Source organism: Pseudomonas sp. TE6283, assembly GCF_054060555.1.
In genome coordinates this window covers 55368-111693 of record NZ_JBSSDH010000001.1, presented here as the reverse complement: position 1 = coordinate 111693, position 56326 = coordinate 55368, and the positions used below count along the sequence as shown (strand labels likewise).

Annotated in this window: 47 protein-coding genes and 1 pseudogene (2 of these 48 only partly in view); 9 read left to right on the top strand and 39 right to left on the bottom strand. The window is 65.4% G+C overall.

Going from position 1 to position 56326, the window contains the following annotated elements:
- The 4 genes and pseudogenes from ACVWZ5_RS00485 to ACVWZ5_RS00470 all read right to left on the bottom strand — a co-directional run.
- On the bottom strand, positions 1 to 45 hold the 5' portion of the coding sequence (locus tag ACVWZ5_RS00485; RefSeq protein WP_084942376.1) for an ABC transporter permease. 804 nt of this gene lie to the left of the window's left edge; 45 of the gene's 849 nt are visible here — the first part of the coding sequence; it begins with the start codon at positions 43 to 45; the stop codon falls past the left edge of the window.
- Positions 42 to 1058 carry an ABC transporter substrate-binding protein gene (locus tag ACVWZ5_RS00480; protein WP_457340281.1) on the bottom strand — a complete coding sequence of 339 codons (1017 nt, stop codon included), beginning with the start codon at positions 1056 to 1058 and terminating at the stop codon, positions 42 to 44. Before ACVWZ5_RS00480 ends, ACVWZ5_RS00485 begins: the two co-directional genes overlap by 4 nt.
- Before the next feature lie 153 nt (positions 1059 to 1211).
- Positions 1212 to 1967, bottom strand: a complete 756-nt coding sequence (locus ACVWZ5_RS00475) for a methyl-accepting chemotaxis protein (protein ID WP_371041468.1) — start codon at positions 1965 to 1967, stop codon at positions 1212 to 1214.
- Between the two features lie 102 nt (positions 1968 to 2069).
- Positions 2070 to 3035, bottom strand: a pseudogene (locus ACVWZ5_RS00470) (HAMP domain-containing protein); the annotation flags it as partial.
- Between the two features lie 586 nt (positions 3036 to 3621).
- Here ACVWZ5_RS00470 and ACVWZ5_RS00465 point away from each other — a divergent pair.
- Positions 3622 to 4941 carry a Na+/H+ antiporter family protein gene (locus ACVWZ5_RS00465; protein ID WP_028689455.1) on the top strand — a complete coding sequence of 440 codons (1320 nt, stop codon included), beginning with the start codon at positions 3622 to 3624 and terminating at the stop codon, positions 4939 to 4941.
- Positions 4942 to 4996: 55 nt separating this feature from the next.
- Here the strand turns inward: ACVWZ5_RS00465 and ACVWZ5_RS00460 are convergent, their stop codons facing one another.
- Positions 4997 to 5998: a FecR family protein gene (locus ACVWZ5_RS00460; protein WP_258802011.1), complete on the bottom strand. Its 1002-nt coding sequence runs from the start codon at positions 5996 to 5998 to the stop codon at positions 4997 to 4999.
- A gap of 350 nt (positions 5999 to 6348) precedes the next feature.
- On the opposite strand from ACVWZ5_RS00460, the gene ilvA reads away from it, so the two are divergent.
- Positions 6349 to 7911: a threonine ammonia-lyase, biosynthetic gene (ilvA, locus tag ACVWZ5_RS00455; RefSeq protein ID WP_457340280.1), complete on the top strand. Its 1563-nt coding sequence runs from the start codon at positions 6349 to 6351 to the stop codon at positions 7909 to 7911.
- A 117-nt stretch (positions 7912 to 8028) separates the two neighbouring features.
- Here ilvA and ACVWZ5_RS00450 read toward each other — a convergent pair whose 3' ends face one another.
- The 8 genes from ACVWZ5_RS00450 to ACVWZ5_RS00415 form a co-directional block, all read right to left on the bottom strand.
- Positions 8029 to 8298 (bottom strand): PAAR domain-containing protein, encoded by a 270-nt coding sequence (locus ACVWZ5_RS00450; RefSeq protein ID WP_258802013.1) that lies wholly within the window; start codon positions 8296 to 8298, stop codon positions 8029 to 8031.
- A 3-nt stretch (positions 8299 to 8301) separates the two neighbouring features.
- A complete protein-coding gene (locus ACVWZ5_RS00445; protein ID WP_457340279.1) occupies positions 8302 to 9240 on the bottom strand; it encodes a hypothetical protein in 939 nt (312 codons plus the stop codon).
- A 2-nt stretch (positions 9241 to 9242) separates the two neighbouring features.
- A complete protein-coding gene (locus ACVWZ5_RS00440; protein WP_457340278.1) occupies positions 9243 to 9749 on the bottom strand; it encodes a hypothetical protein in 507 nt (168 codons plus the stop codon).
- Positions 9750 to 9823: 74 nt separating this feature from the next.
- Positions 9824 to 10747 (bottom strand): hypothetical protein, encoded by a 924-nt coding sequence (locus ACVWZ5_RS00435; protein WP_260269850.1) that lies wholly within the window; start codon positions 10745 to 10747, stop codon positions 9824 to 9826.
- Between the two features lie 4 nt (positions 10748 to 10751).
- On the bottom strand, positions 10752 to 12626 hold the full coding sequence (locus tag ACVWZ5_RS00430) for a hypothetical protein (protein ID WP_457340277.1): 1875 nt from the start codon (positions 12624 to 12626) through the stop codon (positions 10752 to 10754).
- A complete protein-coding gene (locus ACVWZ5_RS00425) occupies positions 12619 to 13458 on the bottom strand; it encodes a hypothetical protein (protein ID WP_457340276.1) in 840 nt (279 codons plus the stop codon). The genes ACVWZ5_RS00430 and ACVWZ5_RS00425 overlap by 8 nt, the downstream gene beginning before the upstream one ends.
- Positions 13455 to 14027 carry a DUF4123 domain-containing protein gene (locus ACVWZ5_RS00420; RefSeq protein ID WP_457340275.1) on the bottom strand — a complete coding sequence of 191 codons (573 nt, stop codon included), beginning with the start codon at positions 14025 to 14027 and terminating at the stop codon, positions 13455 to 13457. Before ACVWZ5_RS00420 ends, ACVWZ5_RS00425 begins: the two co-directional genes overlap by 4 nt.
- Positions 14024 to 16129 carry a type VI secretion system Vgr family protein gene (locus ACVWZ5_RS00415; protein ID WP_084942383.1) on the bottom strand — a complete coding sequence of 702 codons (2106 nt, stop codon included), beginning with the start codon at positions 16127 to 16129 and terminating at the stop codon, positions 14024 to 14026. The genes ACVWZ5_RS00420 and ACVWZ5_RS00415 overlap by 4 nt, the downstream gene beginning before the upstream one ends.
- A gap of 286 nt (positions 16130 to 16415) precedes the next feature.
- Here ACVWZ5_RS00415 and yiaY point away from each other — a divergent pair, with 286 nt between their 5' ends.
- On the top strand, positions 16416 to 17564 hold the full coding sequence (gene yiaY, locus ACVWZ5_RS00410; RefSeq protein WP_084942384.1) for an L-threonine dehydrogenase: 1149 nt from the start codon (positions 16416 to 16418) through the stop codon (positions 17562 to 17564).
- Positions 17565 to 17631: 67 nt separating this feature from the next.
- Here yiaY and ACVWZ5_RS00405 read toward each other — a convergent pair whose 3' ends face one another.
- The 4 genes from ACVWZ5_RS00405 to ACVWZ5_RS00390 all read right to left on the bottom strand — a co-directional run bounded on the left by ACVWZ5_RS00405 (position 17632) and on the right by ACVWZ5_RS00390 (position 24417).
- Positions 17632 to 18825 (bottom strand): hypothetical protein, encoded by a 1194-nt coding sequence (locus ACVWZ5_RS00405; protein ID WP_062573842.1) that lies wholly within the window; start codon positions 18823 to 18825, stop codon positions 17632 to 17634.
- Between the two features lie 87 nt (positions 18826 to 18912).
- Positions 18913 to 19380 carry a VOC family protein gene (locus ACVWZ5_RS00400; RefSeq protein ID WP_062573843.1) on the bottom strand — a complete coding sequence of 156 codons (468 nt, stop codon included), beginning with the start codon at positions 19378 to 19380 and terminating at the stop codon, positions 18913 to 18915.
- Between the two features lie 191 nt (positions 19381 to 19571).
- On the bottom strand, positions 19572 to 21191 hold the full coding sequence (locus ACVWZ5_RS00395) for an NADP-dependent glyceraldehyde-3-phosphate dehydrogenase (protein WP_084942385.1): 1620 nt from the start codon (positions 21189 to 21191) through the stop codon (positions 19572 to 19574).
- 97 nt (positions 21192 to 21288) lie between these two features.
- A complete protein-coding gene (locus ACVWZ5_RS00390; protein WP_084942386.1) occupies positions 21289 to 24417 on the bottom strand; it encodes a dermonecrotic toxin domain-containing protein in 3129 nt (1042 codons plus the stop codon).
- Between the two features lie 136 nt (positions 24418 to 24553).
- On the opposite strand from ACVWZ5_RS00390, the gene ACVWZ5_RS00385 reads away from it, so the two are divergent.
- A complete protein-coding gene (locus ACVWZ5_RS00385) occupies positions 24554 to 26797 on the top strand; it encodes a putative bifunctional diguanylate cyclase/phosphodiesterase (RefSeq protein ID WP_410175743.1) in 2244 nt (747 codons plus the stop codon).
- On the opposite strand, the gene ACVWZ5_RS00380 is transcribed toward ACVWZ5_RS00385, so the two are convergent.
- From ACVWZ5_RS00380 to ACVWZ5_RS00305, 16 genes are read right to left on the bottom strand one after another with little or no spacing between them, the layout of a single operon-like run.
- Positions 26794 to 27570: a ChbG/HpnK family deacetylase gene (locus ACVWZ5_RS00380; protein ID WP_096050211.1), complete on the bottom strand. Its 777-nt coding sequence runs from the start codon at positions 27568 to 27570 to the stop codon at positions 26794 to 26796. The two genes, ACVWZ5_RS00385 and ACVWZ5_RS00380, sit on opposite strands and share 4 nt — an antisense overlap.
- Entirely contained in the window at positions 27542 to 28714 is a 1173-nt protein-coding gene (locus ACVWZ5_RS00375) for a GNAT family N-acetyltransferase (RefSeq protein ID WP_062573848.1), read from the bottom strand. Before ACVWZ5_RS00375 ends, ACVWZ5_RS00380 begins: the two co-directional genes overlap by 29 nt.
- A 4-nt stretch (positions 28715 to 28718) precedes the next feature.
- Complete coding sequence (locus ACVWZ5_RS00370) at positions 28719 to 29408, bottom strand: GNAT family N-acetyltransferase (RefSeq protein WP_062573849.1); 690 nt, start codon at positions 29406 to 29408, stop codon at positions 28719 to 28721.
- 34 nt (positions 29409 to 29442) lie between these two features.
- The gene (locus ACVWZ5_RS00365) at positions 29443 to 31353 is read right to left on the bottom strand and encodes a hypothetical protein (protein ID WP_343581941.1); all 1911 of its coding nucleotides are present in this window, start codon (positions 31351 to 31353) and stop codon (positions 29443 to 29445) included.
- Positions 31350 to 32654 (bottom strand): oligosaccharide flippase family protein, encoded by a 1305-nt coding sequence (locus ACVWZ5_RS00360; protein WP_062573851.1) that lies wholly within the window; start codon positions 32652 to 32654, stop codon positions 31350 to 31352. Before ACVWZ5_RS00360 ends, ACVWZ5_RS00365 begins: the two co-directional genes overlap by 4 nt.
- Positions 32654 to 33661 carry a polysaccharide deacetylase family protein gene (locus ACVWZ5_RS00355; RefSeq protein ID WP_062573852.1) on the bottom strand — a complete coding sequence of 336 codons (1008 nt, stop codon included), beginning with the start codon at positions 33659 to 33661 and terminating at the stop codon, positions 32654 to 32656. The genes ACVWZ5_RS00360 and ACVWZ5_RS00355 overlap by 1 nt, the downstream gene beginning before the upstream one ends.
- A 9-nt stretch (positions 33662 to 33670) precedes the next feature.
- Positions 33671 to 34807, bottom strand: a complete 1137-nt coding sequence (locus tag ACVWZ5_RS00350) for a glycosyltransferase (protein ID WP_084942391.1) — start codon at positions 34805 to 34807, stop codon at positions 33671 to 33673.
- A complete protein-coding gene (locus ACVWZ5_RS00345) occupies positions 34800 to 35765 on the bottom strand; it encodes a glycosyltransferase (protein WP_343581938.1) in 966 nt (321 codons plus the stop codon). Before ACVWZ5_RS00345 ends, ACVWZ5_RS00350 begins: the two co-directional genes overlap by 8 nt.
- Positions 35762 to 37132 carry an O-antigen ligase family protein gene (locus ACVWZ5_RS00340; RefSeq protein ID WP_096047939.1) on the bottom strand — a complete coding sequence of 457 codons (1371 nt, stop codon included), beginning with the start codon at positions 37130 to 37132 and terminating at the stop codon, positions 35762 to 35764. The genes ACVWZ5_RS00345 and ACVWZ5_RS00340 overlap by 4 nt, the downstream gene beginning before the upstream one ends.
- Positions 37129 to 38307 carry a glycosyltransferase family 4 protein gene (locus ACVWZ5_RS00335; RefSeq protein WP_457340274.1) on the bottom strand — a complete coding sequence of 393 codons (1179 nt, stop codon included), beginning with the start codon at positions 38305 to 38307 and terminating at the stop codon, positions 37129 to 37131. Before ACVWZ5_RS00335 ends, ACVWZ5_RS00340 begins: the two co-directional genes overlap by 4 nt.
- Positions 38304 to 39878 carry a GumC family protein gene (locus tag ACVWZ5_RS00330; RefSeq protein ID WP_062573856.1) on the bottom strand — a complete coding sequence of 525 codons (1575 nt, stop codon included), beginning with the start codon at positions 39876 to 39878 and terminating at the stop codon, positions 38304 to 38306. Before ACVWZ5_RS00330 ends, ACVWZ5_RS00335 begins: the two co-directional genes overlap by 4 nt.
- Before the next feature lie 14 nt (positions 39879 to 39892).
- Entirely contained in the window at positions 39893 to 40912 is a 1020-nt protein-coding gene (locus tag ACVWZ5_RS00325; RefSeq protein WP_062573857.1) for a polysaccharide biosynthesis/export family protein, read from the bottom strand.
- Between the two features lie 22 nt (positions 40913 to 40934).
- On the bottom strand, positions 40935 to 41582 hold the full coding sequence (locus ACVWZ5_RS00320; RefSeq protein WP_028689476.1) for a CpsD/CapB family tyrosine-protein kinase: 648 nt from the start codon (positions 41580 to 41582) through the stop codon (positions 40935 to 40937).
- Between the two features lies 1 nt (position 41583).
- Positions 41584 to 42330 (bottom strand): sugar transferase, encoded by a 747-nt coding sequence (locus tag ACVWZ5_RS00315; RefSeq protein WP_062361797.1) that lies wholly within the window; start codon positions 42328 to 42330, stop codon positions 41584 to 41586.
- Complete coding sequence (locus ACVWZ5_RS00310) at positions 42327 to 43391, bottom strand: NAD-dependent epimerase (protein WP_062573858.1); 1065 nt, start codon at positions 43389 to 43391, stop codon at positions 42327 to 42329. Before ACVWZ5_RS00310 ends, ACVWZ5_RS00315 begins: the two co-directional genes overlap by 4 nt.
- Complete coding sequence (locus ACVWZ5_RS00305; RefSeq protein ID WP_062573859.1) at positions 43388 to 44737, bottom strand: UDP-glucose dehydrogenase family protein; 1350 nt, start codon at positions 44735 to 44737, stop codon at positions 43388 to 43390. Before ACVWZ5_RS00305 ends, ACVWZ5_RS00310 begins: the two co-directional genes overlap by 4 nt.
- 384 nt (positions 44738 to 45121) lie before the next feature.
- Here ACVWZ5_RS00305 and ACVWZ5_RS00300 point away from each other — a divergent pair, with 384 nt between their 5' ends.
- Complete coding sequence (locus tag ACVWZ5_RS00300; protein ID WP_062573860.1) at positions 45122 to 46831, top strand: sulfatase-like hydrolase/transferase; 1710 nt, start codon at positions 45122 to 45124, stop codon at positions 46829 to 46831.
- 2 nt (positions 46832 to 46833) lie between these two features.
- On the opposite strand, the gene ACVWZ5_RS00295 is transcribed toward ACVWZ5_RS00300, so the two are convergent.
- Positions 46834 to 49080 carry a TonB-dependent receptor gene (locus tag ACVWZ5_RS00295; protein ID WP_238341057.1) on the bottom strand — a complete coding sequence of 749 codons (2247 nt, stop codon included), beginning with the start codon at positions 49078 to 49080 and terminating at the stop codon, positions 46834 to 46836.
- Positions 49081 to 49187: 107 nt separating this feature from the next.
- Entirely contained in the window at positions 49188 to 50132 is a 945-nt protein-coding gene (locus ACVWZ5_RS00290; protein WP_028689482.1) for a LysR substrate-binding domain-containing protein, read from the bottom strand.
- A gap of 146 nt (positions 50133 to 50278) precedes the next feature.
- Here ACVWZ5_RS00290 and ACVWZ5_RS00285 point away from each other — a divergent pair, with 146 nt between their 5' ends.
- Both ACVWZ5_RS00285 and ACVWZ5_RS00280 read left to right on the top strand, forming a co-directional pair.
- A complete protein-coding gene (locus ACVWZ5_RS00285) occupies positions 50279 to 51655 on the top strand; it encodes an L-serine ammonia-lyase (protein ID WP_096047934.1) in 1377 nt (458 codons plus the stop codon).
- A 117-nt stretch (positions 51656 to 51772) separates the two neighbouring features.
- Complete coding sequence (locus ACVWZ5_RS00280) at positions 51773 to 53080, top strand: serine/threonine transporter (protein WP_457340273.1); 1308 nt, start codon at positions 51773 to 51775, stop codon at positions 53078 to 53080.
- A 71-nt stretch (positions 53081 to 53151) separates the two neighbouring features.
- On the opposite strand, the gene ACVWZ5_RS00275 is transcribed toward ACVWZ5_RS00280, so the two are convergent.
- From ACVWZ5_RS00275 to ACVWZ5_RS00265, 3 genes are all read right to left on the bottom strand, one after another.
- A complete protein-coding gene (locus tag ACVWZ5_RS00275; RefSeq protein ID WP_084942396.1) occupies positions 53152 to 53607 on the bottom strand; it encodes a DUF1842 domain-containing protein in 456 nt (151 codons plus the stop codon).
- A 19-nt stretch (positions 53608 to 53626) separates the two neighbouring features.
- Positions 53627 to 54220 (bottom strand): DUF1842 domain-containing protein, encoded by a 594-nt coding sequence (locus tag ACVWZ5_RS00270; protein WP_028689485.1) that lies wholly within the window; start codon positions 54218 to 54220, stop codon positions 53627 to 53629.
- A gap of 319 nt (positions 54221 to 54539) precedes the next feature.
- Positions 54540 to 55217, bottom strand: a complete 678-nt coding sequence (locus ACVWZ5_RS00265) for a DUF3313 domain-containing protein (RefSeq protein WP_028689486.1) — start codon at positions 55215 to 55217, stop codon at positions 54540 to 54542.
- Positions 55218 to 55396: 179 nt separating this feature from the next.
- Here ACVWZ5_RS00265 and ACVWZ5_RS00260 point away from each other — a divergent pair, with 179 nt between their 5' ends.
- Both ACVWZ5_RS00260 and ACVWZ5_RS00255 read left to right on the top strand, forming a co-directional pair.
- Positions 55397 to 55780, top strand: a complete 384-nt coding sequence (locus ACVWZ5_RS00260; RefSeq protein WP_186600487.1) for a type II toxin-antitoxin system RelE/ParE family toxin — start codon at positions 55397 to 55399, stop codon at positions 55778 to 55780.
- The gene (locus ACVWZ5_RS00255) at positions 55761 to 56066 is read left to right on the top strand and encodes a helix-turn-helix domain-containing protein (RefSeq protein ID WP_028689488.1); all 306 of its coding nucleotides are present in this window, start codon (positions 55761 to 55763) and stop codon (positions 56064 to 56066) included. Before ACVWZ5_RS00260 ends, ACVWZ5_RS00255 begins: the two co-directional genes overlap by 20 nt.
- A 10-nt stretch (positions 56067 to 56076) precedes the next feature.
- On the opposite strand, the gene ACVWZ5_RS00250 is transcribed toward ACVWZ5_RS00255, so the two are convergent.
- Positions 56077 to 56326 carry the final stretch of an NAD(P)/FAD-dependent oxidoreductase gene (locus ACVWZ5_RS00250; RefSeq protein ID WP_457340272.1) on the bottom strand. Its footprint extends 1046 nt past the window's final position, so the window shows 250 of its 1296 coding nt (coding positions 1047–1296); its start codon lies off the right edge, out of view — the gene reads right to left on this strand; the stop codon is at positions 56077 to 56079.

The following is a 56326-nucleotide window of genomic DNA, read 5'->3' as shown; positions in this document are numbered from 1 at the left end:
GGCGGCGAAGGAGAATTGCAGGGCTTCGGGAAAGCCACCGCTCACAGCCCGGCCTCGACCTTGGCGGCGTTTTCAGTGGGTAGCCAGGCCTTCCATACATCGGGGTTGTCGCGCAGGAAGGCGAGGGCGGCCTCGCGCGGTGGCTGGCGGGTTTCGCTCATGCGCGCCAGGGCCTTGTTCAGGGTGGCGATGGGCAGGTCGACCTTTTCGAACACCGCGACCATTTCGGGGTACGCGTCACGAAACGCCTTCGACACGCCGATCGAGAGCTTGGCCGGCAACGAGCTGCTGCCTTTCGGGCTTGGGTTGGCGGCATCGGTGAGAGTGGCCCAGGCGGACGCGTCGAAGGGGGGCTCTTCCAGACGCACCAGGTCGTAGCGACCCATCAGCGGGGTCGGGCTCCAATAGTAGAACAGCACGGGTTGGCCACGGCGGATCGCCGAGCCGACCTCGGCGTCGAGGGCGGCGCCGGAGCCGCTGCGAAAGTTGTTGTACAGCCCGTCCAGGCCGTAGGCCTTGAGCTTCTGGCTGTTGACGGTCTCGGAGGTCCAGCCGCTGGGACTGTTGAGGAAGCGGCCCTTGTCGGGTACCTCGGGGTCCTTGAACACCTGGGGGTAGCGCTTGAGGTCGTCGACGCTGCGCAGGTCCGGGGCCAAGGGTTTCAGGTTGCGTGCAGGGTCACCCTTGATCACGTAGGCCGGCACCCACCAACCTTCCTCGGCGTTCTTCACCGTGTCGCCCAGGGCGAACACCTGGCCGGCCTGTTCGGCCTTGACCCAGGCAGGGCTGCGCCCGGCCCACTCCTCGGCGATCACCTGCAGGTCGTTGCGCGCCAGGGCCACTTCCATGCTGACGGTGCTGCCGGGGAGGGTGTCTGTTTTGTATCCATAGCCGCGCTCGACGATCAGGCGCAGGATCTCGGTGGTCAGTGCGCCGCTTTCCCAGCCGATGGCGCCGAAGTGGATAGGGGCGGGTTGTTCGGCTGATGCGGCGCTGTCGGTGCTGGCCAGGCCGATGGCCAGCAGCAGGCCGGCCAGCAGGGTGGGGACTTTCTTCATCGGGGCCTCGTCGGTTGCCGGTCCTTGGGTTCCGCCAGAAGTGTAGACGACGAGGTTGCCGGGGCTGCTTCGCAGCCCTTTCGCGACGCAAGGCCGCTGGGGAACGCGCCAGCCTGGGAAATCGGGGCTGGTAGCAGCCCCGACGGGGTGGAATCAAACGCGGAACTGGTCCATCAGCCCCTGCTGCTGGTTGGCCAGGCTGTTGAGCGACTGGCTGACCCGCGCCGACTCGTTGGCCTGGCCGCTCAGCGACTCGGTCACGTCACGGATGGTGGCGACGTTGCTGTTGATCTCCTCGGCCACCGCGCTCTGCTCCTCGGCGGCACTGGCGATCTGCAGGTTCATGTCGGTGATCACGGTCACCGCCTGGCCGATGCGCTGCAGCGCGGTGACGGCCTGGCCGACCTGCTCGACGCCGCCCTGGGCCTGGCGGTGGCTGCTGTCCATGGCACCGACCACTTCCTGGGTGCCGGCCTGCAGGGCCTCGATCACCTGGCGGGTTTCCTCCACCGACTCCTGGGTGCGGCGGGCCAGGTTGCGCACTTCATCGGCCACCACGGCGAAGCCACGGCCGGCTTCACCGGCGCGGGCGGCCTCGATGGCGGCGTTGAGCGCCAGCAGGTTGGTCTGCTCGGCGATCGAGCGAATTACCTCGAGCACCGAACCGATCTTCTCGCTGTTGCGCGCCAGCCCCTCGACCTGGGCCATGGCGCCGCTCATGTCGGCGGCCAAGGTGTCGATGCTGGTGGTGGTGCGGTCGATCACCGCCAGCCCTTCGCGGGTTGCCTGGTCGGCCTCGCGCGCGGCCTGGGCAGCCTGGGCCGCGCTGCGGGCGACGTCCTGGGCGGTGGCGCTCATCTCGTGGGAAGCGGTGGCCACCTGGTCGACCTGGCGGTACTGCTGCTCCATGCCGGCGCTAGTTTCGGCGGCGATTGCCGCCGACTGGTCGGCGGTGCCGCGGGCGGCCTGCACCGAACGTTTCACCTCGGCGATGGTCGGCTGCAGCTTGTCGAGGAAACGGTTGAACCAGCCGGCCAGCTCGCCCAGCTCGTCCTGCTTGTCGTACTGCAGGCGGCGGGTCAGGTCGCCTTCGCCGCTGGCGATGTCCTTGAGCATGGCGGCCACGCCGAGGATCGGTTTGGTCACGCCGCGGGCCATCAGCCACACCAGCAGCAGGCCGGCGATGGCGGCGGCCAGGCCCAGGCCCAGTTCGAGCAGGGTGCCGCTGGTGTTGAGGGCGTCGAGTTCAACCTTGAGGGCCTCGGCCGGGCCGGTCAGGGCACTTTCCGGTACATCCAGCAGCACGCCCCAGTGCTTGCCGCCGGGGATCGGCTCGAAGGCGGCCAGCACCTTCAGGCGCTGCTGGTCGTGGAGGATCTGCAGCTTGCCGTCGGCGAGTTTGCGAACCAGTTCCGCGCCCTGGGTCCGGTCGACCTGGTCGAAGCGCTGGGCCAGCTTGCCGGCATCGGCGCTGTAGCCGGCCAGCAGGCCCACGGGGCTAAGGATGCCGACCGTGGTCCGGCCTTCGTAGAGACTGCGGCTGGCGTTCTGGCTAAGGGCCTGGAGGCTGTTGAGGTTGATGTCGATGGACAGGGTGGCGATGACCTTGTCGCCCGCCTTGAGCGGGAACACGATGCTGGTCATCAGCACGCGCTGGCCGTCGATGTCATAGAAGTACGGCTCGACCACGCATACCGTGCCGGTGCTGCGCGGGCACACCCACCAGGTGTTGGCCGGCTGGCCGCTGGGGCCGATCTCGGTGTTGGCCATGTCGTGCTCGGGCAGGGCCATCGAGGTCAGCTGGCCGACCCGTGGCTGCGACCAGTACAGGGCGAAGCGCCCGGTCTCGTTGCTGCCCAGCTCGCTCTGGCCGGAGAACAGCTTGTCCTTGCCATCCAGCGCGCCCGGCTCGAACACCAGCGACAGGCCGAGCAGGTCGGGGTTGGCCTGCAGTGCGGCACGCACCTGGGCGGTCATGTCCTGGCGCAGGTCGTAGGCGTCGAGGAAGCGCTTCTCTGCCTGCTCGCGCAGGAACAGCACCTGGCGGGCGAAGCCGGCACCGTATTGGTAGGCGTCCATGAACTGGCGGCGGATGTTCAGGGCCTGGACCTCACCCTGGGACTCGATGCGCGACTGGGCCGAGTCGGAGAGCATGCGCATGCTGCTGGCTTTCACCAGGTCCGAACTGTGGTCCATGCGGTACAGCGAAAGGCCGACGAGCAGGGTGACGATGGCCGCCAGGCACAGGCCCGCCAGCAGGGTGATCTTCCATTGGATGGAGAGTTGTCGCAGCAAAGGCATGGGGAAAATCCCTTGTAATAGGTTTGATGCTGCCGACTGTGTCGGCTTGCTCGGATTTTTCTTTATTCAAACGTTCAATTAAATCCTGCGACTTTCGTCTATTTCCTACGCGATGTTGCGGCGCAGACGCTTTTGACTTCTGCCGGCCTGTGCTTCAGAGTGTGCGCCCTCCATAACAACATCCCCTGGTCCGGCCACTGCCCGTGTGCAGTCTGTCGCCGGAATACCCGCTTTTTGTCTGTCGTAACGAGGTTCGCACACCATGAATGCAGTGATTGCCGCGGTCGGGCTCATGCTGATCCTGAGCCTGTCCCGCGTGCATGTGGTCATCGCGCTGATCATTGGCGCCCTGGCCGGAGGCCTGGTCGGTGGACTGGGTATCGAGGGCACGCTCAAGGCCTTCAACGGTGGCCTGGGTGGCGGTGCCACGGTGGCCTTGTCCTATGCCTTGCTTGGAGCCTTCGCGGTGGCCATCGCCAAGTCCGGACTGGCCCACGCCCTGGCCGACCGGGCCCTGGCGATGATCGATCGCCAAGGGCATGCCGACGGTGGCAAGGTCAAGTGGCTGCTGGTCGGCCTGATGCTGGTGGTGGCGGTGTCGTCGCAGAATATACTGCCGATCCACATTGCCTTCATTCCCTTGCTGGTGCCGCCGCTGCTGTATGTGCTGACGCGCCTGCGCATCGACCGCCGGCTGATCGCCTGCGTGATCACCTTCGGCCTGATCACCCCGTACATGTTCCTGCCGGTGGGCTTCGGCAACATCTTCCTCAACGAGATCCTGCTGGCCAATGTCAGCCGCGCCGGGGTGGATGTCAGCGGCGTCAACGTGACCCACGCCATGGCCATCCCGGCGGCGGGCATGCTCGCCGGTCTGTTGCTGGCGGTGTGCTTCAGCTACCGCAAGAAACGTGACTACGACCTCGAACGCATCGAGCAGGTCGAGCAGGTCAGCGTGCAGTACAACCCAGTGACCCTGCTGGTGGCCGGGGTGGCGATCGGTGCCGCGTTCATCATCCAGCTGTGGCTGGACTCGATGATCATCGGCGCGATGGTCGGCTTCCTGATCTTCTCGTTGTCGGGCATCGTGCGTTGGAAGGACACCGACAGCCTGTTCACCGAAGGCATGAAGATGATGGCGATGATCGGCTTCATCATGATCGCCGCGTCCGGCTTTGCCGAAGTGATGAAGGCCACCGGTGAAGTGAAGAGCCTGGTGGAGGCCTCGGCCCAGTGGATCGATCACAGCAAAGGTGTCGGTGCGCTGCTGATGCTGCTGGTGGGGTTGCTGGTGACCATGGGCATCGGCTCTTCATTCTCCACCGTGCCGATCCTGGCGGCGATCTTCGTGCCGCTGTGCGTGCAACTGGGCTTCGATCCGCTGGCCACGGTGTGCATCGTCGGTACCGCGGGCGCGCTGGGCGATGCCGGCTCGCCGGCGTCGGACTCGACCCTGGGGCCGACCTCGGGGCTGAACGTGGACGGGCAGCACCACCACATCTGGGATACCGTGGTACCGACGTTCATCCACTACAACCTGCCGTTGCTGGCGTTTGGCTGGTTGGCGGCGATGACGTTGTGATCAGCGACTTGACCTGATATCACCGGGGGCCGCCCTGCGGCCCCAGATCGGGGTTTCAGCCGCGGGTCGGCGCGGGGACGATGCGGTTGAGGACGGTGCTGCCGTCCTTGCTGCGGGTCAGGTACACCGGCAGCACCTTGGGCAGGGTATCGACCAGGCGGGCGACCTCGCGGGTACTGTAGACGCCGCTGATACGGATGCTGGCGGTGCTGTCGTCGGCCAGCATGAGCGGCTTGTCCAGGTAGCGGTTGATCACCGGCAGCGCCTGGCCGAGGCTGAGGTTGTCCAGCACCAGCTTGCCGCTGCGCCAGGCCAGGCTGTTGCCGTAGTCGTCACTCTGGTTCAGCTCTGGTTCGAAATCGCCCTTGTGGTAGCTGGCCTGCATGCCCGGGCCAAGGCGATAGCCGCCGGCGTTGCCGCTGGCGCTGACCAGCACCGAGCCTTCCACCAGCGTCACCTTGACCTGGTCCTCGTACTTCCACACGTTGAACTGGGTCCCGGTGACACGGGTCTGGCCGTTGGCGGCGTGGACGATGAACGGGTGACTGCTGTCGTGGGTAACCTTGAAGAACGCCTCGCCCTTGACCAGGGTAACCTTGCGCTCGTCCTTGTAGTTGAGGAAACGCAGTTCGCTGTGGAGGTTCAGTTCGACGCTGCTGCCGTCGCTCAGACGTACCTGGCGCAGATGGTCGGTGGCTTCGAAGTGCTGGTAGCCGTTGGGCAGCCAGCCCTGCTCCCAGCCGACCCAGCCTGCCAGGGGCAGGGCGAGCAGGGCGATGGCGGCGGCCGAGGCGAACGGCCGCCAGTGGCGCGTCGGCGCCGCTGGCCGGGTCGGTAGCGGGATCACCTGGGCGCTGCGCGGCAGCAGGTCGGCGGTGTCCCAGATCTCCAGCATCGCCTGGTATTCCTCGGCATGCCGCGGATCGCTCGCCAACCACTGGCCGAACGCCTCGCGCTCTACCGCCGTGCAATCGTCGGCGTGCAGGCGCATGCACCAATGCGCGGCGGCATCGGTGATGGCATCTTCTTCGCTTGGAATGTGGCGGTCCTGGTTCATCGCGGCTCCCGGTTTTGCGGCATTCTACCCCCGGGCGGGTGCTTCCGAGAACGAGTTAATGGCGAATGACTATCAATTGTGTAGTTTTTCGTCGTATCTGCGGTTGTGTTTCATCTACAACAGGGCAGGGCTACGTGGGAAGACAAGGGCGGTAGCACCAAGCCTTGACTTCTTCTCACGCCACACGCTAATTTCCCACTCCATGAACCTATTCCCGCAGCGTCGCGCCCTCAGCATTATTACCGCCATTATCAGTTTGGCGGGCTAGCGCACACATGCACTGAACCCGCCCTGGAGGCGGGTTTCTTCTCTCTGACTCCTGGGCACTACAAAAAAACCAGGAGTCATCGATGACCAGTTTCAGCGCCACCCTGCGTACCCCGGCAACGCCCCGGCAACTGCTGTCCGAGCAAGTGCGCCGGATTCTTTCGGCCCCGGTGTACGACCTGGCCATCGAAACCCCCTTGCAAGCGGCGCCGGCCCTGTCGGCCAGCCTGGGCAACCAGGTCCTGCTCAAGCGCGAAGACCTGCAACCGACGTTCTCCTTCAAGATCCGCGGCGCCTACACCCGGCTGTCGCGCCTGACTTGCGCCCAGCGCGAACGCGGCGTCATCACCGCGTCGGCCGGCAATCATGCCCAGGGCGTGGCCCTGGCCGGCTCGCACCTGGGCATCAAGACCACCATCGTCATGCCCACCACCACCCCCTCGCTCAAGGTCGAAGGCGTGCGTTCACGGGGTGGCCATGTGGTGCTGCACGGCGAAAGCTTCCCCCACGCCCTGGCCCATGCCCTGCAACTGGCCGATCGCGACGGCGCTACCTTCGTGCCCCCGTTCGACGATCCTGACGTCATCGCCGGGCAGGGCACCGTGGCCATGGAGATCCTTCGCCAGCACCCCGGCCCGCTGCATGCGATCTTCGTCCCGGTCGGCGGCGGCGGCCTGATCGCCGGCATCGCCGCCTACGTCAAGTACCTGCGCCCCGAGGTCAAGGTGATCGGCGTCGAGCCGGAGGACTCCAACTGCCTGCAGGCCGCCATGGCCGCCGGCGAGCGGGTGATCCTGCCGCAGGTCGGTACTTTCGCCGACGGCGTGGCGGTGGCGCAGATCGGCGCGCACTGCTTCGAGCTGTGCCGCCACTTCGTCGACGAGGTGGTGACGGTCAGCAGCGACGAGCTGTGCGCGGCGATCAAGGACATCTATGACGACACCCGCTCGATCACCGAACCCTCCGGCGCCCTGGCCGTGGCCGGCATCAAGCGCTACGTGGCCCGCGAGGGCCTGCAGGGCCAAGCCCTGGTGGCCATCGACTCCGGCGCCAACGTCAACTTCGACCGCCTGCGCCATGTCGCCGAGCGCGCCGAACTGGGCGAGCAGCGCGAGGCGATCATCGCCGTGACCATCCCCGAGCGCCCCGGCAGCTTCCGTGCCTTCTGCCTGGCCCTGGGCAAGCGCCAGATCACCGAGTTCAACTACCGCTACTATCCGGGCAAGGAGGCGCGCCTGTTCGTCGGCGTGCAGACCCACCCCCAGCACGACCCACGGGAGCAACTGCTGGCCAGCCTGCACGAGCAGGGCTACCAGGTGCTCGACCTGACCGACAACGAACTGGCCAAGCTGCACGTGCGCCACACCGTCGGCGGCCACGCGGCGCCGGGCGCCGGCGAGCGGGTATTGCGCTTCGAGTTCCCCGAGCGTCCCGGGGCGCTGCTGGGCTTTCTCGAACGCCTGGGCAAGCGCTGGAACATCAGCCTGTTCCACTACCGCAACCACGGCGCGGCACAGGCGCGGGTGTTCGCCGGGCTGGAGGTGCCGGGCGACGAACTGGCCGGGCTGCCGCGGGCGCTTGACGAGATGGGCTATCAGTACTGGGACGAGACGGAGAACCCGGCGTATCGGCTGTTCATGGGGTAAACATGCCGCCACTGGCGGTGCTGACGCTCTACAGCTCCCAGCGCTGCACACACCAGCGTGGGAGCGGGCTTGCCCCGCGATGGCGTCGGCACTGCCAGTCAACCTCTCCAGGTTGGCTTACGCTCTGGCATTGCCCGGCCTGCAGGAAGACAGAACGCTGCAGCCACACGCCAGCTGCGCAGGTTCGAACACCAAGGGGATGTCGTTGAACAGCACGGTGTTGTCAGCGCTGGATACCAGCGCGAACTCCCCCCCGTGCAGCGGGCAGGCTGCGCGATCACCGAGCACACATTGCGGCACACCATTGATCAGTACACCGCGGCCCTCGATCATCCGACCGCCACCGCTATGACGGTCACCCTTGCGAATCGCGCCGTGTCGGGCCATGGCTCAAGGCTCCTCGGTCGTGTGCATGACGGCTTGGTAAAGTCCTTCCGGCATGGCTTGTGGATCGTATTTGCAGACAGCAGCCATAAAACGCTCCAGCAACTCGTCTTTTTCCAGTCGGGTGCCTGGCGGGCAGGTGAGTGCTGCATAGGGGGTTGTCATCAATGGGTGATCGATGAAGGGATTGGCCAGCTTCAGTGATCGTCGCAGGTTCAGGATGGCGAGAATCTCGGCAGGGTAGACGGCCTCGAAGGGAGAGCCGAATTCGAAGTTACCTGAATCAAGTTCGCGGGAGTTGAGGGCGATGCGCTCGACATGGGTGTCGCAGGCTGCCATCAGAATAGGCAGCAGTTTCTCTGGATCGGGCTCGCGCCAGTGGGCAACCAGTTGGCCCCAGGCTGGATCACGGGGCAGGGCGTGTTTGTCGAGGTCCAGTGGTTTGCCCAGCCAGTCGCCAATGATTGCCAGACCGAAGGCGGCGTAACGTAGTGTGGTGCCGATAGGGAGATCGTGTCCATCACTTACTCCATAGCCATGCCTAAGACCTGCGAAGACAGTCTGATGAACTGGGTGAATTAAGTTGAACTGGCCACAAGCCAGTGTACAAAGCATGAGGTGGGTAAGGTCATCCAGTGTTGCAAGACCTAACTCTTGAGTGTCTTTAAGTTTATGTGTTCGAATTGTGTCTGCGGTAAGCATTTTTATGATTGCATTGGCGAACTCCATTCTGGTCGAAAAGTGTTGCTTGATTGTGGCTGATGCTAGGGTGCTCCCTAATTCAGTCATGCCTATTGCAAATAACTGCTGGCTTGCTTTGTGGAAGTTTTCGGCTCCATTAGCATAATCAATGATCAAATGTTCCCTGGCTGGGAAGCTGTTCATTCCCCAAGAGGAAATGTTATCAATGTTTTTTTGAAGGCGTACAGATATATTTTTTGTCATTTTTAGTTCCGGTGGTTGATTTGAATGCCTGTCATGTTATTTGTTAGTTTGCTCAGGGAACCCTGTGCGTCGAAAAATACTTGGGCGTGCATATAGGATATTTTTCTATCGTTGAATGCAGTGTTGATGGCGTCAATTTTGTCTATGACGTTTGGGTCTGAGTTGATTAGTTTATGGGGATCCCATCCTTGGGTTTTTTTCTCAATAAGCCGCTGAATTCTCCTGATATTGGCTTTTCCACCGTTTTGTTGGGTCTTTAGAAACCCCGGCGTCTTGGTTTTCCCCAACGTCGTCTTCACCTCGATCACCAACAACGTCCCCTCGGCAAACTGCAACTCTTCCATCGGCGCCACCCCCTTGATCCCATCGATGTGATGCCGCATCTGCTGGTTCGTCGGGTTGCGCACGCTCATCGATGGCGGTGGCGGCACGTAGACCAGCATGTCGATGCCCTGGTCGCTCTTGTTCTTCAAACCGAACTGGCTGGCTCGTGAGGGATGGGTGCTCATGCCGAGGATGTTCTCCGGCTTGACTTTCCAGTGGCTGACCAGTGCTCCATGGACGTATGGGACGATTGCTGGGCTCAACCCAATGGCGGCTTCTGCAGTACTGCTTCGTAGAGCCCCTCTGGCATGGCCTCCGGGTTGTATTTGCAGACAGCGATCAGAAAGCGCTCCAGCAACTCATCCCTTTCAAGTCGGGTGCCCGGCGGGCAGGTAAGCGCCGCATAGGGGGTTGTCATCAATGGGTGATCGATGAAGGGATTAGGCAGCTTCAGTGATCTCCGCAGATTCAGGATGGCGAGAATCTCGGCGGGGTAGACGGCTTCGAAAGGAGAGCCGAATTCGAAGTTACCTGAATCAAGCTCGCGGGAGTTGAGTGCAATGCGCTCGATATGGGTATCGCAGGCTGCCATCAGAATAGGCAGCAGTTTCTCTGGATCGGGCTCGCGCCAATGGGCAACCAGTTGGCCCCAGGCTGGATCACGGGGTAGGGCATGCTTGTCGAGATCCAGTGGTTTACCCAGCCAGTCGCCAATGATGGTCAGGCCAAAGGCTGCATAACGTAGAGTAGTACCAATAGGAGGAGTATGACCGTCCCGAACACCATAACCATTTTCCAATCCGGAAAGTACGGTGCTGTGGAATGGGGCAATCAAACTGATATCGCCAGTAGCTAGCACGCCAAACATGACTTGTACAATACCATCCAGGGTCTCAAAGGAGACATTTTGGGTATGCTTAAGTCGTTTGATTAGTATGGAGTCAGCTATTAATAGATTTGTGAATCCCAGTGCAAGCCTTCTGGATGCTGCTGACTGTGGAGGGTTGGATGGTGTTCTGAAAACTCTACCTATTTCGGTCATTCCATGTTTGAAAATCTCGTTTGCAGCCCTTCCAATGGAGCCTGTTCCATTTAGATAGGATTCAATATTCTCATGGTTTAGTGGGAGTTCGCTCAAAGCCCAGGAGGGTAATGTGGCTAAGCTTTTTCTTAGACGGTTCATGAAGTTACCAGTTGTTTATCTGAATGCCAGTGGGGTTGCCAACCAAGGTGTTTGGTTGGCCATTGGGGTTGAAAAATACCTGTGCGTGCAGGAAGGAGAGTTTCTCGTCAAGTAGGCCATTCTCAACAGCCTGCAGTTTGGAAGCGAATTCAGGGTCTGCTTTCCTTAGGTTGTCAATTGTCCAACCCTGATGTTGCCTTGTGATTAGCCCTTGGATACGCCGTAAATTTTCCGATCCTCCGACTGCCTGCGTCTTTAGAAACCCCGGCGTCTTGGTCTTCCCCAACGTCGTCTTCACCTCGATCACCAACAACGTCCCCTCGGCAAACTGCAACTCTTCCATCGGCGCCACCCCCTTGATCCCATCGATGTGATGCCGCATCTGTTGGTTCGTCGGATTGCGCACGCTCATCGATGGCGGTGGCGGCACGTAGACCAGCATGTCGATGCCCTGGTCGCTCTTGTTCTTCAAACCGAACTGGCTGGCTCGCGAGGGATGGGTGCTCATGCCTAGGATGTTCTCCGGCTTGACCTTCCAGTGGCTGACCAGCGCCGCGGCCAGTGCCTCTTCGCCCGCGTTGGCCACCACCCGGGTCAGGCCGCCGCCCATGCGCACCGGCCCGACGGCGTGGCTGATCAGCGCCACCAGGCGGTCGCGCATTGTCGTGGCCATGTAGGCGTAGTCGGCACGCCCGCCGACCACCTCCAGCGCTATCCGGCTGGCGTTGCGGTCGATGGCGTGCAGCTCGCTGGCGTGCACCGCCAGCCCGCCGTCGCGGGCCGGGCGGTCGATGCGGGTCTCGAGCACGCTGACCTCGCCGGCCTCACGCCGGCCCAGGCGGCGTACCTGTTCCTCGGTCAGTGCGGCGTTGTCCAGGCGCACCGTGGTGACGCTGCCGGGCCGCAGCTTGTGCATCAACCAGCGCGCGCCGCCCAGGGCGTTGGGCAGCAGCAGGGCCAGGTTGATGGCCATGAATACCTGCTTGCCCCGGGCCTCGGCGGTGGTGGGGTTGGCCAGGCTGGCCAGCTCGGTGAAGAACGCTTCGCCGATACTCAGGCCTTCGCCGGTGATCATGCGGCTGCTGCCGTCGACCATGGCGTCGGCGGCCAGGGCGCCCTCCAGGGCGAGGAAGGCGTAACGCCCGGTGCTGACGCCGCCGCGAATGCCGCGCACCACCGGTACCGTGGCCAGCAGGCCGAGGGCGAGTTCGGCGGCGCCCTTGACGCCCTCCCAGGTGCGCGACCTGGCCTTGGCCTCGGCGAAGTGGGCGGCCAGTTGCGTGCAGGCCTGGTCGACGGGGTAGAGGCCGCTGGGCGAATGCCAGGTGTAGGGCGGGCTGATGTGCCGTTCGCCCTGGTCGTCCAGGTACTCCTCGCGAGGTGTTTCGGACCAGCGGGCGTGGGTGAAGGTGGCGAAGTAGATGCTGTGGTCGGCGAAGAAGAAATTGCTGTGCAGTTCGAAGCCCATGCCCTGGTGGGTGCGCACGCCCATGTGGTCGAGCACGGGCGGCGCCAGGTCGTCCAGGCGCATCTGCTCGTCGACGCAGACCAACTGCAGTTTTTCGCGGGCGGCGAAGGCATGGAACTCGGCGAGCCAGGCATCGCCGTAGGTGCTGCCGGCCTGCTCCAGGACCTGCTGCAGAAAGGTGTCGCGATGGTTGCGGGCCGTGTCGCGGATCCACGGGTTGTCGCGGAACCAGGCGGGGCCGACGCCCTGGCGTGGAATGCCCAGCAGGAAGTCGCAGCCCTCGTTGCCCTCGAGGGAGAACATCGCGCCGGGGAGGGTGCAGGGAATGCACAGCTCGACGGGCTTGGGCAGGTTGCCGTCGAGAACGTCCTGGTAGATCTTGTCCAGGGATGAAATAGCTGTTTCAGGCATGGGGCACGACCTCCACCAGCGTGCGTTGATAAGTCGTCAGTAGCCCGGCCAGCGTGGCGCGTCTTTCCCTGGAGGATGTTTGCTGGTCCAGTGCCGCCATCCACTCGGTGAACGCTGCGCTGAGGAAGAAGGCGCGGCCGAACACGATCGCCAGCAGGATGTGCTGCACTATTTGGCTACGTTGCAGAGCGGGCTGTTTTGTCAATGCATCGGAGAGCTTCGGGATGCGCCAGCCGTAATGACGGTAGGCGAGCACTTCCTGGCCATTGAGCTCGCGATGGACCAGGGGCGGCAGGCCATAGCGCTCACAGGCATCCGTTTCGTAGGTGCGGTAGATCTTCTCGTGCGTCTCCAGCGCCAGGCCTCGGCGGGTCATGAGCCGGGCCAGCGTGTCCCAGAGCCGATCCATCTCCCAGGTGTCGTCATGCCAGCCCAGCAGGTCGAGGAGGACGGCAAGCATGCCGGGCAGCACAGCCTGCTGGCGCTTGCCCTGGGCAATCGCCTGCGCGGTCAGCAGGTGCAGTCGTTGGTCATGGTGCAGCCCATCAACTTCAAGCAGCGAGCACAGTGGCTGGCAGCTGGGGTCGTTCCACCAGGCGAGCCCCAGGAGCACGTGGATCAAGGTCTGCGTGGCGTACTCCGTGGCGTCGGGGGAGTCACTGCTCCAGGTGATGCTGCCCGCCTGGTCGATCAGGTGGGGAAGACGCTCCTGGGTGATGGGTAGATGCGCCAGCGCATCGAAGTGCTCCTTCAGGTAACGGACAAGCTGGCGATTGGCGTTTTGCCGGGAGGCCGTGGTCAGGGCGTCGAGGTCGAGGGTGGGCAGTTTCACCGGGCGACCTCCCCGGACGGTGCCAGCCAGGCCAGGCAGCCGTCCTGTTCGCAGTCTTGAGCGGTTTGTTCGAACAAGGGTTGAACGCCTTGTACCAGGCCTGTCTGGGGGACATGGAAATACAGCTGGCGTATGCGGCCATGGGCGAACAGGTCTGCCAGGGCCTGCGGTTGTTGCGCCAACGAGGCCACATACAGGTGCAGCGAAGCGGGATCGCCAAGGCGCAGGAGGTAACGCTGTCTACCCTGTTGCACTTTGCCGAAACGCCGAAAGTGCGATGCCAGTTCCGCGAGCGGCAGGGTGCTCTGGACCACGGAGCAGGCGAACGTCGCCTGTCGGCTTGCGAGCCAGGTATCGAGGTCCGTGCCGGGTGACACCTGCAGGAGCAGTGGCGCATGGTTTTCCAGGCCTGGGCGCAGGTGCAAATGCCAGAGGTATTGGTAATGCGCGCCATGGAACTCGAGCCGCCCCGGCAGGCCAGGCACGGCGCAGGCCTCCGCCAGCAGGTACAGAGGCTGTTCGGCGCTGACTGGCGCACCGGCCTCGCTCAGTTGCCGGTGCAGGCTCATGCGTCATCCTCCCCGGCAAATGGGCATTCCTCGATTAGCGGTGTCCCTTCACGGATTGCCGCTTCGATGGCTTCGACCTGGGCCTGGACCGGGGGATGGTAGGTGACGTTGCCCTTGAAGCGGATGTTGGGGGCTTCGAGGGTGATGCCGTCGGCGTCCAGGATGATCTTGCCGGCGGGGCCGCGGATATGGATTCGCTCGGTGCCCTGCAGCATGTACGACGGTGTCAGCAGGCGCTGGGCCGTGCGGACCTCGAGGGTCTGGGTGCCCTCGATGATCAGCGTCTGGTCACGCCCGATGCTCAGGTGGTGGTCGCTGCCGATCGTCTCGCTGCAGGCGTTGCCGATGGTGTGCACCAGGTTGCGGTCGATGTCGGTGAAGCAGTCCTGGCGCACATGGTCGCGGCGGTCGCGACCGGTGCTGAGTGTCGCGTCGCGGGCAATGCAGGTGCTGCTGTCTCGGCCGGTGGAGAGGGTGCGATCGTTGCCCACGGTGTGGCTTTCATCGTGAAGGATCTTGGTGTTGAGGTCCTTCTGCGCATGGATGAACACTTCCTCTTGCCCCAGCTCATCTTCGAAACGCAGCTCGTTGAAGCCTTGGCCCTTGTGGGTCTTGCTCTTGATGGTCATGCGCGTGCGGTGCTTGGGCAGCTCGTAGGGCGGCAGCTGGTTGCCACAGTAGGTGCGCCCGGTGATCATCGGCTGGTCGGGGTCGCCATTGACGTACTGGATGATCACGTCCTGGCCGATCCGCGGGATGGCCATGGCCCCCCAACTGCCCCCGGCCCAGCTCTGGGAGACGCGCACCCAGCAGGAACTGAACTCGTTGTTCTGGGTCTCGCGATCCCAGGGAAAACTGACTTTCACCCGGCCCCACTCATCGCAATAGATTTCCTCGCCGGGCGGGCCAACAACGGTGGCCATGTGCGGCCCGTCTACCTGTGGCTTTTCCAGGGGAGCAGGGCGCCACTCAGTTCGACCGGGCACCAATACTGCGGTCTGCTCGTAGCGCGTGCTTTGATCGACGCCAACGGCTTCTTCTTGCAGGCTGGTGAACTGGCTGCCTTTGTGCCTGACCGATTTCACTCGCCAATGGGTGTTGAGATCGTCACGTGGGTGACCTGCCAGGTTGAAGCTGAGGCCCGGTTGCAGGCGAACATCGTCACCCTCAACCTCTGCAACACGCACATCGTGACGCAGCGCAGTGATGCGGTTTTCAGTGAACGGTTTACCTACGACATCGCGCTTGTAGCGGCCTGGATAGTCGAAGTACTCGTATTCGGTGGATTGATGCTCCAAGAAGGGGCCGGAGGCTCTGTGCTCCTGGCGGTAAGCTGGGTTGGTAAAGGTGTGGTCGCGCTGAACCTGGCGTGCCGTGCGTACCTGTTCGCTGTAGTTCAAGCGGCGCAGACAAGGCATTGGCTGGTCGCCACCGCTGTTGGATTGATACAGGACGGTGTTGGGATCTACCGGCTCATCGCCATCAAAGAAACCTTCGTCTTCATTTTCGGCCTTGATGGCCCCATGACTGATCAACCCCAGTGATTGCAGCCGGTCAGTGATGATCAACTTGTGTAGCTTTTCGCTGTGGGCGAAGCGATAGACGAAGCCTTCTTCGGCAGCAAGGCGAGCGATGAACGCCAGGTCCGTCTCGCCGGCTTGAACGCAGAACTCGCGGACCTGGTGGTCCATGCTGCTGCGCAGTTCATACTGCTCGATGCCCTGGCGCTTGAGCATCAGCTCGAGAATTTGCGGCACGGTCTTCTGTTGGAAGATGCGCCAGTTCGAGCGCAGGTTGGCACGGGCCAGCTGTGGTTCGATCAGCGCGTGGTAGTAGGTGCGGTAAAAGCCACTTTCAGCCTGGCTGAAACGGCTGACCAGACCGTGCACGTAGCGCACCGGGCGTTCGCCTTCCCAGAGGGTGAAGAGCACAGGCTTGTCGAGCAGATGGCCGAAGTCGATATCGTTTTCGAAGCTGATGAGGGTCAGTTCCAGCGTGAAGGGCGTGCTGACGCCCTCGCGGAGTTCGAACGACACCACTTCGAATTCAGCGTTGCCAACCAAAGGCTGGAAGCTGTAGCGCAGGTCGGATTGGATTGGCATTGACGGCCCTCGTCCGGTTCTTGTCGCGCCGCTGTGCGTACAGGGGCGTTCGGTTGCAAGACATGGGCACCGTAAAGGGCTGGAAAGCGAACGTCTTGCCAGTACTTTCCTTGTGATGCGTGGGAAAGTTCGCTGATTGCAGGGGGCAGCAGGGCATCACGCCCGCTTCCAGGCTATTTCAACCAGGCGTCTGTGCTTGCGAGGCAAGACTTGCCCTGGATCAACGCCGCACAGCGCGTTCAGGCAGATGCTCAAGCTCTACCATTCGCTTGAGAGGACCCCGGCCATGAGCACCACGTTCTTCATCCCCGCCGTGAACATCATGGGCATCGACTGCCTGGACGAGGCGATGACCGCGATCGCCGGCTACGGCCTGCGCAAGGCATTGATCGTCACTGATGCCGGGCTGGCCAAGGCCGGCGTCGCCGAGCGCATCGCCGGGATGCTGGCCATGCGCGACATCGATTCGCGGGTGTTCGACGGCGCCAAGCCCAACCCGAGCATCGCCAACGTCGAGGCCGGCCTGGCAATGCTGCGTCGCGAGGGCTGCGACTGCGTGGTCTCGCTGGGGGGCGGCTCGCCCCATGACTGCGCCAAGGGCATCGCCCTGTGCGCCACCAACGGTGGGCATATCAGCGATTACGAAGGTGTGGATCGCTCGGCCAAGCCGCAGCTGCCGCTGATCGCGATCAATACCACGGCGGGCACCGCCAGCGAGATGACCCGCTTCTGCATCATCACCGACGAGGCGCGCCATGTGAAAATGGCCATCGTCGACCGCAACGTCACGCCGATCCTGTCGGTCAACGACCCCGCGCTGATGGTCGGCATGCCCAAGGGCCTCACCGCCGCCACCGGCATGGATGCGCTGACCCACGCCATCGAGGCCTATGTCTCCACCGCCGCCACGCCGATCACCGACGCCTGCGCGCTCAAGGCCGTGAGCCTGATCAGCGACAACCTGCGCCAGGCGGTTGCCGACGGCGGCGACCTGGTGGCGCGGGAGAACATGGCTTATGCCCAGTTCCTGGCAGGCATGGCCTTCAACAACGCCTCGCTGGGCTACGTGCACGCCATGGCGCACCAGCTGGGCGGCTTCTATGACCTGCCCCATGGCGTGTGCAACGCGGTGCTGCTGCCCCATGTGCAACGCTTCAACGCCAAGGTCAGCGCCGCGCGCCTGCGTGACGTGGCCAAGGCCATGGGGGTGAAGGTCTGCGGGCTGGACGCGGAGCAGGGCGCCGGGGCGGCGATCTCGGCCATCGAGCACCTGGCGGCGGCCATCGGCATACCGGCCGGGTTGGCGGAGCTGGGGGCCAAGGTCGAGGATGTGCCGGTGCTGGCGGCCAATGCGTTGAAGGATGCCTGCGGGCTGACCAATCCGCGGGTGGCCAGCCAGGTGGAGATCGAGGCGATCTTCAAGGCGGCGTTCTAGCCCGGCGTCATCGCAGGACAAGCCCGCTCCCACGAGGGCTGTGCAAATCGGCCCTTGTGGGGCTTGTTCAGCGTTCGCGCATGAAGAACCCAGCCACGTACTTGCGGAAGGTCTCCAGGCTCTTGAAGTCGGCGTAGCGCTTGAAGTTATCGGCATCCGGCTCCGGCCCGATCGGCTGCTCCAGCAGCGACACCGACAGCACGCGGTCCTGGTCCGAGGTCAGTACCAGCTCGTCCATCACCTGGCCGCCGATCACCGGGCGGCGCATCAATACTTTCACCCCCTTGCTCGCCATCCAGTCGATCAGCGACACCAGCGCCTTGAGCGGCTCGCGCTCTTCGTCGCGGTACACCGGGAACAGGTGCCCGCGTGACAGCACCGGCACGCTGGCCACATGGATCAGCTCGTAGAAATGGCTGCCGGCGGTGGCCGGCGAGTACAGAGCCAGGGCCAGCAAGGGTCCTGAGGCGCGGTTGCCGCCCCAGTAATGGTGATGCCCCTGGAAGTCGAAGCCGTCCTCGCTGCGGTTGTTGAACAGCTTGCGGCCCTTGACCTGGTCGACGCAGTCGAGCAGCAGGCCATGGCGGCGATGGTTGCCGAACACCGTGGCCTCGCGCAGACGCGCCTTGAGCATCATCATGTGCTTCATGTCCAGTCGCGTTTCCAGATAGTTGCTGGCCGGCACCCGTTCCAGCAGCGGGTAGCGCCCGGCGACGCCGCGCAGCTCGGCAAACTGGGCGGTGAGGTCCTTCTTCAGGTGGGTGGCGTAGACGTTGAGGCCGCTGGCCTCGATCCAGGTCAGCAGCAACGACAGCAGCCGCTGCTGCTCGCGGCGCTCGCCGGGGTCGCGTGGTCCGGCGGTCGTTTCGCCATCACTGGCACGGCGGTAGTCGCCAAGCAGCCGCAACGGCGCGTCGGGCGCCAGCCAGGCCGCGGGAGGCGAGTTGTCCTCGGCGCTTGCGCCGGTCTCGCGTGCATCCTTGCTGAACGGGCAGCCCGGGGTGTGCTCGGGGGTGTCGGGGTTGTTGCGCAGGAACAGGGTGCCGGTGTTGCCGTTCAGCGACACGTTGAGCACCGGCAGGGCATCCTGGCGGCAATCGCAGGCCAGCCACTGGTTGGCGCTGCGCACTTTCATCAGCCACTGGTTGGCCTGCAGCAGGCGGGGGCCGGCCAGGGTGCCGGTGGCAAAACCGGCCAACAGTTCCTCTTCGGCCAGGGTCAGGCTGCGCACCTGCGCGCCGGATTTTTCGATGATACGCATTGAGAGGCAGCTCCAAGCTACAAGCCTCAAGCTTCCAGCAAAGCGCGATGGCTTTCAACTTGAAGCTTGCGGCCTGGGGCCCGCCGCTCACTGGCCGCTGAACAGTTTGGCGGCGCGGGCGCGGATTTCCTCGGGGGTGAGGTCTTCCTTGTGGGTAGAGACGAACCACAGGTTGTTGAACGGATCCTTCAGGGTGCCGCTGCGGTCGCCGTAGAACTGGTCCTGCACTTCGCGCACTGGCGTCGCGCCGGCACGCAGGGCCTGGGCGTAGGTTGTGTCGCAGTCCTCGACATACAAGTGCAGGCCGACGCCGGGGACCTCGATGTCCTCGCTGGGCTTGAGGCCGCCCTCCATGTCACAGGGTGAGCCGAGCATCAGCGACGAGTCACCGATTTTAAGCTCGGCATGGCCGACGCTGCCGTCAGGGCCGTCGAGGCGGAACATCTCGATGGCGCCGAAGGCCTGCTTGTAGAATTCGATGGCCTTGGCGGCCTCCCTGATGCCGAGGTAGGGGGTGATGCTGTGCTGGCCTTCGGGGATGGGTTTGACTGCCATTTTCGTAAGCTCCTTTCACGTGGGTTGTTGTTTGCAACAGCCTGGTGATTAGAGTCGTCTAGGCGGATGGTAAATCGACAGTCGAGTTATATCGATTGTCTATAAAAAACCTGTTTTGTGGCTGATGCGGTCGGTGTAGGAGCGGCCTTGTGTCGCGAAAGGCCGCTCCTACAGGGGAAGTGCGTGAAGCTTTAGAAAATGTAATCGGTCGTCAGGAAACTCGACTGCCGGTTACGGATGATCTCGCTGATCAGCTCCTTGTTCGCTTCCTGGAACTTGGTCGCCACCAGGGTACGGATGGAAAACACCCGCAGCGCATCATGCACCGACAAGGTCCCCTCGGCGCTGTTCTTGCGGCCGTTGAACGGGTAGGTGTCCGGCCCGCGCTGGCACTGGGCGTTGAGGTTGATCCGGCCGACCTGGTTGGCGAAGGTGTCGACCAGGGCGCCGATGGTCTCGGGGTCGTTGCCGAACAGGCTCAGTTGCTGGCCGTAGTCGGAGTCGAGCACGTAGTCGATCACCGTCTGCAGGTCGCGGTAGGGCACCACCGGCACCACCGGGCCGAACTGTTCCTCGTGGTAGACACGCATGTCCTGGCTGACCGGGTAGAGCAGGGCGGGGTAGAAGAACGAACCGCGGCTCTGCCCGCCGCCTTCGTTGAGCACTCGCGCGCCCTTGGCGGTGGCATCCGCCACCAGGCCGTCGAGGTAGTCGACCTTGCCCGGCTCCGGCAGCGGCGTCAGCGCAACGCCCGGCTCCCAGGGCATGCCCGGTTTGAGCGCGGCGAGCTTGCGTTGGAACTTGTCGAGGAACGCATCGACGACGTCCTCGTGCACGAACAGGATCTTCAATGCTGTGCAGCGCTGGCCATTGAACGACAGGGCGCCAGTAACGGCCTCCTCGACGGCGTTGTCCAGGTCGACCTGGGGCAGGACGATGCCGGGGTTCTTGGCGTCCAGGCCCAGGGCCGCGCGCAGGCGGTGCGGGCGCGGGTGGAGTTTCTTCAGGTCGCTGGCGGCCTTGTGGGTGCCGATGAAGGCGAACACATCGACCTTGCCGCTGGCCATCAACGCGCTGACGGTCTCGCGGCCACGCCCGTAGATGACGTTGATCACCCCCGGCGGGAAGCTGTCGCGGAAGGCCTCGAGCAACGGGCGGATCAGCAGCACGCCGAACTTGGCCGGCTTGAACACCACGGTATTGCCCATGATCAGTGCCGGGATCAGCGTGGTGAAGGTCTCGTTGAGCGGGTAGTTGTACGGGCCCATGCACAGCGCCACGCCCAGCGGCGCCCGGCGGATCTGCCCCAGGGTGCCCTGTTCGAGCTCGAAGCGGCTGGAGCGGCGGTCGAGGTCCTTGAGCGCGTCGATGGTGTCGACGATGTAGTCGCAGGTACGGTCGAACTCCTTCTCCGAGTCCTTGAGGTTCTTGCCGATCTCCCACATCAGCAGCTTGACCACCGCCGTACGCTGCTCGCGCATGCGCGCCAGGAAGGCTTCGACATGCTGGATGCGCTCGGCCACGCGCATGTTCGGCCAGGCGCCGCGGCCCTTGTCGTAGGCGGCCACGGCCGCGTCGAGGGCGGTGAGCGCGGTATCGGCATCCAGCAGCGGGGCGCTGCCGAGGATCACCTGGCGTTTGCTGTCGCCTTCCTTGAGCCATACCGGACTGCGCACGGTGGCCAGCGGGCCGTCCCAGCGGCGCAGCTCGCCACCCACCAGGTAGTCGCGTTGCTCCAGCGGCGCGCCCAGGCGCCAGGCTTCGGGGATGTCCTCGGGGGCGGGAAACAGCGAATCGAGCAGACGGTCCATGGGTACTGCACCTCTCAAATCCGGATGATGAAACGCTTCAGCTTGCGAGCATGCGCCGACCGGCTGAAAATTGCCAGCCTGGCGCAGCCGCTGGCGGTCATTCCTCGAAAGGCGGGGGGAACACCTCGTCGTCCAGCAGCCTCATCGCGCCGATCGACAAGCCATAATCCCTGGCCCGTGGGTCGGCGAACGTGCGCAGGCGCTGCCACAGCTGTGGCTGAGTGTAGTCCGGCAGGTCCTGCAGCCCACGCAGTTCACGACGATACTGCAGGGGCAGGTCGTTCCAGATAGTCCAGTCGTCGACATCGGTGTCTTCCAGCATCTCTTCATAATCGGCGTCGGCCACCAGCAGGTCGATGCTATTTCGCTCGTAGTAGGACTGGATCTGCTGGCTGACGCGTTCGCTGAGTTCGGCGCTCTCCAGCCACAGCGCCTGGGCCGCGATCCGAGACAATTGCAGGTTGTCCGGCAGCTGGGTCAAGCGGTTGTCCCGTAGATCGAACACGACGGGGCGCCAATCGTCATCGGTACGGATGCCGTGGGGCCAGTCGGTGAGCTCGCAACTGTTGAGGTTGAGCATGTCCAGCGCATTCTGGCGGCTCAGGTCAGGACTGCGGGCCAGTGGATTGTGCGACAGGTCCAGCAGGCGAAGATTGTCGAGGCGATCCAGGGCAACCTGGTTGGCGTCGTTCCAGAGGATGCTGTTGCCTTGCATATCAAGCCATTCCAACCTGTGTGGCACGGCGACCGCGGGTATCTGCTCGAAGCCGCAGTTTGTCAGGTGCAGGCGTTGCAACTGGGGAAACCGTTCGAGGAACTCCGCAGGCAGTTCGCTCAAGGCGGGGTTCGCGCCCAGGTCGATCCGCTGGATATGGGTGAAGCGGTCAGGCAGCGCCAGCGAGACGAGATCATCGTTGGTCAGGCCCAGGTCGGTCAGGCTGATCATGTGGATGAGCTGGCCTTCTTCCCGCGAGTATTCCGAGATCCGTTGCCAGTTGCTCATCAGCCTGCGCGCGGCAGCCTGGCGCAGCGGATTCTCACCTGCCCAGGCGCGTACCTGGGCACGGAACGCCAGCAGTTGCTGCTCCAGTTCGGTGAGTTGCTGCATGGGATCCAGGCCAGCCTCGAACCATTGACTCAGTTGCTCGTTGATCTGGAAATCGGCCGATTCGGGGTAGAGCGCTCGGTAGCGGCGCCAGAACGTGCCGACATCGATACGCCAAGCGGGTGGCGCAGGCTCGTCCATGCCGCCGCGCAACTGGCCGCGGTTGCCCCAACCTGGCGCCGAGTCTGTCAGTAGACGTCGGACCATGGCAGGGTCCGAGCGGGCCAGGTCGTTGATCTGTTGGCGCAACCCATCGCCATTGGTGGTCGTCAGGCCCAGGGCTGCACGGTCGTTGGAGGACAGCGCCTGCACGACCGCACGGCAGAGATCGTGGTCTTGTTGTAGAGGGGCTGGTCGTTCTCCGAGGTAGGCTTCGTAGCCCTCGGCTGACTTGATCACGGTACAGACACGGCTGGTGTCCTGGCCACCGGCGACAAGCAACAGCGGGCCTTGGGGGGACGCGGCCCGCAGTTCCAGGCGCAGTTGCTCCGGCCAACCAGGCAACTGGGGCATCGCGTTGATGATCAGGCGCTCGCTCAGCAGGCTGGCTTGCTCGGGGAGATACAGCCCCTTCAGGGCGTTCTTCAGGACGCTCTCGTCACGCTGATCGACGCGTCGCAGGCGCTGGCTGCCGTCTTCGAGGGTGACGGGTTCGAGGCTTTCCATCAGTGGACTGCTGGCGAGGCGTGACATGGCCTTGCCGGCCAAATGCAGCCCGCCGATCAGCGCCAGGTTCAGGCCCACCGACCTGAGGTGGGCCATGGCCTGCGCGCGGTCACCGACCTGCCAGGACTCATAACCTTCGTAGACTTCATCCAGCAGTTGGTAGGCAATCACCACGGTCATGACCGTGCCCAAGGCGGGGACGAACATGCCGGCAATCATCAGCATGTCGAGGCCGGCGCTGGCCCAGAGGGCCTTGCGCGTCTTGAGCGCCTGTTCATCGGCCTGCGCGGTAGGCACGGCCAGTTGCCGGGCTTCGTGCTTCAGGCGTGCCACGTGGTCGTCGTGGAGGAAGTCGAACAGGCCTGCGGCGATGGGCAGGGTGCGCAAACGCAGGTCGCCACCGGCATTCTGGCGCAGGCGGCTGGCGAACTGACCCTGTTGTTCGCTGGGCACATAAACCATGAAACCCTGGAGAAACGGCTCCTGCTGCAAGTCGCTGCGCAATTGGCTATGCAGCGCTTCGAGGTTGTCGAAGGCGCGCAGGCTGTCTGCCTGTCCCGGCAGGTACAACACGATGCCTGAGGTGCCGGTATCGATCAGGGTCGCCTCGTGCAGGGTGATGCCGAACAGGCTCAGTTGGCTGCAGGGCAATGCTTCGCCATTTTCCGGCAAGGTCTGCAGCGCATCCCATCCCGCACCACTGAGGCGGTTGCGGACTCGCGCCAGGTCAGCCGCCAGACGCAGGCTGTCCTGGTGAACGCGCAGCGCCGCCGGGCGCACGCCGGACGCGGCGAAGGCGGTATCGAGGTGGTCCTGGTAAGCCTGGCCGAGGTCCAGCTCGCGACAGGTTCTGGCGAACACTTCGGGTGTCAGTGCCAGGGGCTTGATCCGGATCTGCTCCGAAGGCAGGTCGATGTCGATTTCGGTCTCGCTGTCGCCCAGGGTCGTCTTGCCCGTGACCACGGTCTGGCTGACATGCCAGTCGCTGTCCAGGGCGAGGGCGCTGTCGCGGCTGAAGGTCGCGGTGTCGCTGAAATTGTGCAAGGCGGCTTCGAGCAGGCTGCGGTGTTCGTGGTGGGTGAGGTAGACCTGGAAGCTGTAGAGGTGCTTCACCCAGACCAGTGATGTACTACGCAGCGGCGCATTGAGTCCGTGTTGCGTGCGCAAGCGTTCGGTGAGCAGGGGCTCGGCGAATTCGTTGATGTTCTTTAAACCGCGCAGGTGCCGTGCCAGCGCGCGTTGCGCCCCCATCAGGCGTACCTGGCTGGTCTTGACCGCTTCGCGCAGGTGCGGCGCGGCGTTGGCGAACCAGGCCGCCTCGGCGCCGGGCAGACCCTGCGCCGGCAGGATGGCGTCGCTCAGTTGCTGCCAGTGCCCGGCGCTGGCCTCCCGGGCCCAGACGGGCAGTTGGCGTTGCACAAGGGCATGGTGTGAGTGGGGGATATTCGCTGTCATCTGTGGCTCCTTGCAAAGCGCACATCAGAGCAGCCGTGACGGAGCTGCCGGTGGTACATGGTTGTACCGGCAAAACAAACCTCAATATTGGCCGCGCAGCGCCGATAAATGCGTAATCGACTGCCATCGCCTGCCTATGATCACTCCCCAGCACCCTCAAGAACCCACGCCAGCGCCAGTTGGGACGTTGCGCCAATCGCTCAATCGCCTGCTGCCGATCGGCCTCGCCCTGGTGGGGATCGGCCTCTCGGTCGCCCTGGGGCATCTGGATGCGCAGCGCGAGCGCACTGAGCAGCTGGGCAACCTCGCCGCCCGGCTGGCGGGCCTGCGCGGCGCGCTGGAAGCCCAGCTGGGCGCGGCGTTTGGCCAAGCCGAGGGTATCGCCCAGCTGATCAGCGCCGATGGTGGCATCAGTGAGGCGCACTTCCACGGCATGGCCCGTGATGCCCTGCGCGCTGTGCCCTACATGCGTCATATCGCCCTGGCCCCGGGGGATGTCATCCGAGATGTTTACCCGATGGCGGGCAACGAGCGGCTGATCGGGCTGGATTACCGCCAGCTGCCGGACCAGTTTCCGCTGGTGCGATCGGCCCGCGACCATGCCCAGCCGGTGCTGGCCGGTCCCCTGCAGCTGTACCAGGGCGGTCGGGCGTTGATCTACCGGCGCCCGGTGTTCGTCACCGGCAAGCGGGGTGTGCAGTTTTATTGGGGCAATGTGTCGATCGTCGCCGATATCGACCGCCTGCTGCTGTCCGCGGGGCTGCGCCTGGACACCGAGTTCGAGCTGGCCGTGCGTGGCAGCGACGGCAAGGGCGCCGAAGGTGCGCTGATCTGGGGCGATCCACGGTTGTTCGAGGCGCCGCAGGTGATGATGACCGTGGCGGTGCCGGGCGGCGCCTGGCAATTGGTGGCCGTGCCTCGGGGCGGCTGGTCGGGGCTGGACCTGTTCGGCTCGCCGCTGTTCCTGTTCGCCCTGAGCTGCACGGGGCTGTTCAGCCTGTTCGTCGCCCAGCTCAACCGCAAGCAGAGGTTGCTCGAACAGCGCAACCGCGAGCTGCAGCGCTACCAGGCCCAGCTCGAGCGCCTGGCCCACTACGACACCATCACCGGGCTGCCCAACCGGATTTTGTTCCAGCAGCAGTTGGGCACGGCGATCCTGCAGGGGCATGGGCTGGCAGTGCTGATGCTCGATATCGACGGCTTCAAGCAGGTCAATGACAGCCTCGGCCATCCGATGGGCGACCTGTTGCTGCAGCAGGCGACCGCGCGCTTTTTGCAGGAGCTGGACAGCCAGGACCGCCTCTGCCGTCTGGGCGGTGACGAGTTCGTGTTCATGCTGCAAGGTGCCCAGGGCCAGGTGAACCACCAGGTCCGTGCCTTGCTGCGCTGCCTGCAGCGACCGTTCGACCTGAACGGCAATGCCGCCCTGGTCACCGGCAGCATCGGCCTGGCCTGGTGTCCGCAGCATGGCGAGGACGCCGACAGCCTGTTGCGCCATGCCGACACCGCCATGTACGTGGCCAAGGAAGCCGGGCGCGATGCCTGGCGTCCCTATCACCCGGACATGACCGAGCGCCTGCAGCAGCGCCTGGAGCTGGAGCGCAACTTGCGCCGGGCCCTGGAACACAACGAATTCGAGCTGTGGTACCAGCCCAAGGTCGATCTGTTCAGCGGCCAACTGGAGGGCGTCGAGGCCCTGCTGCGCTGGCGTGACCCTGAGCATGGCCTGGTCTCGCCAGGGGAGTTCATACCCCTGGCCGAGCGCACCGGGCTGATCATTCCGCTCGGTGAGCGGGTGCTGGAGCTGGCCTGCGCGCAGCTGGCCGAATGGCGTGCCGGCGATGGCCTGCCCGGACCGTTGGCGATCAACGTCGCAGCCCTGCAGATCGAACGCAGCGACTATGTCACCAGCCTGGCCTCGGCACTGGAACGCCATGGCCTGCCGGCCAACCTGCTGGAGGTGGAGATCACCGAGAGCCTGCTGATGGAAAGCCAGCAGCAGGCCTGCGCGGTGCTGGCGCAGTTGCAGGCCATGGGCGTGGCCACGGCGGTGGACGATTTCGGCACCGGCTATTCGTCGCTGGCCTATCTGCGCGCGCTGCCGATCGATCACCTGAAGATCGACCGTGCCTTCATCAAGGATCTGCCCGGGGACGACGACGCGGTGGCCATCGCCAGGGCAATCATCGACCTGGGCCATGCCCTGGGTTTTCGCATCACCGCCGAAGGCATCGAAACCCAGGAGCAATACGATTTCCTGCGTCATGCCGGTTGCGACCAGGGCCAGGGCTTCCTGCTCGGGCGGCCGATGCCGGCCGAGGCGCTGCGCCGCTGGCTGGCCGACAACCACGAACGGCGGCATCGCCCACCGGGGCGTTAGCTCGCTTCTTCCACGCCCAGGCTCGCATACCCCACCCGTGGCACCTGTCCCAGGCGCTGCTCGACCAGTGCCAGCAGCGACTCGCCGCTGGCCAGGTAGGCATCGCCGAAGTCATGCCCGCCCAGCGCGCTGGGGTGGGCCACCAGCTCCAGCACGCCATGCGCGGGAGCCAGGCCGGCCTTGAGGTCGGCCGGGGTGCAGACGAAGTCGGCGGTGCTCCCGGCGAGCTGGCGCAGGCGCCAGTTGAGCAGGGTCTTGAACGCACGCTTGGCCGGTCCAATGTTGTGCCCGAGGTTGCGCGCCAAGCGTACCGGCACGCCCTGGTCGCGGGCGAAGCGGGCGACGACGGTGCCCACCGGCCAGATGTTGTGCACGTGCTGGTGCGAGTCCAGGTGACTGGGCATCAGGCCGTGGTCCAGGCAGTGTTTCCACTGGGCCTCGAGTTCCGCTTCCACCGCGGCACGTTCCCGGCGCGACAGGCGCAGGGTGCGTTGCTTCAGGCGCAGGTCGAACTCGCCGTGGGGCGTGCAGAAGCGTGGCTCGGCAAGGATCGCCTGGCTCAGCGGGCGGCCGTAGGTGAGGTTGAAGTGCAGCCCGATACGCCCCTTGAGCAGCGGCTGCTGGGCCAGCGCGCAGGCGGCGGCAAAGGCCGGCATGTTGGCCATGGCCGTGGCCGAGCTGATCAGCCCGGCCTGGAAGGCGTGCAGGATGACTGCGTTGGTGTGGGCGCTGAGGCCGAAATCGTCAGCGTTGACTATGACCTGGGATGGCATCCGGGCGCTCCTGTGGCGGGGTGGGGGCGACAACATCGGCTTCGTTGCACGGCGAACGTCTGCGCAGGCGCGGCTTGAGCCAGTGCCAGCAGCGCTGCGCCAGTCCCAGCAGCACGCCGTCGGGGCGCCAGCTGTAGCTGCTCAGGCGCCACTGTTCGAGCTGGCCGGTCATGCGCTCGTGCAACTGGTGGCTGGAGTTGTCCAGGCTGACCCGCGAGGCGTCGATCCATTTCCAGTCGGCGTCCAGGCCCCAGTGGATCCACTCCTCCAGCAGCACGCGGCCGCTGCCCAGGTCACGGTGTTCGGGCACGAAGGCGAGGTTGTAGTCATAGACCCGGCCGCGCTCCACCAGGCCCAGGCGGTAGCTGATACAGCGCCCGTCCAGCTCCAGCAGCACCAGGCACACCAGGCCTTCGCCAGCCAGCGCGGTGAAGGCTTGGTACATCCACTGGCGGCGCTGGGGGCCGGAGAAGATGCCAACCTCGTCGTCGCCTTTCCAGCTCACGGCCTCGACGGCGCTGATGGCGTCGAGCAGCTCGCCCATGTTCTCGGTGCTGGCCATGACCCGGCGCACGCTGGCGCCGCAGGCGTTGATCCGTTTGCGCGCGCGGCGCAGTTTGTAGCGCGGATCGCCGCTGACCTCCTGGCGATCCTGTTCGTTGATGCGGTGCACCGGCACGCGGCAGGTCAGGCGCTGCTGCCAGGTGGAGCTGGCACTGGCCCACTGGCGCAGCCAGCCTTCGTGCTCGGTGTTGTCAGGCACCTCGTTCAATTGCAGCAGGGCATGGGGCAGGTGCTTGCGGATGGCCTGCAGGACCTGGTCGGCGTACAGCGCCGGCAGGTCGATGAGCAGGGCGATGCGGTCGTTCAGCGGATAGCCGAGGTGGCGCACCACCGGGGCGAACAGCGGGCCGAAGGGCTCCCGGGCGCGGACCAGGGGCAGGCACAGGCACAGGCGCTGGTCCTGGTGGCCGAGCAGCACGCCGAGCTGCTGGCCGGGCAGCAGGGCGGCCTCGGCGGCGCGCAGCCAGCCGAGGTGGTTGAACGGTGTGCTGCCGGGCAGGCGCCGGCGCAGCGCCTCGTAGTCGGCGGCGGGGAAGTCGTCGCTGCGCAGCGAGGCGCACCAGCTGAGCTGCAGGGCCATGGGTTCAGCCCGCCGTGGCCGAGGAGGCCGGGGCCTGCGGTTTGCGCAGCGGCTCCAGGCGCGAGGTGGTGTAGCGGCTCTCGCGGTAGAACCTCCAGCGGCCGAACAGGCAGTACACGTTCATGATCCTTTTTTGTTCCTGGTAGCCCATGCGCAGGTGCAGCTTGAGCGCCGGGATGTTGTGTTGTTCGCACACGTCCACCACCTTGGTGCAGCCCTGGGCGGCCATGGCCTTCCATAATGCCAACTGCAGGTCCACCGACAGTTCGGTGCCCCAGTACTTGCGGATCAGCTCGCCGCCGAACTCGAAGAACTCGCCTGGCCCGACCGGGAACCAGCACCCGTAGTAGTGGCGGTCGTGGTAGTGGCGGTTGCTGCCCCAGATGAACGCCACGGCGTCGTTGTCGTCGTCGAGGAACATCAACCCGGTGTGGCCTTCGGCGGCCAGTTCACGCATGGTCTCGACGCGGTCGCCGAAGTGGCGGGCGAAGGCCTGCACGTTATGCACGGTGATGCTTTCGATGCGCAAGGTGCCGTAGGGCTTGAGCCGGTGCGGCGGCACCGGGCTGTCCAGGTCGCGCTCCATCCACAGCAGTTCCCAATGGTAGAAGACGTAGTGCCGGAAGGCGCTACCGAGGGTGTCACGCAGTCCCTTGCGCTTGATGCGGTCCTGAATCCTGGTAAATGCAGTCATGGTGCCTCCTGGGCATGGCTGAGCGAGATGCGTCTCATGACGCGCTCCAGGTCAGGGCGAACACGGTCTGCCCTGGCAGTTGAAAACGGACCTGGCCATCGGCGCAGCTGAAGCTGGCGCGGCGGCTCTGGTTGTCGGGGCCGAACAGTTCGAGCTGGCCGGCGGGGCAGTCGCCAAGGGCCAGCGCCACCTGTTGCAGGCGCTCGGCCTTGTTCACCCCCAGCAGGCTGCGCTGGTGCCGACGGGCCATGGCCAGGACGTCGACCTCGAAAGCGTCGTTGTCCAGGGCCAGCACCTGGTCCAGCCAGTGGCGTTGGATGAACTGCTGGGCCAGGCCCACCGGCTTGAGTTCGTAGCGCTGGTCGCCGGCATCGCGCAGCATGCCCTTGGGCCATTGGGGCTCGTCGGCGACATGGAACCAGTTGAGCATGTCGAGCAAGCCATCACCGGCGGCATTGATCACAACTGAAGTCCACCACAGGCCGGCGTAGTGGGTGTTCTGCTCGTAGGGGCTAAGGCTCGAGCCGCTGGACAGGTTGGTCTGGTCCAGCAGCAGCGCCTTGCGCGGCCGACCCTGGCCGTCCAGGCCGACCAGCTCGGCGGCCTGGCGCACACTGTCACGGTAGCTGCGGGTGGCGAGCAGGTCGCGGACCATCCATTCGTGCCAGGCCAGGGCGTCGATCTGCGCGCCCTGTTCGGCGAGCAGGCGCCGTGCCCAGTCGATGCCGCGCCGCTGCTTGCCATCGTCGGTGAAGGGGCCGCCGAGCAGGCGCGAGGAAGCCGGCATGGCGATGCGCACGCCGGCCTCGCGGGCGCCGGGGTGCTCGCGCACGCGCTTGGCCATGGCCTGGAAGAAGTCGCGGTAGCTGGTGTAGTCGCGATAGTTGAGGTTGGGCTCGTCGGCAAAGGCCAGGTAGTGGGTGCCTTTGCCGCCCAGGGCCTTGGTCGCCTCGAGCCAGGCGTCAAGGCCATCGCTGCTGGTGCGGTCGCTGCGCAGGTCGGCGACCCGGGCGCTGCCGGCCAGCAGGGTGATGTCCTGGAGGATGCCGAAACGTTCCTGGTAGAGCTTGCGCCAGGCGTTCTCGAAGTCGGGTTGCCGTTGCAGCACGTCGACGAAGCTGTAGAAGCCGGCGGCCTGGGGGCGCAGGGCATCCAGGGCGGCAAAGCTCGAGGCCGGCGGCAGCACATAGGGCAGCGCCACCCCTAGCTTTGGCGTGGGGCCGAGTACTTTGCTGCCCAGGGCCAGGCGCACCTGGCCTGGTTGCTGGGGCAGGTCGCCCAGGTCGTCAGTACGCTGGGCGAACAGGTTGGTGGTGCCGTCGAGCCAGAATGCCGCCTTGCCGCTGCCCTGCAGGCCCAGGCGCCAGGTCTCGTCGCGGGTACTGACCGGCAGTGGCAACTGGTCGAAGCGCCAGTAGGCACGGTAGGGCTTGAGCGGCAACTGCACGCGGCGGCCGTCGCCGAGGCGTTCGGCGAACAGCCCGTGGACACCGCCATGGTGCTTGCCGGCCAGCACCGCCCGTTCGCCGGCCTTGACCCGGAAGTACAGCTCGACACCCGGCCCGACCTCGGCGCTGAAGTGCACCTTGGCCGGAGCGAACAGTGCACGGGTGCTGGCGTCGTGCTGTATACGGTAGTCGCGAAAGCTGTAGCCGGGCACTTCCAGGCGATAGGTGCCGCCAGCAGCTGTCAGGGGCCAGCGCTGCTCGCCGCGCACCTGCGTGGCGTCAATGCGCCGCTCGCCGGCCAGCCGGCCCTGTCCATCCAGCAGGTACAGGCGCTCCTGGTTGGCGTCGGCCTGCCAGGCTGGGCGCCACTGGATGCGCAGCTCGTCGGCGCGGGCCGGCAGCAGGTACAGGCTGCCATCGCGGATCTCGCCCCATTGCACGGGCGCGGCGAGCGCTGTCTGCGCCAGCAGCGTGGAGCACAGCAGCAAAGCTTTCATGCCGCCCTCCGTTGCAGCATCTGGCGCAGCGGCGCCAGGTCGGCGGGCAGGATGATCAGGGTCTGGCCCAGCGGCACGCCGCTCAGGCGGCAATACAGCACCAGCATGGCCACGGTAACTGCCAGGTAGGCGATGGACGAGGCCGCCGCCGCGCCGACGATCCCCCAGGTCGGAATCAGCGCTACATTGAGCACCAGGTTCAGCGCGGCGCCCGCGCCCATCAGCAGCGACACCGTGCCGGGACGGTTCTTGCCCAGCAGGTCCAGGCGCAGGATGCTGGCGTAGCACAGGCCGAGCAGGCCGGGCAGCAAGGCCAGCAGCGCCGGATAGGCCGGCGCGTAGTCTGCGCCGAACAGGGTGACGATGAGCCACTGGCCGATCAGCGCCATGCTCAGGCAGGCGCCGAGCATCACCGTGGCGGTCAGGCGCAGGGCCAGGGGCGTCAGGCGCTCCATGCCGGCGTCCTGCTGCAGCAGGCGCTTCATCAGCGGCGTGGTCACCGCCTCGGGGACGATCAGCAGCAGTTCGGCGGCGGCGCTGGCCATGGCGTAGTGGCCCAGGGCGGTGCTGCCGAGCATGGCGCCGATGAACAGGTAGTCCGAGCGCAGGATCACCTGCTGGAACAATAGGTCAGGGTGGCTCTTGGCGCTGTAGCTCAGGAGCTCGCGCTGGCCGCCGTGATCCCAGCGCAGGGTGAGCGGGTGCTGGCGGCGCAGCCACCACAGGCCCAGCACCAGCACCAGGGCGATGCCGCACAGCCAGCTGATCAGCGCGGCCTCCAGGGCCTCGTCGCGCCACATCCAGAACAGCCCGAGAAACAGCAGCAGCGGCGCCAGCGACTCGGTCAGGCGCAGGGCGTTGAAGGCGCCGACGCCGCCGCTGGCGTTGTGCAGGGTCAGCAGACCGCTCTTGAGCACGGTCATCGGCACCGCCAGCAGCAACAGCCAGGCCAGCAGGCCCAGTTGCACGGTAATTTCCAGGTTGGTGCCGAACTCGCGCACCAGGAACACGCAGACCAGGGTCAACAACCCGGCCAGCAGGCAACCGTAGACCAGCACCTGGGTCAGCAGCAGGCCCATGTCGCGCTGCTTGGCCGCCTGGTAGCCCACCGCGCTGTTCAAGCCGCCGCTGGTGGCGGCGCTGATCAGGTCGGGCAGGGTGCTGAGCAGGGCGAACAGGCCGCGCTCGCTGGGCCCGAGGATGCGCGCCAGCAACACGTTGCGCAGCAGGCGCAGGGCGATCATCGCAAGCTTGGTGCCCATGCTCAGCGCCAGGTGGCGCAGGTAGCTGTTGCGGTTCATCAGCGTTCTCCGCGGCTGATGCGCCAGGCCAGCAGCGAAGGCCGGCTGGCATTGCGCTGGCTGACGCCGATACGCGGCAGCGCCAGCGGGTCGTCGTGGCCCTGGCAGATGCCCGGGCGGGTGCTCAGGGCGTAGGGGTAGCGGTGCGCGGCGACACGGGCGCGCACGCGCTCGTCATGGTCGCCATTGGGGTAGCAGTACACCGGCAGCGGTTCGCGGCAGCCTTCGTTGAGCGCGGCGTGGCTGCGTTGCAGCTCTTCGTTGAGGCGGTGATCGTCCAGGTAGGGCAGCAGGGCATGGCTGGCGCCGTGGGGGCCGAAACGCACCAGGCCGGAGTCCTCCAGGGCGCGCACCTGCTGCCAGTCCATGGCCTGGGGCAGCGACTCCGGCGGGCAGGCGTCGGTCAGCACATGCAGGGCCTGGGGGCTGAGGCTCTTGAGGGTCTGCAGGTAGCGCGCCAGCACCAGGCTGCGGGCCTTGCTGTGGTCGTGCATGAAGTAGGCCGCCGGCAATGGCCGGCCAAGCTTGCGCAGGCGTTCGATCAGTTGCCGGCGGGCGTCCTCGCCATGGCTGCCCCACAGGGTCTCGCCGACGCTCTCCCACCAGAAGCGCTGGCGGCTGCCGATGTAGTCGGTGGACAGGAAGATGCTCGCCGGCACCTGGTGGCGCTGCAGCAGCGGGAAGGCGTTGACGGCGTTGTCGCGCCAGCCGTCGTCGAAGGTCAGGGCCACCTTGGGGCGGGTATCGCCGCGGGGCTGCTCGTGGCTCTTGAGCAGGTCCATGAGGCTGACGCAGTCGAAATGGCGGGGCAGCCAGCGCAGCAGCCCTTCGAAGGCCCGGGGGCCGACGCACAGCTCGTTGCGATGGGGCAGGGCGGCGCTGGCGTCATCGGCCAGCACCCGGTGCAGCATGAGGATCACCCCGGCCCCGCGCAGCTCGGCGCGCCCGCGCGGCGACTTGAAATAGAACCAGCCACTGGCCTGCTTGATGTGGGTCTTGATCGGCATGTCCGTCGCTCATCGATTCTGGTCGGGGTTCCATTGGCTGTAGCTGTGCCCGCGCAGGAACTGCCACACGCCCACGCTCATGCCGGCGAGGGTGACCAGCACGAAGGCGGCCAGGCGGAACGGGCGTGGCAACCGGCGGCGGGCGTCGAGCAGGCCGGCGATGGCGGCGGCATAGCCGAGCAGCTGCAGGGCCAGGGTCAGGCGGTAGAAACCGGGTTCGATGGCCAGCCACAGGTTGGCCAGGAGCAGCGGCAATAGCAGTACCGGGGCCAGGCGGCGGACCAGCTTGTGGCTGATCAGGGCGATGGCGTACAGGCCGTGGCGCGCCGGATTGAGCAGTTCGCGGCGGGCGGCCAGGCTCAACAGGCCACCGACGGTGACCCGCTGGCGGCGGCGGAACTGCTTGTCGGCCTCGTCCACGCCCTGGTCCAGTACCACCGCCTCGGGCACGTAGACGATGCGCAACCCCGCGGCCGGGGCGCAGGTGCTGATGAAAAAGTCGTCGTTGACCTGCTTGGGAATCGGTTGATACAGCGTCCGGCGCAGGGCCAGCAGGGCACCGTCGGCCGAGACCATGCAGCCGGTGCGGTTCTCCACCTTGCGCACCCAGGCTTCGTAGTGGCGGTACAGGCTGTCGCCGATGCTCAGGCCCTTGCCCGGGTCGGGGATGATCATGTGCCCGGCGGTACCGCCGACCTGCGCGTCGGCGAACGGCGCCAGCAGCAGGCCAAGGGTGTCGGTCGACCATTGGTTGTCGGCGTCGGTGAACACCAGCAGGTCGCCCGTGCACACCTGCACCGCACTGTTCAGCGCCCCGGCCTTGCCCAGCCGCGGCAGGTCCAGCACCTGCACCCGCGGGTCGCCCAGGGCCCGGGCCAGCGCCACGGTGCGGTCGCTGGAGCCGTCGCTGGCCAGCACTACCTGCAGTTCGGCGGCCGGGTAGTCCTGGCCGAGCACGCTGGCGAGCTTGGTTTCGATATGCCGCTCTTCGTTGTGGGCGGCGATAACCACGCTCACCCGCTGCGCCGGCAACGGCGAATGCCTGCGCCGGGCGAAGAACGGCGCGGCCAGGGTCAGCAGCAGCGGATAGCCGAACCAGGCATACAACGGCAGCAACAGGCATAGCCAGAAGATGAACTCAGCCACGGGCGGGCCTCCTTGCGGTGTGGTTGAACAGGCTGAGGATGAACGCCGCGCCGGCCAGGTGCAGGCGCAGCCAGTGCAAGCCCCAAAGTTGCAGGGTGAGCAGCGGGTCACGGTGCCGGCGGCTCTGGCGCAGGCTCAGGAACAGCGCGGGCAGGGCGCTGACCAGCAGGAAGAAGAGGGCCGCATGGGGGAAACCGTCGAGCAGGGCCGACAGGGCTATGGCATCCAGTACCCAGGCCCCCACTGAAAGTAGCGGGAAGCGCAGCAGGCGCAGGCTGACGCCATGGCTGCGCAGCAGTTGCAGGTGGCTGCCCTGGCGCCACATTTCCTTGCCCAGCCATTCGCGCCAGTTGGCCTCGTAGCCCCAGTGCAGCACCGCGGGCTGGCGCAGCACCCGCAGGCGGGCGCCGGACTCGTGCAGGCGCAGGGTGAAGTCCTTGTCCTCGCCGGTACGCAGGCGCTCGTCGAAACCGCCGACCTGCTCGAACCAGCTGCGGCGCATCAGCAGGTTGGGGGTGGGCAGCCAGGTGCACTCTTGCACCGTCTGCCCAGTGCGCGAGGTGCGCCTTTGCCAGGCCTGGGCGAACCACGGGGCGTGGCGCGGGGTGTCGCAGTCGAGGGCAAAGACATCGCCTTCGCCGCGGCGCTGCAGGTCCAGCAGCAGGTCCAGCCAGTGCTCGGGCACCTCGATGTCGGCGTCGAGGAAGGCCAGCCATTCGCCGTGGCTGGCGGCCACGCCGGCGTTGCGCAGGGCGCCGATGGCCACCCCGGGCAGGGTCAGTACCTGGGCGCCGTGCTCGCGGGCGATCCGCGGGCCGTCGTCGCTGGAACCGTTGTCCGCCACGATGAGCTCGCAGGCCAGGCCCGCCGCGCTGGCCGAGCGCCGGGCGGCGTCCAGGGTGCGGCCGATATGGCGGGCCTCGTTGAACATCGGGATGACGATGCTCACCCGGCTCATCGGGCCACCTCCACCGGCTGTTGTTCACGGGCCTGGCCCAGCAGCACGCTGGACAGCGCCAACATCAGCCACAGGTACTTGTGGCTGGGGGCGCTGAGGAACATCAGGAACAGGCCGATGGCCAGCATGCTCATGGTCAGGTGGGTCATCAGGTCGGCGCGGTCCGGGTCGCCGGCGGCGCGGAAGGCGGCGCGGGCCCGCCAGAAGTTGCGCAAGGCCAGGGCGATCATGCCGACGAACAGCAGGCCCGCCGGCAGGCCGACCTCGCTGAACAGCTCCAGGTAGGTGTTGTGGGCGCGGCGGTAGAGGTCGGTGGTCTTGCTGTTGACCGGGGCGAAGGCCTTGGAGAAGCCGGTGTCGGCGTAATGCAGCGGGAAGGTGCCGGGCCCGGTGCCTAGCAGCGGGCTGTGGCTGATCATCTCCTTGCCCACCACCAGGTAGGAGGCGCGCCGACCCAGCGATTCGTCCTGGTGCGCGTTGACCCCCGACTTGAGCAGCATCAGCGACTGAATGCGGTCGGCGTAGCCTGCCGGCATCAGGGCCACGCCCAGGGGCAGGACGATGGCCAGGCCGAGTATGGCGAAGCCCAGGTGGCGCGGACGGATGCAGGTCAGTTGTTCACGGTAGTTGTACAGCATGATGCCCAGGCTGATCAGCAGCACCACCAGCCCCGAGCGCGATTCGGTCTTGGTCATGCCCACCAGCAGCAACAGGCAGCAGCCGGCCCAGAACAGCTTGACCGGGATCTGCCGGGCCTTGATCGCCAGCCACAGCCCCAGCGGCATGGCGATGGTGATCAGCAGGGCGAAGGCGTTGGGATCGAGCATGGCCGAGGCGCGGCCCTGCTCCTGGTACTTGGTGGAGAAGATCGCGAACAGGCAGGTGACGCACACGCTGACGGTGATCAGCCGGGCCAGCATCGGCAGGTTGAGTTCGCGGCCGACCAGCAGGGTGATGACGAACACCACCAGGCCCACCAGCAGCTCGCGCAGGTGTCCGCCCGACAGGGCCAGGTCGTCGCTGGTCCACAGGCTCAGCAGGTACAGGGCCATGAACGGCAGCAGCAGGCGCCACTGGTTGCTGCGCAGGCGTTCGCCGGGCAACTGGCGCACCGCCATTTGCAGGCTGAGGATCAGCACCAGGCCGATGCCCACCAGCTTGGCGCCGGACACCAGGCCGTCCTTGAGCAGGCCCTCCAGCGGCACCAGGGTGGCGATCGCCAGCAGGCCCCAGGCGGGCTTGCGGTACAGCACCAGCACGCCGGCCAGGCCGATCACGCCACCGGGGGCCAGGAACGGGTAGGGGCTGGCCAGCAGCCCCAGGCTCAGCAGGGCCACCAGGGCCACCAGCGACAGGGGAATGATCATGCGACAACCTCCTCGGCCGTGCCCCGATAGACCAGGGCCCAGCGTTGTGCCAGGGTCGGCAGGTGGTAGCGTTCGCGTTGCGTGCGGCGGGCGCCGGCGACCAGCTCGGCGGCCTGTGCAGGATCCTGCAGCAGGGCCTCGAGGTGTGCGCCGAGCTCGGCGCTGGCCAGGGGCGCGGCCAGCAGGCCGTTGCGACCGTGCTCGATGACATCGGGGATGCCGCCGACGCCGAAGGCCACCACCGGCACGCCATCCTGCATGGCCTCGAGCAGGATCATCGGCGTGCCTTCGGTGCGCGAGCTGATGACCAGGGCGTCCAGGCGCTTCATCCAGGCGCGCATGTCGCGCTGGAAGCCCGGCAGGGTGATGCGCGCGGTGAGGCCGGCGGCGTCGATGCGGGCCTGCAGGGTGTCGCGCTCGGGGCCTTCGCCGAGCATCACGGCATGGACCTGTGGGTGGCGCTGGCACACCGGGATCAGGGTGTCGAGGAACAGGTCGGGGCCTTTTTCGCTCGACAGGCGGCCGACGTAGGCGGCGAGCCAGGGTTTTCTATCGCCTTGGCGAGGAGCAGACGTGGGAGCGGGCTTGCCCCGCGATTCAGTGCTGTGTTCGGCATCGCCATCGCGGGGCAAGCCCGCTCCCACGCCTCCGGTCAGGTCAACCTCCTGGTGCTCGGGCAACCCGTTAGGAATCACCCGCAACTTGGCCTCGGACACGCCGGCATCGCGATGGATGCGGGCGATGCTCTCGGCCACGCACACCACCGTGTCCACCGTCGGCGTGCGGCACAGTTGCAGGCTTAGCCAGGTATAGAAACGCTGCTTGCGGCTGCGCGGGGTGAAACCATGCTGGGTACTGACCATCGGCAGGCGCCACAGGGTGGCGCCGATCCAGCCGAACAGCTGGCCCTTGAAGTTGTGGCTGTTCACCAACGGACGTTGCCCGCGCTGCGCGCCGAGTACCTTGAGCACCGCCCCCAGCCCCTGGCAGGTGTCGCACTCGACACCGGCTTCGCGAAAGCGCGCTACCAGCTCTGCCGGGGCATCGAGGAACAGCACCCGATGCTGGCCGGGAGTGGCCTGGCAGTGGTCCAGGAGCATGCGCTCGGCGCCGTAGAACCCGCCACTGCCGAGCAGGTGCAGGATCGGCCGGCCGGCGTGCAGCGCGGCGTTCAATTGCGCACCCAGTGCCACAGGCGTGGCAGCGACCAGCTCTTGTGCGGGTTGGGCAGCGCCGGGGCCTGGTCGTTGATCACCAGCAGCACCGGCAGGCCCAGCTCGTGGCTGATCTGCGCCGGATGCTTGAAGCGGTGGTCGAAGAACTCCCTGACGTAGACCACGGCGATCGCCAGCAGCAGGCCGGTGATCAGGCCGAACGGAATGATCAGGCCAGGTTTCGGGAAGCTTGCCGCGGTGGGTTCATAGGGGGCGCTGAGGATCCGCGCGTTGGACTGGCTGCCGTCGAGCAGGCCCTGGCCGCGGCTTTCCTCGTAGCGCTGGGCGTAGGTGGAGAAGGCCTTGTGCAGGGCATCGATCTCGGTATCCAGCTGGCGGGTCTTGCTCTGGGTCTCGCGCAGCTGGAGGATGCGCTTGCTGTAGTCGGCGATGCGCTGGGTCTTCTGCTCGATCACCTGCTGGGTCACCGCCAGGTCCTGCTGGCGCTCACGGATGCGGTTCTCGACGATCTTGAGGAACTGCGCGCGCAACTGGGCGATCTGCTGGCGGGCCATGACCATCTGGTCGGAGCCCGGCTGGAACACCGTGGCGTCGCCGTTGTAGCGGGCCAACTGGGTGGTCAGTTGCTCACCGAGTTGCTTGATCTCGCGGTCCTCGAAGGCGATGTTGTCGACCGTGGTGGTGAAGGTGTAGGGGAAGGCGTAGTCGGCCATCTTCGCCTTGTTGGCCGCGGCCAGGCTGCTTTGCAGGTAGTCGAGCCACTTCTGGTTCTGCAACTGGCGGTCACGTTGCAGGTTGAGCGCCTGCTCCTCGGTGTTGATGGCATTGAGGCGGAAGGTGATCTCCTCCTTGGGGTCCGACGAGCCGATGGCGGTCAGCAGCCCCAGGCGCTGGCTTTCCAGGTCGCCCAGACGTGCCTGGTAGTGCAGTTTCTTCTGCTCGTAGAACGCTTCGGGCAGTTCGTTGGACTGCAGGTCCTGGCGGTTGGTCAGGAAGTTTTCCAGCAGGCGGCTGACGAACAGCGTGCCGAGCTTCGGATCGTTGGCGCCGTAGGTGATGGAGATCACGTTGGAGCCGGGCAGGGTCTCGACCTTGAGGTCCTTGACCGCCTGGTCGGTGAGGGTGTCGAGCTGGGTGTCGCGGTCATCAGCGACGGTGTTGCCGAACAGTCGGCGCAGCGGGTCGAGCACCGCTTGGCGCAGCGGGTCGAGCACGGTACGGCGCAGCAGGCCGGGCTCGTCCGGGTAATGGCCCTCCTTGCGCAGCTCGCCGATGGTCTGGCGGATCAGGGTTGGCGAGCGCAGGATGTTGCTCTCGGTCTCCATGTCGGCCAGCGACGGCGGGATGAACTGATCGGCTTGCTGGCTGAGCGCCGAGGTGGTGTCGCTCTGCGAGAGCTTCTTGGACTGCACGATGACTTCGGCGGTGATGTCGTAGCTCTGCTTGAGCACCAGCGGCAACAGCACGGCGATCACCGCGAACACCAGGAACACCCGTTTCACCAACTGGCGGTTGGCGAAGAAGATGCGGAAGAACTCATGCACATAGTTTTCTTTGGGTTGCGTGGTCATGGTCCGTCCCCCGGTCAGTCGTTGCTTTCTTTGTTGTCGACGCGGTAGCTGAAGCTGAAACCGAAGCCTTGGAACAGCACCACGTCGGCCAGTTGCCGGGACAGCTCGGCGGCGCTGGCCAGCTTGGTCTTGGGCACGTAGAGCATGTCCTCTGGCTGCAGGTAGGCGAGCTTCTGGCTGCCGCCGGACAGCGCCTGGTCGACGTCGTAGTTGACCGCGTGCACGGTGTTGCCTTCACGGCGCATGATCACCACTGAACCGAGCTTGGCCTTGAGGGTCGGGCCACGGGCCAGGGTCAGGGCCTCGAGCACCGATACCGGGCGGCGGATCTGGAAGGCGCCGGGTTGGCCGACTTCACCGAGTACGTAGATCTCGTTGGCGGCGGTGGACTTGAGCAGTACGTCCACGCTCATGCGCCCGGGCAGGGTGGCGTAGCGCTCGTTGAGGTAGTCACGCAGCTGGTTGACGGTCATGCCCTGCAGCGGCACCGAGCCAATTTCCGGGAAAGTGGCGCGGCCGTCGTTGCCCACGGTGATGTCGCGGCTCATGCCGGTGCCGGGGTGGTTGAGGGCGTTCTTCAGGTTGACCTCGTCGGTCATCGGGCTCAACACACGCACGGTGACCTGGTCACGGTTGGGCTTGAACACCCGCTTGTCCTGGTAGGCCTGGCGGATGGCGCTCTCGGCCTCGCCGGGGGTCATGCCCTCGACGCGCACCGCGGCGTTGGTGCTGGGCAGGGTGATGGTGCCGTCAGGCTGCACCAGTTGGTTGCCGTTCAGACCGCTGGCGGCCATGAAGTTGAGGTCCAGGGTGTCACCGGACTGGATGCGGTAGACCCCGGCCGAACGGTTGCTGACATGGAAGATCACCTCCAGCACGTCCTGCGGGCGCAGTACCTGTTCGCGGCGGGCGACCTCGGTGGCCTGGCTCTCGGCCGGTGGCGCGGTGAGGATCTGCACCGGCATCTGGCGGTCTTCCTGGCTGGCGCAGCCGGCCAGGGCCAGCACGCACAGGGCTATCGATGGGTATCTCATGGCGTTCATCCTGTGCGGCCTCTCAGAGATTTTCGTACAGCCACTTGGGCATGTAGTACTTGCGTTTGTTGAACACGCTGCCGATCAATCGCGCGCCAGCCTGGGTCAGCCGCTGGCTGGCGGCCTGGGCGACCTCCCAGCGGGTCTCCTCGGCGCACACCACCAGGATCACGCCGTCGACCAGGGTGCCGATCACCAGGCTGTCGGCACTGGCGTAGATGGCTTCGCCGTCGATCACCACGAAGCGGTACTGGTTGCTCAGCTGGTGCAGCAGTACGCGCAACTGCTCGTGGTCGAGGCGGTCGCGGCCGCGTTTCCAGGTGCCCACCGGCAGCACGTCGAACGGCTGGTCGGACAGGCGCACGATGCAGTCCTGGGCCAGCGGCGGGGTGTCCTGGTTGAACAGCAGGTCGCTGTAGCCGCGCAGCTTGCCCAGGCCCAGTTGCTGGCTGAGGCCGCCGGGGCTGAGGCTGGCGTCGATCAGCAGCACGTTGCCCGCGCTCATCAATGCCAGCTGGCTGGCGAAGGCCAGGGCGCTGGTGCTGGTGCCGCTGCCGGTGTTGGCCGCGGTCAGCAGCAGGGTGCGCTGGTCGAGGTCGAGCACGGTGGCGGTCAGGTTGGTCTCGCTTGGGGTAGCGATCGTCAGGCTTCTCGAGGATGAACCGTCCATCTCAGCTTGCTCCGTGGCCAGTGAAGACTTTGAACGGGGTCTTGAGCAGGATCTTCAGGTCCAGCATCAGGCTCTGTTCGTTGATGTAGCTCAGGTCCAGCTCTACGCGTTGGTCGAAGTCGATGTTGCTGCGCCCGGAGATCTGCCACAGGCCGGTCATGCCCGGGTAGATCGACAGCCGCGCCAGGTGGTTGTCGTGGTAGCGGTAGGCGTTGAATGACGTGGGGCGCGGGCCGACCAGGCGCATGTCACCGGTGACCACGTTGATCAGGTTGGGCAGCTCGTCCAGGCTGCTGCGCCGCAGCCAGCCGCCCACCGAGGTGATGCGCGGGTCCTTGTCGATCTTGAAATCGATGGATTCGGCGCCGTGCTTGTTCAGGTGGCGCAGCGAGTCCTTGAGCGCCTCGGCGTTGGCCACCATGGTGCGGAACTTGTACATGCCGAAGGCGCGGCCACGGTAGCCGGTGCGTTTCTGCACGAAGAACACCGGACCCTTGCTGGATAGCTTGATCAGCAGCCCCAGCACCAGAAACACCGGCGACAGCAGCAGCAGCAGGGTCAGCGCGGCCAGGCACGACAGCACGCGGTTGGTGCGCGACAGCGTCCAGGGCCGGCCTCCGGCGCGACCGGTGATCCAGCCACGACCCTGCATGTGGATGGCGGCATCGATGCGCTGGCGGTGCGCCGGATCCATGCGTTTGTCCTGGTACAGCGCCTGCAGTTGCGCGCTCTTGGGTTGCCCTGTCATACCGCCCTCCGTTTATCTGGCTGCTCGCCCAGGGGCGCCGCTTCGCTGGCGGCGGGCGAGTGGTAGCTCTTGAACCAGGCGACAAAGCGCCCGAGCCCTTCATCAAGGCCTATCTGTGGGGTGAAACCGGTGACCCTGGCCAGCGCGCTGGCGTCGGCGCAGGTAGCCAGCACATCGCCTGGCTGCAGCGGCAGCAGTTCGATCACCGCGTTGCGCTGCAGGTGTTTCTCCAGCAGGGCCAGGTAGTCGAGCAGCTCCACCGGGCGCTGCCCGCCGATGTTGTACAGGCGCCAGGGCGCGTGGCTGCTGGCCGGGTCCGGGGCGAACGCGTCCCACTGCGGGTCGGCGACCGGGGGCAGGGGGATCAGCCGCACCAGGCTTTCGACGATGTCGTCGATGTAGGTGAAGTCGCGCTGGTGACGGCCATGGTTGAACAGCTGGATCGGCCGGCCTTCGCTGATCGCCTTGGCGAACTGCATCGGCGACATGTCCGGGCGGCCCCAGGGGCCGTATACGGTGAAGAAGCGCAGGCCGCTGCAGGGAATGCCATAAAGGTGGCTGTAGCTGTGGGCCATGGCCTCGTTGGCCTTCTTGGTGGCGGCATACAGCGACAGCGGGTGGTCCACTGGGTCCTCCACCCGATAGGGCGTCTGCTGGTTGGCCCCATAGACCGAGCTGGAGGAGGCGTACAGCAGGTGCTTGACCGGGTGGCGGCGGCAACCTTCGAGAATGTTGAGAAAACCGGCCAGGTTGCTGTCCAGGTAGGCCTGAGGGTTCTGCAGCGAGTAGCGCACGCCGGCCTGGGCCGCCAGGTGCACCACCACCTCCGGGCGCTCGCTGGCGAACAGCCGGGCCATGCCGTCGCGGTCGCCCAGGTCCAGGCAGTGCAGCGGAAAGTCGCCGACAGTCTGCCGTACCCAGTGCACGCGGGCGTGCTTGAGCGCCGGCTCGTAGTAGTCGTTGAAGTTGTCCAGGCCCACCACCTGGTGCCCCTCGAGCAGGAGCTGGCGGCAGGTGTGGGCGCCGATGAAACCGGCCGCGCCGGTCACCAGCATCTTCATGGCGCGTCCGCCTGCGGGGCGATTTGGCGCAGGCCGATGCCGCTGTAGTGCAGGCCGTGGGCGGCGACCTGCTCGGGGTTGTACAGGTTGCGGCCATCGACGATCACCCGCTCGCGCAGCTTGCTGGCCAGCATCGAAAAATCGACCACGCGGAAGTTCTTCCACTCGGTGCAGATCACCAGGGCGTCGGCGTCCTGCAAGGTGTCGTCGCGGGTGGCGCACAGTTGCAGGTCGTCCCGGTAGCCGTACAGGCGCCGGCACTCATCCATGGCCTCGGGGTCGTAGGCGCGCACCGTGGCGCCTTCGGCCCACAGGGCTTCCATCAGGTAACGGCTGGGGGCTTCACGCATGTCGTCGGTGTTGGGCTTGAAGGCCAGGCCCCACAGGGCAATGGATTTTCCGGCCAGGCCAGCCAGGCGCTGCTTGAGCTTGGCGAACAGGATGCGCCGCTGTTGGTCGTTGACCTCGTGGACGCTTTGCAGCAGACGCAATGGCATGCCACTGTGGGCAGCGGTGTGCAGCAGGGCCTTGATGTCCTTGGGGAAGCACGAACCGCCGAAACCGCAGCCCGGATAGATGAAGTGGTAGCCGATGCGCGGGTCGGAGCCGATGCCGCGCCGCACCGCCTCGATATCGGCGCCCAGGTGTTCGCTGAGGTTGGCCAGCTCGTTCATGAAGCTGATGCGGGTGGCGAGCATGGCATTGGCGGCGTACTTGGTCAGCTCGGCGCTACGGTTGTCCATGAACATCAGCTTTTCGTGGTTGCGGCAGAACGGCGCGTACAGTTCCGCCAGCTGGTCATGGGCCACTTCGTCGAGGGTGCCGACGATGATCCGGTCCGGGCGCATGCAGTCGGCCAGGGCGCTGCCTTCCTTGAGAAACTCGGGGTTGGACACCACGCGCACGTGCAACTGGCTTTTGCCCAGGCGCTGCAGTTCGTCGCGGGCCAGGGCCATGACCTGATCGGCGGTGCCCACCGGCACGGTCGACTTGATGATCAGGGTATGGTCGGTCTCCATCAGCGCGGCGATCTGCCGGGTGACGTTGAGCACGTGGCTGAGGTCGGCCGAGCCGTCCTCGTCGGGCGGCGTGCCGACGGCGATGAAGATCAGCTCGGCGTGGCTGACCGCGTCGCTGGCCTGGGTGCTGAACAGCAGGCGGCCTTCCCTGATGTTGTCCTCGAGCAGGTCCGACAGACCCGGCTCGCTGATCGGCGGCACGCCCTGGCGCAACTGGTTGATCTTGTGGGTATCGACATCCACGCACAGGACCCTGTGACCGACGTCCGCCAGGGCTGCTGCCTGTACCAGTCCGACATAACCGGTGCCAAAAACGCTCACGTCCATGCGCGGTGCCTCGTATGGATGAGTAAGGGAGATGAAACAGTGGTGTGAATTGGGTATAGCTCAGCCCGGTGGAATTGCGTCAAAGCAATGGCATGTTTCGTCGAATTTACAGGCCCTGTTGAAACGGGCGATCTGCCACCAACCCGTTGCCAATCCGTGTGTTAGCGCGCATAGCTAGTGGCAATTGGCCGTTCGACGAACCGATGAACGGTTCAATGCAGCGGAATAAGCGGGCTGCAGCCGATAGGGAGAATCAACAGCAACTTGCGTTAGGTGCCAGATTCCGGTGTCGGTATGTCGTCGGAATTTTGACTTTTTTGCGTTGTGGTTTGTTTCACAGCTGCTACGGTTTGAGTAGATTTCCATGACTGGAGTGGCCGAAACATGCGCGGATGGATCAAGCTCTTGCTGTTGCTCGTCTATCTGGCCAGCTTTCATGCCTATTACCGCGAACGCATAGAAGCGCTGGGTATTGGCCTGCCCCTTGTGCTGTACCTGGGGGTGTTCGCGCTGTTGGCGCTGGCCCTGCTGCTGACGGCGTTCACCCGCCCCGGCTGGTTGCGCTGGGCGCTGGCGCTGGCGTTTACAATCAGCGCGATCTTTCTCGACGCTTATAACCGCATCACCGACGCCTATCTGACCTATAGCGCATTCGTGTCCATGGTCTATGCCGGCGCTTTCGTCCAGGAGGCCCTGCAGCAATACCACTACGCTATTACCCTGGCCGCGGCGCGAGCGCTGTTGCTGTTGTTTGGCCTTGGCTTGCGTCCGGGGCCGACCCCGTGGTTGCCAAGGTTGTTGCCACCCGTGGCGCCGGTGCTGGGCCTGCTGGTGCTGATCGCCATCCTGTTCGTGCGCGCCGGCGAGGGCGCACGGGGCCTGCCGGTGATGTACACGCCGCTGGCCTACCTTAGCCTGTTCGGCTACGAGACCGTGCACGACCATGTCGGGCCGCGCCAGCCAGTGAGTCTGGCCCAGTCGGGGCCGGCGATGGCGCGGGATATCGTGCTGCTGATCGACGAGAGCATCTCGGGTAACTACCTGGACCTGAACACTCCGGCCGGGGTCACCAGCCACCTGGCCCAGGCCCAGCCGGGCGTTTCCATCGTCAACTTCGGCTATGCCGCGTCCATCGCCAACTGCAGCGCCGACACCAACGTCACCCTGCGCTACGGTGGCACCCGCGGTGATTACCTGCGCATCAACTCGACCCAGCCGTCGATCTGGCAGTACGCCAAACACGCGGGCCTGGGAACGGTGTATATCGATGGCCAGCGCACGGGCGGCAACCTGCAGAACCTGATGACCGAGACCGAGAAGCGCGATATCGACCAGTTCATCCAGTTTGACGACACCCCCGTGGTGCAACGCGACATGGCGGCGCTGGAGCGGCTGGTGGCGCTGCTCAAGGACGGCAAGCCGCAGCTGATCGTGGTGAACAAGGTCGGCGCCCACTTCCCGGTGCACGACAAGTACCCGGACGACTTCCTCAAGTACCAGCCGGCCTTGCCACGGGGGCGCTACGTCGATATCGCCGACACCGGCACCCGCGATGGTTTCGATGGCCGGCCCCAGGACTGGGTGCTGTACCGCAATGCCTACCAGAACACCGTGTTGTGGAATGTCGGCGAGTTCTTCCGCCGGCTGTTCGCCGAGGGCGACCTCAGCCAGGCCGTGGTGCTCTATACCTCAGATCACGGCCAGGATTTGCATGAGCGCGGCAACCCCGGCCTGAACACCCATTGCGACAGCGATCCGGTACCCGAAGAAGGCCTGGTGCCGTTGGTGGTGATCCAGGGCGAGGGCCTGCGCACGCTGGACTGGCAGGCTCACCTGCCGGCCAACCGCAACGCCTCCAGCCATTACAACCTGTTCCCCACGCTGCTCAAGCTGATGGGCTATGACGGCACGGCCGTGAGCGCGCTCTACGGCCGTTCGCTGGACATGCCGACGGATGACCCGTTTACCTTCAACGTGCGCTTCAATGCGCGGTTGGGGGCCAAGCCGGACTTTCGCCACATCGACCTCGGGCAGGTGGTCACGCCCGCCAGTGTCCTGGCGGGGCAGCCGATGCCGGTGGGCAAGGCTGACTAGGATCAGAAGTCGATGCTGGCGGAGACCTGCACCGTGCGTGGCGCCCCCAGCCCCAGGCTGGTGAGCAGCGGCATGCCCCAGTAGGCCTTGTTGGTCACGTTCTCCACCGTGCCACGGAAGGTCACCGGGTGGTCCGCCACCTGCAGCCGGTAGCGGGCGCCGACGTCATATATCGTGTAGCCAGGGATCGACTGGCTGTTGTCGTCGCTGATGTATTGCTTCGATACGGCGGTGGCATTGGCGGTCAGGGTCAGGCCATCGAGCAGCGGGGTGTCCCACTCCACACCCAGCTTGCCCTGCAGTTTCGGCTGGCCGGTGGCGGTCTTGCCTTCCTCGGCGGGATTCTCGGCCTTGGTCACCTTGGGGTCCAGGCGAGCCACGCCGCCCATCAGGCGGACATCGGTCAGCGGGGTACCGAAGAAGCTCCATTCGAGGCCGCGATTACGTTGTTCGCCACCGAAGGAGAACACTTTGGTCACCGGGTCAGTGAAGCTGCTGGGGCGTTCGATCTGGTACAGGCTCAGGGTGTGGGCGAAGTCGCCGAGGTCGAGCTTGATGCCGACTTCCCTCTGCTTGGACTTGTAGGGGGCGAACACCTGGCCTGCGTTGGGCGCGGTAATCGGGGCGATGGCGCCCTTGCTCAGGCCTTCGATGTAGTTGGCGTACAGCGACACTTCGTCGGTGAGCTTGATCAGCACCGCCGCTGCCGGCGTCGTGGCGCTTTCGTTGTAGCGAGTGGTGTGCGCGCCGGTGCTGACGTTGAAACTGTCGCTCAGCACCTGCTGGCGGCGCACGCCCAGGGTCAGTTGCAGGCGTTCGTCGAGGAACGACAGGGTGTCGGCCAGCCCGTAGCTGCTCAGGCGCGACTCGGTATGGGCGATGGCCGGGTAGCGCCTGGCGGCCTCCGGTCCCCAGACCGGGTGGTAGATATTGTTGATCCACTCGGCCCCCGGGACGTTGCGCCGGCCATAGTCGCGCTGCTTGTCGGAGTAGTGCGTGGCGTTGAGCGACCACTGATGGCCCACGCCGAAGGTGTCGAAATGGCCGCGCAAGCCGGCTTCTCCCGAGGTCTTCTTCAGGTCGATCTTCAACTGGCCCATGTTCGTCTCCATATCCCCGGCGGTGTTGAACACCTCGGCGAGCATGGTGCCGCTGTAGGCATAGTCGGTCTTGCTGGTGCCGGCCGCGGCATAGGCCGTGAGGTTGTCGTTGAGGTCATATTCGCCGCGCACGATCACGCCCTTGTCGCGGGTCTGGACGAAGCCCCAGTCCGGGTTGAGCAGGGTCTCGGACTTAGGCGGCCTGGGCACCGGCACGCCCGCGGCCAGGCCGATGCCGCGGTTCTGGCCCCTGACCCGGTCCTCGCTTTCGTACAGGTCGGCGGACAGGCGCGCCCGCTCGCCGCGCCAGTCGAGGCCCAGGGCATTGAGCTCGGCCTTCATGCGCTGATGGTCGGTTGCTGTATCACCGTCGCGATAGACGCTGTTGAAGCGCACGCCGAACTGCTGCTGCTCACCGAAGCGGCGGCCGACGTCGAGGTGACCGCCGAACTGTGCGTCGGACATGTAGGTGGTGGTGATCCGCGTCAAAGATTCGGCACCCGCGCGCTTGGGCACCAGGTTGATGCTGCCGGCCACCGAGCCGCCCGGCGGCATGCCGTTGAGCAGGGCGGAGGGCCCTTTGAGCACTTCGATGCGCTCATACATCTCCGGCGAGATCCGGTAGTAGGGCGCCATGCCGTACAGGCCGCCGATGCTCACATCGCTGATGTTGGAGTTGAAGCCACGGATCGAGTAGTTCTCGCTGTAGGTACCTTTCAGGCCGTTGCTGAACACGGCGGGATCGGTCGCGGCAATCACGTCGGTGATGGTCTGCGCCTGGGTGTCCTGGATGTATTGGTCGGTGTAGCTGATGGTGCTGAACGGCGTCTCCATGAAGTCCTTGTTGCCCAACAGGCCGACCCGTCCGCCCGAGGCCACCTGGCCGCCGGCATAGGCGGGGGGCAATGCGCTCGGGGCGTCGAGGTTGCCCTCGACCCGGGTCTCGGTCAGCTCCAGGCTGCCATTGGTCTGGCCCTGTCGGGTCTTTTCCACTGCCTCGGCCTGCTCCACGGCCTGCGCCGCGGTCACGCCCATGGACACGCCGCCCAAGCCGAGGAGCAAGGCCATGTGCACGGCGGTGAAGGTGCGATTGAGGTCGAAGTGGGGCACAGCCGGCTGCTGCACCGGGCTGACACGCTGTTGCGACATGCTGGAGTCCTTTCGATTCGCAAGTGAGTGAAGGCATTCACTAGGGATTCCGAATCAGAAGGGAAAAACCTCAATGAAAATCATTGGCATTTGTCGCGTGTCGACGATTACCCCGGGAGTGCCAAGGGATGCAGGGCGCGGAATCCCAACGCTTCTTCCACCAACCAGTCATGCACCGCCCGCGCGCCAGGCTGGCTCAGCCCGCCCGGCGGATACAGCAGTACATAGCGCTTGTGGTTGGCGATCGGCACCCCGAACGGCACGATCAGCGCGCCGCGCTCCAGCTCGTCGTTGAGCAGGGTGCGTCGGGCGATGGCCACGCCGACACCGGCAATGGCCGCTTCGATGGTCAGGTGGTTGCGGTTGAAGGTGTGCCCACGACGCACATCCAGCCCGCCGGCGCCGATACCGTCGAGGTAGAACTCCCATTCGGCGTACTCCGAGCTGCCGCGCCAGGCGGTGATGTCGTGCAGCAGCGGGTAGTGAGCCAGGTCCGCCGGCCCGTGCAGGGGCGGGCGGCCGCGCAGCAGGGCAGGTGAGCAGACCGGGAAGATCTGCTCGTCCAGCAGCGGGGTGGAGAGCATGCCCGGGTAGCTGCCGTCGTTGAGGTCGATGGCCAGGTCGAAGTCTTCCGGGTGCAACGCCTGGTTGCTGTCCTCGGCCACCAGGCGCAGTTCGATATCCGGGTAGCGCTGCTGGAAGCGCGGCAGGCGCGGTGTCAGCCACTTGGCCAGGAACGACGGGATCGAGCGCAGGCGCAGGGTGCCGCGGATTTCGCCGGCATCCAGGCGCAGCAGCTCGGCCTCGATGCTGCCGTAGGCCTCGGCCACGGTCTGCGCCAGGCGCTGGCCTTCGGCGGACAGCTCGACGCCGCGGGCGCGGCGCAGGAACAGGCGAAAGCCCAGGCGCTCCTCGAGCTGGCGCATCTGCTGGCTGACCGCGCCGGGGGTGATGTGCAGCTCCTCGGCGCAGCGGGTGAACGACAGGTGCCGCGCCGCACAGGAGAACACGTGCAGCCAGACGAACACCTGGCCGTTGAGTGGGCCTTTCATCGTTTAGTCCTGCTAAAGGCTTGTGTAGGAAGTTTCGTTGGTCAAGCTGGCATGAGCGCGGCAGTATCGCGCAACTTGGCAATACCGCTCAAATTTTCCAGAGAGCCGTGGCACATCGTAAACGTTTGTCACGGCCAGGCATTAGCATGGCTATCAGTGTTTTCGACCTTTTCAAGATTGGCATCGGCCCATCCAGCTCCCACACCGTCGGCCCCATGCGCGCGGCGGCGACCTTCGCCCAGGCCTTGCGTGAGCGCGGCCTGCTGGCCCAGGTGCGGCGGGTCGAGGTGCGTCTCTACGGCTCGCTGTCGGCTACCGGTGTCGGTCACGCCACGGACCGTGCCTGCCTGCTGGGGTTGATGGGCCAGTGGCCGGACCGCATCGACCCGCACAGTATCGAGCCACGCATCGACCAACTGATGCAGGAGCAGTGCCTGATGCTCGATGGCAGCCAGCCGATCGAGTTCCAGTACAGCCGTGACATGCGCCTGCTCGACGAGAGCCTGGCCTATCACCCCAACGCTATGACCCTGGAGAGCTTCGACGGGCAGGGCAGCCTGTTCAGCCAGACCTACTTTTCCGTGGGTGGCGGCTTCATTGTCGAGGCAAGCGAGATCGACGCCCCGCAGGGAGGCGCCAGCCAGGTCGCCTTGCCTTACGAATTCTCCAGCGGCGCCGAGTTGCTGGCCCTGTGCAAGGCCCACAACCTGAGTGTCAGCCAGTTGATGCTGGCCAACGAATGCGCCTGGCGTCCGCAAAGCGAGGTGCGCGAAGGCCTGCTGAAGATCTGGGCGGCCATGGGCGAGTGCGTCGACAACGGCCTGCGCAACGAAGGCATTCTCCCCGGCGGGCTGAAGGTCAAGCGCCGGGCGGCGCGCCTGCACCGCAGCTTGCAGGAGGTCGGCAAGCCCAACGTCATCGGTTCGACCCTCAGCGCCATGGAGTGGGTCAACCTGTTCGCCCTGGCGGTCAACGAAGAGAACGCCGCCGGCGGGCGCATGGTCACCGCGCCCACCAACGGCGCGGCCGGGATAATTCCGGCGGTGCTGCACTACTACATGAAGTTCAATCCCGGCGCCTGTGACGACGACGTGGTGGCGTTCCTCCTGGCCGCTGCCGCGGTGGGCATCCTGTGCAAGAAAAACGCTTCGATCTCCGGCGCCGAGGTTGGCTGCCAGGGCGAGGTGGGCTCGGCCTGTTCGATGGCCGCCGCAGGCCTGGCCGAGGTACTTGGCGCCACGCCGCCGCAGCTGGAGAACGCCGCCGAGATCGCCCTTGAACACAACCTCGGACTGACCTGCGACCCGGTCGGCGGCCTGGTGCAGATTCCCTGCATCGAGCGCAACGCGATCGCCGCGGTGAAGGCCATCAACGCCGTGCAGATGGCCCTGCGCGGTGACGGCGAGCACTTCATCTCACTCGACCGGGTGATCCGCACCATGCGTGACACCGGCGCGGACATGCACGCCAACTACAAGGAAACCTCCCGCGGCGGCTTGGCCGTCGCGTTCGTCGAGTGCTGACACACAAGCGCTTTCCTGGGCGGGACGGCTTCGTGAGAGCGGGCTGTTCCCACAATCCTGATTGAACCTGCAACACCCGCTGTACCTGCGACAAAAACAACTACAAGGCGATACCCAATGACTGATGTACAAAGCACCGCGAGCGTTCGTGCGGATTCGGCTGCCCTGGCTTCGACCAGCGGCTCGACCACCTGGAACCGCCACGACACCACCTGGGCCCTGGGCCTGTATGGGACGGCGATCGGCGCCGGCACCCTGTTCCTGCCGATCAATGCCGGGGTCGGCGGTTTCTGGCCGCTGCTGATCCTGGCGCTGCTGGCGTTCCCCATGACCTTCTTCGCCCACCGGGCGCTGACCCGCTTCGTGCTGTCCGGGCGCAAGGGCGGCAACGAGGACATCACCGAGGTGGTGGAGGAGCACTTCGGCGTCGGTGCCGGCAAGCTCATCACCTTGCTGTACTTCTTCGCGATCTTCCCGATCCTGCTGGTCTACAGCGTGGCGCTGACCAACACCCTGACCAGCTTCTTCGAACACCAGCTGCACATCGGTGCGCCGCCACGGGCGCTGCTGGCCTTGCTGCTGATCTGCGGGCTGATGATCGTGGTGCGCTGCGGCCAGCAGATCATCGTCAAGGCCATGAGCCTGCTGGTGTATCCCTTCGTCGTCTCGTTGCTGTTGCTGGCCCTGAGCCTGATTCCCAACTGGAACGGCGCATTCTTCGCCCAGGCCAACGAAGGCATCAGCGCCTCCAAGCTACTGCTGACCCTGTGGCTGGCAATCCCGGTGATGGTATTCTCGTTCAACCACTCGCCGATCATCTCGGCGTTCGCCGTCGACCAGAAGCACCGTTATGGTGTTGACGCCGACCGCAAGAGCGGCCGCACCCTGGCCACCGCTCACGTGATGATGGTGCTGACGGTGATGTTCTTCTGCTTCAGCTGCGTGCTGGCGCTGAGCCCGGGCGACCTGGCCGCGGCCAAGGCGCAGAACATTTCCATCCTGTCGTACCTGGCCAACCACTTCCAGACCCCGGTGATTGCCTTCGTAGCGCCGCTGATCGCGCTGGTGGCGATCACCAAGTCGTTCCTTGGCCACTACATCGGCGCCAGCGAAGGCTTCCAGGGCATGATCGTCAAGACCCTGCGCGGACGCGGCAAGACCTGGCCGGCCAAGCGCCTGGAGCGCGTCACGGCGTTGTTCATGCTGGTGACCTGCTGGGCGGTGGCGACCCTGAACCCGAGCATCCTCGGGCTGATCGAGAGCCTGGGTGGGCCGGTGATCGCCTGCCTGCTGTTCCTGATGCCGATGTATGCGGTGCAGAAGGTGCCGGCGTTGCGCCAGTACTCGGGCAAGCTGTCGAATGTGTTCGTGGTCGTGATCGGGCTGATCACGCTGTCGGCGATCGTCTACAGCTTCATGGCCTGACCGATGATCGCGGGGCCAGCCCGCTCCCACGCATTCAGGTGGGAGCGGGCTGGCCCCGCGATCCGTTCAGGTCAGACGCTTTCCAGGTGCTTGATCGCAGCCTTCAGGCGCTGCGCGGGTTGCGGCTGGTCCTGGTGGGTGATGTCCGGCGCCTTGCGCACGCGACCATGCTGGTCGACCCAGTGGCCGTTGATGAAGTAACGGTAGCTGGCGGTGCCGGCGTTCCAGCCCTGGTCAAGCAGGCCCTGCAGATGGAAGGTCTGGGCGATCTGGCTGAGCGGGCCGCTTGGGCTGCCATCCAGGTGCAGGACGATCGACGGGCTGCCAGCGGGCGCGAACGGCAGCTCGCTGTAGCCGCCCCACACCTTGGCTTGGAACACCTGGACCGGGTGCGTGGCCTGGATGATGGAGGCCCTGCCGGTGACCTTCTTCTGCACGGTATTCACCAGCAGGTCGAGGGTCAGGATAGGGGCGCCGAGCAGCCCGTTGCTGACATTCAGGCGGGTATGAAAAAGTCCGAAGGACATGCTGATTCTCCTTGTCTGCTCAGGCTTTCTTGGCGGCCTTGGTGGCCGGGCTCTTGGTCGAGGCGAGGGCTTGGTCCAGGGCTTTGCCCACGGCGCCGCTGGCCAGTTGCTTGAGTTGCGCGACGTCACCGGTGGCGATCACTGCCTCCAGGGTGGCGTTGTGCAGTTCGGTCGTGAGGTCGACGTTCGCCAGTGTCTGGATGCGTTTGAGTTCAAGCACGACGGGTACGTTGTCCACTTCGATCCAACGCTGGCCGTTGTAGTAACGGTAGCTGGCCGTGCCTTTCTGCCAGTCCAGGTCGAGCAATGCGCGCAGTTCGAACTGCTCCGGCGAATTGGCGTGCGGGCCGCCCTGGTTGCCACGCACCGTCAGCAGGATCTTGCCTTCGCTGGGCGGTTGCACGGTGAGGTAGCTGTAGGTGCCCCAGGCATCCAGCGCCAGCTCCAGCGGTGGGTTGGTGGTCTGGGTGATCAGCGCGTGGCCGTTGACGCTGCGATCTGGCGTGTAGACCAACAGGTCGAGCTGCAGGCGCGGGGCGCCAGGAGCATTGGTTCCAATGAGGTAGGACACCGGGAACAGGCCTTCCGACGGTGCGGTCAGCGATACAGACATGATTGCCTCCGTTGCATTCAATGAATGAAATACCGTAACCAACGCTTGCGCAGGCGGGCGGAGGAAAAGGGGAGAGGCAGGTAGACGGGCGGATGTACTGGCGTGCCCGGTGCGAGCGGCTGTTGGCAGCCGGCTTGTGCAGCCATCCCTGAAGTGCGGTGCCGCCTGCCTGGCAGCCCGCTTGAGTTAAGCAGGCAAAAGATGCCGTGATGGCCTTTTTGCATTATGTCCGACGAGTGGTGACATCCAGGTCTGCAAGCCGGCTCCCGCCCCGTGAGAACCGGCTTGTCCCGCGATGAGCTCTACAGGGCGGACCGCCTCACTTCGACTTCTGCTGCAACGCCACGAAGCTGCGGCGCATGTCGCTGGCCCAGCCATCAAGCACCGGCTTGACGTCGTTCAGGGTCAGTTGCGTGCTGTCGTTCTCCAGCGCCTTGCCGCTGCCCTTGCGCACCACCTGGGCCAGCACGTTCTGGCTGCCGCCATCGAGGAAAGCGGCCTCCACGGCGATGTCCACGGCCTGGTCGCGACCGCCGGCGGCGGTGTTGACCGCCGCGGCCACCAGGGCGATGGGGATCACCTCGTAGGGCTTGAGGCCTTCGGTGCTGGTGGACACCGCGGTGATCGCCGGGCGCACCACGATGGTGTTCGGGCCAGGCTCCTTGACCAGGGTGAGCACGCTGCCCAGTTCGCGGCGCATGGCTTCGTTGAAGTAGCGGGTGATCGCCTGCAGGGTCTGCGCCGAGATCACATTGGTCGGCTGTGGCTTGGGATAGAACTGGCTCGGCTCGATGAACACCTGGGTGTACTGGCTGGCCTTCACGTCCGGGTCGATCCAGCGCATCACCGGCGCGCCGGAGACGCTCTCGGCGGGCTTCAGGCGACTGTAGTCCTTCAGGAAACCGGAATAGTCCTTGGGATCGACACGGTTGCTGGAGCAGGCAACCAAGGCCAGCAGAGCAGCGCACAGCAGGGTGGTGCGAGGCAGGTGCTTCATGATGACGAGGTCCATGAGGGAAGTGGCCAGAACAACGCTAGCAGGTGGTTGGCCGAAGGCCAGCGGTCAGGTGTTGACGGTTGCCGTTTCCTACGGCGCTGTCTGAGTGCGCCGACTATCCATTGGTCTTTGAAGCTGGAAAAGTATGCCCTTTACGGGTATGTTTAGGAGTGCCGGCCATGGATGTCTACAAGCGAAGGGAGTTTGCCCGCTGGCAACTCAAGGAGTGCGTACCAGACCACCTGCTCTGCCGCGCTGTCCTGGAAATGCAGAGTGGGCTGGTTGACGCGAGCCTTGGTTGCTTGCTGTTCAAGAAACGTGTTGCGGGCCTGTGCAGCGGCAAGCGGGGAGGCTACCGAACACTGCTGTCGGCTCGCATCGGCAGTCGCTACGTGTTCCTTCATGGGTTCGCCAAGAGCGACATGGCCAATGTCACGCCGGCCGAGCAGAAAGCGCTTCAGTTCGCCGGCAGGGTCTTTCTGCAATTGTCACCCCACGCCCTGGCCACGGCATTGGGTTGTGGCGTATTGATGGAGGTCCACTGTGACCAGCAAGCTCATTGAATCACTACGCGTCGACCTCTCTGACCTCGAGCAGGCAGGTGCCGTCGGCAAGGTCACGTTGCGCGACTTCGAGGCGATCTGTCCGGCCCCGGTGCGGGCATTCAGCGCCCAGGACATCCGCCACCTGCGCGAAGCGCTGAACTTCAGCCAACCGGTGTTCGCCCTCCACCTGCACACCAGCGCATCGACGGTACGCAAGTGGGAGCAGGGCGAAACACGCCCGGCAGGGCCCGCCTTGAAGCTACTGAACATCATTGCCGACAAGGGGCTGCAGGCCATCCTCTGAAGCAGGGTTGTCAGCCCAGCGCCTCGCGCAACCGGTACCACAGCATGCCCAGCGCCAGCAGAGGCGAGCGCAGTGCCTTGCCGCCGGGGAAGGTCAGGTGCGGCACCGCGCTGAACACGTCGAACCCCTGGCTGTGCTCGGTGGCGATGGCCTCGGCGAGCAGCTTCGCGGTCCAGTGGGTGACGTTCAGGCCATGCCCGGAATAGCCCTGGGCATAGAACACGTTGGGGTGCTGGCCGAGGCGGCCGACCTGGGGGAAA

Bases quoted from the DNA above. Each gene is read 5' to 3' on its own strand.
- ACVWZ5_RS00480 (WP_457340281.1), bottom strand. From the start codon at position 1,058: ATGAAGAAAGTCCCCACCCTGCTGGCCGGCCTGCTGCTGGCCATCGGC.
- ACVWZ5_RS00475 (WP_371041468.1), bottom strand. From the start codon at position 1,967: ATGGAGCAGCAGTACCGCCAGGTCGACCAGGTGGCCACCGCTTCCCAC.
- ACVWZ5_RS00465 (WP_028689455.1), top strand. From the start codon at position 3,622: ATGAATGCAGTGATTGCCGCGGTCGGGCTCATGCTGATCCTGAGCCTG.
- ACVWZ5_RS00460 (WP_258802011.1), bottom strand. From the start codon at position 5,998: ATGAACCAGGACCGCCACATTCCAAGCGAAGAAGATGCCATCACCGAT.
- ilvA (WP_457340280.1), top strand. From the start codon at position 6,349: ATGACCAGTTTCAGCGCCACCCTGCGTACCCCGGCAACGCCCCGGCAA.
- ACVWZ5_RS00450 (WP_258802013.1), bottom strand. From the start codon at position 8,298: ATGGCCCGACACGGCGCGATTCGCAAGGGTGACCGTCATAGCGGTGGC.
- ACVWZ5_RS00445 (WP_457340279.1), bottom strand. From the start codon at position 9,240: ATGACAAAAAATATATCTGTACGCCTTCAAAAAAACATTGATAACATT.
- ACVWZ5_RS00440 (WP_457340278.1), bottom strand. From the start codon at position 9,749: ATGAGCACCCATCCCTCACGAGCCAGCCAGTTCGGTTTGAAGAACAAG.
- ACVWZ5_RS00435 (WP_260269850.1), bottom strand. From the start codon at position 10,747: ATGAACCGTCTAAGAAAAAGCTTAGCCACATTACCCTCCTGGGCTTTG.
- ACVWZ5_RS00430 (WP_457340277.1), bottom strand. From the start codon at position 12,626: ATGCCTGAAACAGCTATTTCATCCCTGGACAAGATCTACCAGGACGTT.
- ACVWZ5_RS00420 (WP_457340275.1), bottom strand. From the start codon at position 14,027: ATGAGCCTGCACCGGCAACTGAGCGAGGCCGGTGCGCCAGTCAGCGCC.
- ACVWZ5_RS00415 (WP_084942383.1), bottom strand. From the start codon at position 16,129: ATGCCAATCCAATCCGACCTGCGCTACAGCTTCCAGCCTTTGGTTGGC.
- yiaY (WP_084942384.1), top strand. From the start codon at position 16,416: ATGAGCACCACGTTCTTCATCCCCGCCGTGAACATCATGGGCATCGAC.
- ACVWZ5_RS00405 (WP_062573842.1), bottom strand. From the start codon at position 18,825: ATGCGTATCATCGAAAAATCCGGCGCGCAGGTGCGCAGCCTGACCCTG.
- ACVWZ5_RS00400 (WP_062573843.1), bottom strand. From the start codon at position 19,380: ATGGCAGTCAAACCCATCCCCGAAGGCCAGCACAGCATCACCCCCTAC.
- ACVWZ5_RS00395 (WP_084942385.1), bottom strand. From the start codon at position 21,191: ATGGACCGTCTGCTCGATTCGCTGTTTCCCGCCCCCGAGGACATCCCC.
- ACVWZ5_RS00390 (WP_084942386.1), bottom strand. From the start codon at position 24,417: ATGACAGCGAATATCCCCCACTCACACCATGCCCTTGTGCAACGCCAA.
- ACVWZ5_RS00385 (WP_410175743.1), top strand. From the start codon at position 24,554: ATGATCACTCCCCAGCACCCTCAAGAACCCACGCCAGCGCCAGTTGGG.
- ACVWZ5_RS00380 (WP_096050211.1), bottom strand. From the start codon at position 27,570: ATGCCATCCCAGGTCATAGTCAACGCTGACGATTTCGGCCTCAGCGCC.
- ACVWZ5_RS00375 (WP_062573848.1), bottom strand. From the start codon at position 28,714: ATGGCCCTGCAGCTCAGCTGGTGCGCCTCGCTGCGCAGCGACGACTTC.
- ACVWZ5_RS00370 (WP_062573849.1), bottom strand. From the start codon at position 29,408: ATGACTGCATTTACCAGGATTCAGGACCGCATCAAGCGCAAGGGACTG.
- ACVWZ5_RS00365 (WP_343581941.1), bottom strand. From the start codon at position 31,353: ATGAAAGCTTTGCTGCTGTGCTCCACGCTGCTGGCGCAGACAGCGCTC.
- ACVWZ5_RS00360 (WP_062573851.1), bottom strand. From the start codon at position 32,654: ATGAACCGCAACAGCTACCTGCGCCACCTGGCGCTGAGCATGGGCACC.
- ACVWZ5_RS00355 (WP_062573852.1), bottom strand. From the start codon at position 33,661: ATGCCGATCAAGACCCACATCAAGCAGGCCAGTGGCTGGTTCTATTTC.
- ACVWZ5_RS00345 (WP_343581938.1), bottom strand. From the start codon at position 35,765: ATGAGCCGGGTGAGCATCGTCATCCCGATGTTCAACGAGGCCCGCCAT.
- ACVWZ5_RS00340 (WP_096047939.1), bottom strand. From the start codon at position 37,132: ATGATCATTCCCCTGTCGCTGGTGGCCCTGGTGGCCCTGCTGAGCCTG.
- ACVWZ5_RS00330 (WP_062573856.1), bottom strand. From the start codon at position 39,878: ATGACCACGCAACCCAAAGAAAACTATGTGCATGAGTTCTTCCGCATC.
- ACVWZ5_RS00325 (WP_062573857.1), bottom strand. From the start codon at position 40,912: ATGAGATACCCATCGATAGCCCTGTGCGTGCTGGCCCTGGCCGGCTGC.
- ACVWZ5_RS00320 (WP_028689476.1), bottom strand. From the start codon at position 41,582: ATGGACGGTTCATCCTCGAGAAGCCTGACGATCGCTACCCCAAGCGAG.
- ACVWZ5_RS00315 (WP_062361797.1), bottom strand. From the start codon at position 42,330: ATGACAGGGCAACCCAAGAGCGCGCAACTGCAGGCGCTGTACCAGGAC.
- ACVWZ5_RS00310 (WP_062573858.1), bottom strand. From the start codon at position 43,391: ATGAAGATGCTGGTGACCGGCGCGGCCGGTTTCATCGGCGCCCACACC.
- ACVWZ5_RS00305 (WP_062573859.1), bottom strand. From the start codon at position 44,737: ATGGACGTGAGCGTTTTTGGCACCGGTTATGTCGGACTGGTACAGGCA.
- ACVWZ5_RS00300 (WP_062573860.1), top strand. From the start codon at position 45,122: ATGCGCGGATGGATCAAGCTCTTGCTGTTGCTCGTCTATCTGGCCAGC.
- ACVWZ5_RS00295 (WP_238341057.1), bottom strand. From the start codon at position 49,080: ATGTCGCAACAGCGTGTCAGCCCGGTGCAGCAGCCGGCTGTGCCCCAC.
- ACVWZ5_RS00290 (WP_028689482.1), bottom strand. From the start codon at position 50,132: ATGAAAGGCCCACTCAACGGCCAGGTGTTCGTCTGGCTGCACGTGTTC.
- ACVWZ5_RS00285 (WP_096047934.1), top strand. From the start codon at position 50,279: ATGGCTATCAGTGTTTTCGACCTTTTCAAGATTGGCATCGGCCCATCC.
- ACVWZ5_RS00280 (WP_457340273.1), top strand. From the start codon at position 51,773: ATGACTGATGTACAAAGCACCGCGAGCGTTCGTGCGGATTCGGCTGCC.
- ACVWZ5_RS00275 (WP_084942396.1), bottom strand. From the start codon at position 53,607: ATGTCCTTCGGACTTTTTCATACCCGCCTGAATGTCAGCAACGGGCTG.
- ACVWZ5_RS00270 (WP_028689485.1), bottom strand. From the start codon at position 54,220: ATGTCTGTATCGCTGACCGCACCGTCGGAAGGCCTGTTCCCGGTGTCC.
- ACVWZ5_RS00265 (WP_028689486.1), bottom strand. From the start codon at position 55,217: ATGAAGCACCTGCCTCGCACCACCCTGCTGTGCGCTGCTCTGCTGGCC.
- ACVWZ5_RS00260 (WP_186600487.1), top strand. From the start codon at position 55,397: ATGGATGTCTACAAGCGAAGGGAGTTTGCCCGCTGGCAACTCAAGGAG.